At 47.3% G+C, this 57671-nt stretch carries 56 protein-coding genes (2 of these 56 only partly in view); 32 read left to right on the top strand and 24 right to left on the bottom strand.

From position 1 onward, the window contains the following. Positions 1 to 1063 carry the 5' portion of an ABC transporter substrate-binding protein gene (locus ACLGLO_RS08020; protein WP_492128364.1) on the bottom strand. It extends 200 nt beyond the left edge of the window, so only the first 1063 of its 1263 coding nucleotides appear in the window; it begins with the start codon at positions 1061 to 1063; the stop codon falls past the left edge of the window. Between the two features lie 152 nt (positions 1064 to 1215). Between ACLGLO_RS08020 and ACLGLO_RS08015 the strand changes: the two genes are divergently transcribed. From ACLGLO_RS08015 to ACLGLO_RS08005, 3 genes are read left to right on the top strand one after another with little or no spacing between them, the layout of a single operon-like run. After that, the gene (locus ACLGLO_RS08015; RefSeq protein ID WP_492128363.1) at positions 1216 to 2166 is read left to right on the top strand and encodes a branched-chain amino acid ABC transporter permease; all 951 of its coding nucleotides are present in this window, start codon (positions 1216 to 1218) and stop codon (positions 2164 to 2166) included. Continuing rightward, a complete protein-coding gene (locus ACLGLO_RS08010) occupies positions 2163 to 3200 on the top strand; it encodes a branched-chain amino acid ABC transporter permease (RefSeq protein ID WP_492128362.1) in 1038 nt (345 codons plus the stop codon). Before ACLGLO_RS08015 ends, ACLGLO_RS08010 begins: the two co-directional genes overlap by 4 nt. A 55-nt stretch (positions 3201 to 3255) precedes the next feature. After that, on the top strand, positions 3256 to 4611 hold the full coding sequence (locus ACLGLO_RS08005; RefSeq protein ID WP_492128361.1) for a RuvB-like helicase: 1356 nt from the start codon (positions 3256 to 3258) through the stop codon (positions 4609 to 4611). Positions 4612 to 4843: 232 nt separating this feature from the next. On the opposite strand, the gene ACLGLO_RS08000 is transcribed toward ACLGLO_RS08005, so the two are convergent. Then, complete coding sequence (locus tag ACLGLO_RS08000; RefSeq protein WP_492129179.1) at positions 4844 to 5500, bottom strand: orotidine 5'-phosphate decarboxylase / HUMPS family protein; 657 nt, start codon at positions 5498 to 5500, stop codon at positions 4844 to 4846. A gap of 81 nt (positions 5501 to 5581) precedes the next feature. On the opposite strand from ACLGLO_RS08000, the gene glmM reads away from it, so the two are divergent. After that, positions 5582 to 6946, top strand: coding sequence for a phosphoglucosamine mutase (gene glmM / locus ACLGLO_RS07995; RefSeq protein ID WP_492128360.1), 1365 nt, complete (start codon positions 5582 to 5584; stop codon positions 6944 to 6946). Between the two features lie 2 nt (positions 6947 to 6948). Further along, positions 6949 to 7344 (top strand): Trm112 family protein, encoded by a 396-nt coding sequence (locus tag ACLGLO_RS07990; protein ID WP_492128359.1) that lies wholly within the window; start codon positions 6949 to 6951, stop codon positions 7342 to 7344. Between the two features lie 43 nt (positions 7345 to 7387). On the opposite strand, the gene ACLGLO_RS07985 is transcribed toward ACLGLO_RS07990, so the two are convergent. From ACLGLO_RS07985 to gcvH, 7 genes are all read right to left on the bottom strand, one after another. Further along, entirely contained in the window at positions 7388 to 8557 is a 1170-nt protein-coding gene (locus ACLGLO_RS07985; protein WP_492128358.1) for an OBG GTPase family GTP-binding protein, read from the bottom strand. A gap of 12 nt (positions 8558 to 8569) precedes the next feature. Continuing rightward, on the bottom strand, positions 8570 to 9184 hold the full coding sequence (gene rnhB / locus ACLGLO_RS07980; protein WP_492128357.1) for a ribonuclease HII: 615 nt from the start codon (positions 9182 to 9184) through the stop codon (positions 8570 to 8572). Positions 9185 to 9461: 277 nt separating this feature from the next. Then, the gene (locus ACLGLO_RS07975; RefSeq protein ID WP_492128356.1) at positions 9462 to 10298 is read right to left on the bottom strand and encodes a sugar phosphate isomerase/epimerase family protein; all 837 of its coding nucleotides are present in this window, start codon (positions 10296 to 10298) and stop codon (positions 9462 to 9464) included. Then, positions 10299 to 11324: a DUF354 domain-containing protein gene (locus ACLGLO_RS07970; protein ID WP_492128355.1), complete on the bottom strand. Its 1026-nt coding sequence runs from the start codon at positions 11322 to 11324 to the stop codon at positions 10299 to 10301. 180 nt (positions 11325 to 11504) lie between these two features. Beyond that, positions 11505 to 11942, bottom strand: coding sequence for an Hsp20/alpha crystallin family protein (locus ACLGLO_RS07965; protein WP_492128354.1), 438 nt, complete (start codon positions 11940 to 11942; stop codon positions 11505 to 11507). 15 nt (positions 11943 to 11957) lie between these two features. Continuing rightward, positions 11958 to 12737, bottom strand: a complete 780-nt coding sequence (locus tag ACLGLO_RS07960; RefSeq protein ID WP_492128353.1) for a proteasome assembly chaperone family protein — start codon at positions 12735 to 12737, stop codon at positions 11958 to 11960. An 8-nt stretch (positions 12738 to 12745) separates the two neighbouring features. Continuing rightward, positions 12746 to 13171 (bottom strand): glycine cleavage system protein GcvH, encoded by a 426-nt coding sequence (gcvH, locus tag ACLGLO_RS07955; RefSeq protein ID WP_492128352.1) that lies wholly within the window; start codon positions 13169 to 13171, stop codon positions 12746 to 12748. 134 nt (positions 13172 to 13305) lie between these two features. Here gcvH and gcvT point away from each other — a divergent pair, with 134 nt between their 5' ends. The 4 genes from gcvT to ACLGLO_RS07935 all read left to right on the top strand — a co-directional run bounded on the left by gcvT (position 13306) and on the right by ACLGLO_RS07935 (position 17594). Next, a complete protein-coding gene (gene gcvT, locus ACLGLO_RS07950; protein ID WP_492128351.1) occupies positions 13306 to 14418 on the top strand; it encodes a glycine cleavage system aminomethyltransferase GcvT in 1113 nt (370 codons plus the stop codon). A 312-nt stretch (positions 14419 to 14730) separates the two neighbouring features. Beyond that, positions 14731 to 15459 carry a CdvA-like protein gene (locus ACLGLO_RS07945; protein ID WP_492128350.1) on the top strand — a complete coding sequence of 243 codons (729 nt, stop codon included), beginning with the start codon at positions 14731 to 14733 and terminating at the stop codon, positions 15457 to 15459. A 69-nt stretch (positions 15460 to 15528) separates the two neighbouring features. Next, complete coding sequence (locus ACLGLO_RS07940; protein WP_492128349.1) at positions 15529 to 16440, top strand: hypothetical protein; 912 nt, start codon at positions 15529 to 15531, stop codon at positions 16438 to 16440. 50 nt (positions 16441 to 16490) lie between these two features. Continuing rightward, entirely contained in the window at positions 16491 to 17594 is a 1104-nt protein-coding gene (locus ACLGLO_RS07935) for an AAA family ATPase (RefSeq protein WP_492129178.1), read from the top strand. A gap of 342 nt (positions 17595 to 17936) precedes the next feature. On the opposite strand, the gene ACLGLO_RS07930 is transcribed toward ACLGLO_RS07935, so the two are convergent. The 3 genes from ACLGLO_RS07930 to ACLGLO_RS07920 all read right to left on the bottom strand — a co-directional run bounded on the left by ACLGLO_RS07930 (position 17937) and on the right by ACLGLO_RS07920 (position 20790). Continuing rightward, positions 17937 to 18542 (bottom strand): TATA-box-binding protein, encoded by a 606-nt coding sequence (locus tag ACLGLO_RS07930; protein ID WP_492128348.1) that lies wholly within the window; start codon positions 18540 to 18542, stop codon positions 17937 to 17939. Between the two features lie 82 nt (positions 18543 to 18624). Next, complete coding sequence (gene pyrG / locus ACLGLO_RS07925) at positions 18625 to 20220, bottom strand: CTP synthase (RefSeq protein WP_492129177.1); 1596 nt, start codon at positions 20218 to 20220, stop codon at positions 18625 to 18627. A gap of 123 nt (positions 20221 to 20343) precedes the next feature. Next, on the bottom strand, positions 20344 to 20790 hold the full coding sequence (locus ACLGLO_RS07920; RefSeq protein ID WP_492128347.1) for a signal peptidase I: 447 nt from the start codon (positions 20788 to 20790) through the stop codon (positions 20344 to 20346). Positions 20791 to 20901: 111 nt separating this feature from the next. Between ACLGLO_RS07920 and gcvPA the strand changes: the two genes are divergently transcribed. The 6 genes from gcvPA (at position 20902) to ACLGLO_RS07890 (ending at position 26823) form a co-directional block, all read left to right on the top strand. Continuing rightward, the gene (gene gcvPA, locus ACLGLO_RS07915; protein WP_492128346.1) at positions 20902 to 22272 is read left to right on the top strand and encodes an aminomethyl-transferring glycine dehydrogenase subunit GcvPA; all 1371 of its coding nucleotides are present in this window, start codon (positions 20902 to 20904) and stop codon (positions 22270 to 22272) included. Beyond that, complete coding sequence (gcvPB, locus tag ACLGLO_RS07910; protein WP_492128345.1) at positions 22272 to 23747, top strand: aminomethyl-transferring glycine dehydrogenase subunit GcvPB; 1476 nt, start codon at positions 22272 to 22274, stop codon at positions 23745 to 23747. The genes gcvPA and gcvPB overlap by 1 nt, the downstream gene beginning before the upstream one ends. 70 nt (positions 23748 to 23817) lie before the next feature. Further along, entirely contained in the window at positions 23818 to 24492 is a 675-nt protein-coding gene (locus ACLGLO_RS07905) for a hypothetical protein (RefSeq protein ID WP_492128344.1), read from the top strand. Further along, positions 24461 to 24877: a 6-pyruvoyl trahydropterin synthase family protein gene (locus ACLGLO_RS07900; protein ID WP_492128343.1), complete on the top strand. Its 417-nt coding sequence runs from the start codon at positions 24461 to 24463 to the stop codon at positions 24875 to 24877. Before ACLGLO_RS07905 ends, ACLGLO_RS07900 begins: the two co-directional genes overlap by 32 nt. After that, positions 24864 to 25715: a GTP cyclohydrolase, FolE2/MptA family gene (locus ACLGLO_RS07895; protein WP_492128342.1), complete on the top strand. Its 852-nt coding sequence runs from the start codon at positions 24864 to 24866 to the stop codon at positions 25713 to 25715. The genes ACLGLO_RS07900 and ACLGLO_RS07895 overlap by 14 nt, the downstream gene beginning before the upstream one ends. Then, positions 25672 to 26823 carry a DUF1464 family protein gene (locus ACLGLO_RS07890; protein WP_492128341.1) on the top strand — a complete coding sequence of 384 codons (1152 nt, stop codon included), beginning with the start codon at positions 25672 to 25674 and terminating at the stop codon, positions 26821 to 26823. Before ACLGLO_RS07895 ends, ACLGLO_RS07890 begins: the two co-directional genes overlap by 44 nt. Positions 26824 to 27062: 239 nt before the next feature. Here the strand turns inward: ACLGLO_RS07890 and ACLGLO_RS07885 are convergent, their stop codons facing one another. Both ACLGLO_RS07885 and ACLGLO_RS07880 read right to left on the bottom strand, forming a co-directional pair. Next, the gene (locus ACLGLO_RS07885) at positions 27063 to 27803 is read right to left on the bottom strand and encodes an ABC transporter ATP-binding protein (RefSeq protein ID WP_492128340.1); all 741 of its coding nucleotides are present in this window, start codon (positions 27801 to 27803) and stop codon (positions 27063 to 27065) included. Positions 27804 to 27814: 11 nt separating this feature from the next. Next, positions 27815 to 29359, bottom strand: coding sequence for an ABC transporter permease subunit (locus tag ACLGLO_RS07880; RefSeq protein WP_492128339.1), 1545 nt, complete (start codon positions 29357 to 29359; stop codon positions 27815 to 27817). Positions 29360 to 29585: 226 nt separating this feature from the next. Here ACLGLO_RS07880 and ACLGLO_RS07875 point away from each other — a divergent pair, with 226 nt between their 5' ends. Further along, on the top strand, positions 29586 to 30080 hold the full coding sequence (locus ACLGLO_RS07875; RefSeq protein WP_492128338.1) for an AAA-associated domain-containing protein: 495 nt from the start codon (positions 29586 to 29588) through the stop codon (positions 30078 to 30080). Positions 30081 to 30139: 59 nt separating this feature from the next. Here ACLGLO_RS07875 and ACLGLO_RS07870 read toward each other — a convergent pair whose 3' ends face one another. After that, positions 30140 to 30478, bottom strand: coding sequence for an ArsR/SmtB family transcription factor (locus ACLGLO_RS07870; RefSeq protein ID WP_492128337.1), 339 nt, complete (start codon positions 30476 to 30478; stop codon positions 30140 to 30142). 399 nt (positions 30479 to 30877) lie between these two features. Here ACLGLO_RS07870 and ACLGLO_RS07865 point away from each other — a divergent pair, with 399 nt between their 5' ends. Continuing rightward, positions 30878 to 31807 carry an RIO1 family regulatory kinase/ATPase domain-containing protein gene (locus ACLGLO_RS07865; protein WP_492128336.1) on the top strand — a complete coding sequence of 310 codons (930 nt, stop codon included), beginning with the start codon at positions 30878 to 30880 and terminating at the stop codon, positions 31805 to 31807. Continuing rightward, a complete protein-coding gene (locus ACLGLO_RS07860) occupies positions 31804 to 33837 on the top strand; it encodes a DUF460 domain-containing protein (protein ID WP_492128335.1) in 2034 nt (677 codons plus the stop codon). The genes ACLGLO_RS07865 and ACLGLO_RS07860 overlap by 4 nt, the downstream gene beginning before the upstream one ends. Here ACLGLO_RS07860 and ACLGLO_RS07855 read toward each other — a convergent pair whose 3' ends face one another. The 3 genes from ACLGLO_RS07855 to ACLGLO_RS07845 form a co-directional block, all read right to left on the bottom strand. Further along, complete coding sequence (locus ACLGLO_RS07855) at positions 33838 to 35052, bottom strand: methionine adenosyltransferase (RefSeq protein WP_492128334.1); 1215 nt, start codon at positions 35050 to 35052, stop codon at positions 33838 to 33840. 166 nt (positions 35053 to 35218) lie between these two features. Further along, positions 35219 to 35467: an LSM domain-containing protein gene (locus ACLGLO_RS07850; protein WP_492128333.1), complete on the bottom strand. Its 249-nt coding sequence runs from the start codon at positions 35465 to 35467 to the stop codon at positions 35219 to 35221. Between the two features lie 93 nt (positions 35468 to 35560). Beyond that, complete coding sequence (locus tag ACLGLO_RS07845) at positions 35561 to 36442, bottom strand: hypothetical protein (RefSeq protein ID WP_492128332.1); 882 nt, start codon at positions 36440 to 36442, stop codon at positions 35561 to 35563. A 386-nt stretch (positions 36443 to 36828) separates the two neighbouring features. Here ACLGLO_RS07845 and ACLGLO_RS07840 point away from each other — a divergent pair, with 386 nt between their 5' ends. From ACLGLO_RS07840 to ACLGLO_RS07795, 10 genes are all read left to right on the top strand, one after another. Then, positions 36829 to 37416: a class I SAM-dependent methyltransferase gene (locus ACLGLO_RS07840; RefSeq protein ID WP_492128331.1), complete on the top strand. Its 588-nt coding sequence runs from the start codon at positions 36829 to 36831 to the stop codon at positions 37414 to 37416. A 20-nt stretch (positions 37417 to 37436) separates the two neighbouring features. Next, positions 37437 to 39317 carry a ribosome rescue protein RqcH gene (rqcH, locus tag ACLGLO_RS07835; protein ID WP_492129176.1) on the top strand — a complete coding sequence of 627 codons (1881 nt, stop codon included), beginning with the start codon at positions 37437 to 37439 and terminating at the stop codon, positions 39315 to 39317. 160 nt (positions 39318 to 39477) lie between these two features. Further along, positions 39478 to 39909 (top strand): CBS domain-containing protein, encoded by a 432-nt coding sequence (locus ACLGLO_RS07830; protein ID WP_492128330.1) that lies wholly within the window; start codon positions 39478 to 39480, stop codon positions 39907 to 39909. 277 nt (positions 39910 to 40186) lie between these two features. Next, positions 40187 to 41014, top strand: coding sequence for a CBS domain-containing protein (locus tag ACLGLO_RS07825; RefSeq protein WP_492128329.1), 828 nt, complete (start codon positions 40187 to 40189; stop codon positions 41012 to 41014). Positions 41015 to 41027: 13 nt separating this feature from the next. Further along, on the top strand, positions 41028 to 41948 hold the full coding sequence (locus ACLGLO_RS07820; RefSeq protein WP_492128328.1) for a CBS domain-containing protein: 921 nt from the start codon (positions 41028 to 41030) through the stop codon (positions 41946 to 41948). A 17-nt stretch (positions 41949 to 41965) separates the two neighbouring features. Further along, the gene (locus ACLGLO_RS07815; protein ID WP_492128327.1) at positions 41966 to 42808 is read left to right on the top strand and encodes a CBS domain-containing protein; all 843 of its coding nucleotides are present in this window, start codon (positions 41966 to 41968) and stop codon (positions 42806 to 42808) included. A gap of 11 nt (positions 42809 to 42819) precedes the next feature. Further along, a complete protein-coding gene (locus ACLGLO_RS07810; RefSeq protein WP_492128326.1) occupies positions 42820 to 43638 on the top strand; it encodes a CBS domain-containing protein in 819 nt (272 codons plus the stop codon). 53 nt (positions 43639 to 43691) lie between these two features. Continuing rightward, the gene (locus tag ACLGLO_RS07805; RefSeq protein WP_492128325.1) at positions 43692 to 44171 is read left to right on the top strand and encodes a Mut7-C RNAse domain-containing protein; all 480 of its coding nucleotides are present in this window, start codon (positions 43692 to 43694) and stop codon (positions 44169 to 44171) included. Continuing rightward, positions 44155 to 44799 (top strand): TIGR00296 family protein, encoded by a 645-nt coding sequence (locus ACLGLO_RS07800; protein ID WP_492128324.1) that lies wholly within the window; start codon positions 44155 to 44157, stop codon positions 44797 to 44799. The genes ACLGLO_RS07805 and ACLGLO_RS07800 overlap by 17 nt, the downstream gene beginning before the upstream one ends. A 204-nt stretch (positions 44800 to 45003) precedes the next feature. Next, a complete protein-coding gene (locus tag ACLGLO_RS07795; RefSeq protein ID WP_492128323.1) occupies positions 45004 to 46815 on the top strand; it encodes an ATP-dependent DNA ligase in 1812 nt (603 codons plus the stop codon). A gap of 85 nt (positions 46816 to 46900) precedes the next feature. Here ACLGLO_RS07795 and ACLGLO_RS07790 read toward each other — a convergent pair whose 3' ends face one another. Beyond that, the gene (locus ACLGLO_RS07790; protein WP_492128322.1) at positions 46901 to 47374 is read right to left on the bottom strand and encodes a hypothetical protein; all 474 of its coding nucleotides are present in this window, start codon (positions 47372 to 47374) and stop codon (positions 46901 to 46903) included. A 170-nt stretch (positions 47375 to 47544) separates the two neighbouring features. Here ACLGLO_RS07790 and ACLGLO_RS07785 point away from each other — a divergent pair, with 170 nt between their 5' ends. Then, positions 47545 to 49305, top strand: a complete 1761-nt coding sequence (locus tag ACLGLO_RS07785) for a S16 family serine protease (RefSeq protein ID WP_492128321.1) — start codon at positions 47545 to 47547, stop codon at positions 49303 to 49305. 11 nt (positions 49306 to 49316) lie between these two features. On the opposite strand, the gene ACLGLO_RS07780 is transcribed toward ACLGLO_RS07785, so the two are convergent. The 3 genes from ACLGLO_RS07780 to ACLGLO_RS07770 are packed head-to-tail and all read right to left on the bottom strand — an operon-like array spanning position 49317 to position 51805. Next, on the bottom strand, positions 49317 to 49967 hold the full coding sequence (locus tag ACLGLO_RS07780) for a uracil-DNA glycosylase family protein (RefSeq protein WP_492128320.1): 651 nt from the start codon (positions 49965 to 49967) through the stop codon (positions 49317 to 49319). After that, a complete protein-coding gene (locus ACLGLO_RS07775) occupies positions 49915 to 51033 on the bottom strand; it encodes a glycosyltransferase (RefSeq protein ID WP_492128319.1) in 1119 nt (372 codons plus the stop codon). Before ACLGLO_RS07775 ends, ACLGLO_RS07780 begins: the two co-directional genes overlap by 53 nt. A 1-nt stretch (position 51034) precedes the next feature. After that, positions 51035 to 51805, bottom strand: a complete 771-nt coding sequence (locus ACLGLO_RS07770) for a metallophosphoesterase (protein WP_492128318.1) — start codon at positions 51803 to 51805, stop codon at positions 51035 to 51037. A gap of 209 nt (positions 51806 to 52014) precedes the next feature. Between ACLGLO_RS07770 and ACLGLO_RS07765 the strand changes: the two genes are divergently transcribed. Further along, the gene (locus ACLGLO_RS07765; protein WP_492128317.1) at positions 52015 to 52137 is read left to right on the top strand and encodes a hypothetical protein; all 123 of its coding nucleotides are present in this window, start codon (positions 52015 to 52017) and stop codon (positions 52135 to 52137) included. 25 nt (positions 52138 to 52162) lie between these two features. Here the strand turns inward: ACLGLO_RS07765 and ACLGLO_RS07760 are convergent, their stop codons facing one another. Both ACLGLO_RS07760 and ACLGLO_RS07755 read right to left on the bottom strand, forming a co-directional pair. Then, positions 52163 to 53032: a radical SAM protein gene (locus ACLGLO_RS07760; protein ID WP_492128316.1), complete on the bottom strand. Its 870-nt coding sequence runs from the start codon at positions 53030 to 53032 to the stop codon at positions 52163 to 52165. A 152-nt stretch (positions 53033 to 53184) separates the two neighbouring features. Beyond that, positions 53185 to 53742: an SAM-dependent methyltransferase gene (locus ACLGLO_RS07755; protein ID WP_492128315.1), complete on the bottom strand. Its 558-nt coding sequence runs from the start codon at positions 53740 to 53742 to the stop codon at positions 53185 to 53187. 85 nt (positions 53743 to 53827) lie between these two features. On the opposite strand from ACLGLO_RS07755, the gene ACLGLO_RS07750 reads away from it, so the two are divergent. Further along, on the top strand, positions 53828 to 56626 hold the full coding sequence (locus ACLGLO_RS07750; protein WP_492128314.1) for a hypothetical protein: 2799 nt from the start codon (positions 53828 to 53830) through the stop codon (positions 56624 to 56626). Between the two features lie 131 nt (positions 56627 to 56757). Beyond that, on the top strand, positions 56758 to 57671 hold the 5' portion of the coding sequence (locus tag ACLGLO_RS07745; RefSeq protein WP_492128313.1) for an ABC transporter permease. The gene runs 196 nt beyond the window's last position; only the first 914 of its 1110 coding nucleotides appear in the window; the start codon lies at positions 56758 to 56760; its stop codon lies beyond the right edge, outside the window.

Here is a 57671-nt window from a genome sequence, read left to right as displayed (position 1 = left end):
TCCCGCTGGTCGTTCCAGTCTGGACAACGGTGAGGGCTATAGCCCAGATGCCGTCATACAGAGCGAAGGTAGCCCCCTCGCCGGGCATGTTGCCAGTCAAGTTGTAGAACCTCGATATGAAGCTGTCCTGAAGTTCGTTGTGCGGCACAGTATAAGCCACATTTATGAACCCTACGCCGCTGTTCACTATATCCTGCCCAATCACATCTCTGACCTGAACATCGTCGACCGTGCCATCAGAGCCGTACCACTTCACACTCATCAGAACGGGATAGTTTTTAGCTGCGTTGAATATTGAGATGAAGTCTCCTGGGAAGCTTAGAGCCAGAATTCCCAGCGACGTCCTGTTTGAGAACGAGGAGACGAGATTCGCAAGATTTTGGACTTCCGCTGAATAGTCTTTAGCGTTCGGATCGTATCTTATCGAGCCTATTACATTCCCGCCCAAGGCCAGGAAGTTCTGCTTCGTAGCATTGAAGAGACCATCTCCCCAGTCATCGCCTCTGTATATAATAACAACGTTTCTTATCCCTTGATTCCACATAAGGTAAGCTATCGCTTTTGATTGACCTGTATCTGGAGGTTCCAGCCTGAAGACGTTGTCTGGAATGGCGAGCTGAGGAGCTGTAGATGCATAGGAGATCACTATCATGTCGTTCTGCTGCGAGAACTGCATTACAGCGGATGTCGCTGAAGATGTGTAAGTGAACAAAATCTTTATTCCTTTTGCAGCGAAGGTCTGGGCAGCAGCCAAGGCTCCGTCCGGAGTAGATTTGTCGTCCTCGAAATACAGCTTCACTCTGTATCTGCTTCCGATCTGTGACAAATACGCATTCACATCGCTCTCTGCAATCTGAGCTGCAGTCCTGTACAGCGGGCCGTATCCCTGCAGGCTCCCGGATAGGGAGACTTCCACCCCTATAGGGATCTCTATCGTAGTGCTCTGCGAAGTTGTCGTCTCCGTCGCACTACTGCTTTGATGCGGAGCAATCATGTACCCCAACCCGACTCCTGCAACCAAACCTACTAACAGCAGGACTATACCAACTAGTGTTGCGTTCATCCGATCACCCTATGGTTAACGATTTTTTTAGTAGGGTTTTTAATGTTAACTCTTTGGTTTAAAAACTTTTCCCAATAGGTTAAATTTAAAAACCGTCATCATGGATAAAGAGTCATATCGTTAACTTTACCAATGATTTTGGATCCCAGGATATGGAGGTAGAAAGCACTTTGATCCCTTCAGATCTGCTGATGAATGCCTTCACCTACAGCAACATGCTCGTTCTCATGGCCCTTGGACTCACATTTTCCTACATCACCCTCAAGGTACCCAATTTCGCTCAGGGGGACTTCATAGCAATAGGTGCTTACGTTGCATATACCTGCTACATATTCTGGGATCTCAATCCCTATTTGTCCATACCTCTTGCTTTTCTTGTCTCAGGAGTAATTTCTCTATTCACATTTCTCTTCATTTTCAGCCCTCTCTCGAGGAAAGGCTTCAAAGTAACCGAGCTGATGATCGCTTATTTCGCGGCTGAGATGATAATCAGAAGCGGTCTGCTTATATATACCGATTACATGCAGAGCACATATTCGAAGTATTTTTCCAATATTCTGATTCCTCTCAGCTCTGTCAGAATAGGGGATCATTCAATACCGTATCCCCTCCTGATGTCATCTGCCATGACAGTTTTAATCTTGGTATCCTTCCTTTTCCTCCTTAGGTATACGAAGCTTGGCATCTCGCTTCGAGCAGCAATCCAGAACCCAGAGCTGGCAAAGTCTTACGGGATCAACGTGGAGAAGCTCTATGCAATATCCTGGTTTCTCGCTGGAGGAATAACGGGGATAACTGGGCCGATCGTATTAACGTTCTTCCCAACCGATCCCAATATAGGGTGGACGTTTCTGATCAGGATCTTTGCGGCAAGCATTGTGGGCGGGATAGACAGCCTACTCGGAGCTGTGGTTGGAGGTTACTTCGTTGGACTGAGCGAAGTTATTGGGATCTACTTTCTGAGCCAGCCCCCCATAAACCTCCAGCCGGTGTACAGAGTGACCATTCCCTTCACTCTGATGATTGTGGCGCTTCTGTTCATGCCGAGAGGGATTGTGCCGTCTCTTGAAAAAGCAGCTTTGTTCAGGAGGGTGAAAAAATGAGCTTCCTTGGAATAATCGATCCCGTGAGGTTCATCTTCGATATAGCCAGCTTCTTTCTGATATACTCCATGCTCAGCATAAGCATGAATCTGGACTATGGATTTGCAGGCATACCAAACCTAGGAAAAGTCATGTTCTTCGCGGCTGGAGCAATCGTCACGGGTTCTCTCTCGCTGAGGCTCCTCTCTCTCATATCAGGGATACCACTGAGAGACTTCGTCTCCCAGAACATCGAGTACTCGGTAGAAATGGGGAGCTGGCTTTCAGTCCATCCGCTCGACTCATTGCTCCTGGTAATCTTCCTCGTCCTCCTTTCAGCTTTAATTGCTGGAGTGCTCGGAATACTTGTCTCTCTTCCAGCAATCAGACTGAAGGAGACGTACTTAGCTATAACTCTCCTCGTAAGCGGAGAACTCATAAGAGTTATAGCGAGCTACTATCCCCCGCTGATCGGAGGAACCGTGGGAACTCACGTTCCTGACTTCTTTTCATGGGTCGGTGCTGGAAGGGTCCACGACGTAGCTGTCATTTCTTTCATAGGTACATTCGCAGCAGGCTCCTACTTGTTGAGCAGAAAGGTCGTCCTCTCTCCATTTGGAAGGATCATGAGAGCTCACAGGGATAATGAAGATGCTCTCAGCGCTCTGGGAAAGGATCCGGTTAGATTGAGGGCGAGCACGCTTTTCATTTCATCCCTCATAGCAGGAGCTGCTGGAAGTTTATACTCTCTCTACTCAGGAAGCGTGAATGCAGGCGATTTTATTCCAGACAAGACCTTCATTCTTTCTCTGATAATAGTCATAGGAGGCATGGCAAATGTGAATGGGCCGCTGGTAGGGAGCTTAATCTACATACTCATTGATAGATTCATAAGGCAGGCGAAGTTCTATGTGAGCGTCCCCTTCGATGTAAATTACCTTTCCATAGGGATCATGGGCGTTCTTCTCCTGCTCTTTTTCTTTGTCAGGCCAAAGGGAATACTTCCTGAGAAGCCCATCATATTTGAAAGAAAGGAAAACAAAGCTGAAAGTTAAAAATCTTCTTTCACCTCATTCAATCATAGTGTCCTTTTTCAGAGGTGAGGGGATCTTGTCGATCATTGAAGAAGTTCCCAAGAGGACCGAATTCAAGAGGATTGGCGTTCACAGCCACATAAGGGGGCTTGGGCTAGACGAGAGCGGAAAAGCGAAGCCCATAGCGGATGGTCTAGTAGGTCAGAAGGAGGCGAGGGAAGCAGCTGGAGTAGTGGTTCAGATGATAAAGGAGGGGAAGATGGCCGGTAGAGGGATCCTGCTCGTTGGGCCAACGGGAACCGGAAAGACCGCTCTCGCGGTTGCCATAGCCAAGGAGCTCGGTGAAGACACACCATTTGTTGAGTTCAAGGGCTCTGAAATCTACTCTCTCGAAGTGAAGAAGACGGAGATGCTCATGCAGGCCATAAGAAAGAGCATAGGGATCAGGCTAAGAGAGAGGAGGATGGTGTACGAGGGGGTCGTCAAGGAAATAAAAGTCAGGAGAGTGAGACACCCCTACAACCCATATGTGATGGTTCCAAGGGAGGCCAAAATAACGCTTGAGACAAAGAGCGATAGCCTCACTTTGACGGTCAGCGATGAAATAGCGGAGCAGCTCATATCACAGGGTATAAGGAAGGACGATGTGATATGGATTGATGCTCAGACAGGAAGGGTGTTCAAGGAGGGCAGGGTCAAGGGAGACAGCCAGGATCTTTATCTGACGGGAGAGAAGATTGTGGAAAAGCCGGAGGGACCTATAAAGAAAGAGAAGGAAATAGTCCACACGGTCACGTTGCACGATCTTGACTTCTACTTCGCTTCCAGGAGGGCTGGTCTCGAGCTGCTGTTTGGATTCTCTCCTATGCGTGAAATCAGCCAGGAAGTGAGGAAGGCAGTAGATGAGCAGGTGAAGAAGTGGGTTTCAGAGGAAACAGGAGAAATCATACCTGGAGTTCTCTTCATAGATGATGCTCACATGCTGGATATAGAGGCATACAGCTTCCTTACGATGGCCATGGAAAGCGAACTGGCTCCGATAATAATTCTGGCCACGAACAGAGGAGTGGCAAAGATCAGGGGAACCGATATAGAGTCCCCCCACGGCATGCCTCTCGACCTCCTGGACAGGCTCCTCATAATAACAACGAAGCCCTACAGCGAGGAAGAAATCAGGCAGATAATTTCGATAAGAGCGGATGAAGAGGAAATAGCTTTGACTAAAGAAGCTCTTGAAGAGCTGACGAAAATCGGAGTCCAAAGGAGCCTCAGGTACGCTGTTCAGCTGATGGTCCCAGCTAAAATCATAGCCAGCAGGAATGGAAGGAATAATATATCGAGGGAGGACGTTATCGAAGCCTCGACCAAGTTCATAGATCTGCGCAGCAGCATTGAATATATATCAAAATACGAGAGCCTGTTCCTCCACTGATTTTCTTTTACAACTGAAAAGCCTCCCCTTTTAAGGCGTGAATGGAAAGCTTATGAATTTCTACAAGCATTCAAAGCATAGAGTCGAGCGTTTCGTATCGAGCTATGAAGGATTCCTAACCCTCTCGGTAAGGATGAGGGTTAATCCCGAGCCTATGGAAAGAATACCGATCCAGATGCGGGAGAACCTGTGAAACCCTGAAGGTAAGCTTTGCTCTTCAGGGGAGAGGAGGTCAGCCTATCTTTTGCAGGAACTCCCTGGCTTTTTCTCTTGGATCCCTACTCCCTGTAATGGAGCTGCCTGCCACAATAACATCGGCCCCAGCATTGACGAGCACTTCAACATCTTCCGGCTTTATTCCACCAGCAACCGATATTTTCACTTCGTGAAGTTCGTCCTTAAGGCTTCTTATGAGGGGAACATAGTCCACACCCCTCATCATTCTTCCGATCTGCTGATCTATACCAGCATGCAGCCCTATGATTCCGGTCCCCAGCAATAAGACCTCCTTCGCCCTCTTCCTGGGCTCTGGGATTGATATCATGTCAACCTGAACCTCCCCTCCGAGCTCATTAGCTCTCTTAGCGGCTTCTGCTATAGTCTTATCGTCAGCAGCTCCCAGAACTGAGGTGATTTTGGCCCCCGCGCTTATCGCCAGCTCAGCTTCGAGAGCACCAACATCCATGGTCTTCATGTCCGCAAAAACGATATTTTCTGGGAACAGCTGCGAGAGAATTCTCACTGAGTTTATTCCAGCTGACTTGATTAGGGGCGTTCCAGCCTCGAGGATGACCTTTTCGCTGATGGCAACGGCCTCAGCAATCTTCACAGCTCTGCTCAAATCCGTCACATCTATGGCAACCTGGAGATAGGGAGGATCTCTGAGCATATTCAAAAGATACCACCGCTAAGTCTCTCAGTGACAGAGTTAAAAACTTTCACGAAAAATGTGATATTGTGTGATGCGTCCATGGGGAAGCTGTTTGGAACAGATGGCGTCAGAGTAGACATCAGCTCTGGACTTTCTCCTCAGTTCTTCGTCTCGCTTGCATATTCTATATGCCAATCTTTCGGCGATGGATCGCGTTTCCTCGTTGGCAGAGATGTGAGGACTGGAGGAGAGCTGATACTGCACAGCACAATTTCCGGCCTCATCTCAGCTGGATGCAGGGCGTATTACGCCGGTCTTGTCTCAACGCCCGCTCTCCAGTATGTTGTGAAAACTGAAGGCACATTTGATGGAGGAATAATGATAACGGCATCTCACAACCCGCCCAACTACAACGGAATCAAAGTCATAGATTCCGATGGTATAGAAATACCCAGAAGCAAGGAGAGCGAAATCGAAGAAATCTTCTTTGGCCTGAAGGGGATCCAAGCATCTAGTATGCGAGAGGGCCTCGATGTGGAAAATTTCCATGGAGCGATCGAAAAATACGTGAAGGGAGTCATATCTCAAGTCGATGACGAAGTGATAAGAAGAAAGGAGCTGAGGATAGTCCTGGATTCAGCGAACAGCGTTGGAGCGATAGCGATACCGGGAATCATAAAGGCCCTGGGAGGAAAAGTGATCAGCATCAATTCACACCTTGACCCTTCCTTCCCGGGAAGGGAACCAGAACCCACTCCAGAAAGTCTGGAGCTGGCCTCATCCCTCGTTGTAATGGCCCACGCAGATCTTGGAGTCGGGGTAGATGGCGATGCCGACAGATCAATTTTCATAGACGAAAGCGGTTCAGTGCACTGGGGAGACAGAACAGCGGCGGTGTTGGCTCCATATCTGAAAGAAAAGCACCCAGATTTTCCTCCCAGGATTTTCACAGGGATCAGCAGCAGCTCATTCATGGAAGACGTGGTGAAGAGAAACGGGATAGAGGTCGTCTGGATGAAGGTGGGGAGCGTAGACATTTCCCGCAGGCTGAAGAGCGAAGGAGGGCTTCTGGGCTTCGAAGAGAACGGGGGGATGATGTATCCGCCTCATCAATATGTGAGGGACGCAGGAATGGCGGTTGCCCTCATGATGGAGCTATTGGCCAGAGAGGGGAGGAAGGCTTCGGAGCTCTACTCAGTCTATCCGAAGACGTGGACCATAAAGACGAAATTCTCGTTGAAGAGCAGAGAAGAAGGCTATGAGATCTACGATAGGATCAAGAGAGAGTATTCAGGTTCAAGGATCATCGATGTAGACGGTGTGAAGGTGATACTCGAAGATTCATGGTTTCTGGTCAGGATGAGCGGAACAGAACCCGTTATCAGGGTCATGATAGAGTCCAGAAAGCAAGGGGAGGAAAAGAATATTTTGATGCGCATCAAGAGAATCCTTCAGGTTGAGTGATTATGAAGTACAGGCTGTTGGACGTTCTGGCTTGCCCGATGTGCAAAGCGTTTCCGCTCGAGCTCATTGTCATTGAGGGGGAGAAGAAGGAAAGGACTTTGCCTTCCGAGCCCCCTCTGTGCGAGCTCTACTGTGCCTATAAGCAGAAAAGCCTGAAGGATCTGGAGGAGAAACCTCCATGCGAAGAATGCTTCAAGGTAGAGATAAAGACTGCTGTGCTCTACTGCAGGAACTGCGGAAGGTGGTATCCTGTTATAAACGGAATACCTCACATGATGCCAGACTACATCAGGAAGGATGAAAAGAAGAGAGAGATCGAATTTCTTAAGAAATATGCCGATAAGCTCCCAGACAAGATAACCAAGAAGGGCCTCCCCCACAACCTGTCGCAGGAATAGCACGGAACCTCCTGAAGAGCTCGAGAATTCCGAAAGCAGAGCTTCATCCCTTTGAGTAGATCTCCACTATATCACCATCCTCAACTCTGTGGTCTAGACCAACCTTTTCACCAGGATAATTGACGCTCTTTCCGTAGACCTTAGCGTACCTGAACCCTTTGAGGAGCCTGGAGTGAACGGCTTCGGCTACATCCTTGACAGTAGAGCCCTTCTTCAAGATCAGGGGATGCTTCGCAACATCACCGTTGGGCTGTTTTGTGTATACCCTGATTATGTCCAGGTTATTGAATATCTGTCCTCCGATCTCTCCCAGCCCTTCTCCTGTTTTCGCAGAAACGTAGAGGACTGGTACCGCTTTTTCAATATCTCTCATCCTCTTCCTTATCTGCTCCAATTCAACAAGATCGATTTTATTCACTATGAAGATAGATGGCTTGTAAACCCTGTTCTCCAGGAGATGAGCCTCGATATCATCGAGCGAGACCTCCCCCCATATCTTCACAATCGCATGATCTATCTTGTAATCCCTCAGCAGTTTCTTGACGTCATCGACCCTCCCATCGGTGATCTTTCCGCTGAGAACTACGTTGATGCCGCCCCTGCTCTCCCTCCTGATCTCCACCCTCCCCTTGGGCTTTCTGAGGAAGATCCCATTCTCCTCCAGCTCCTCAATAACTGCTCTCGCTGTCTCTTCCAGCTCGGATTGGGGATCGAGAACGATCAAAATCATATCGGAATTTCTCGCTAGGCCTATAGTTCTGTTATACCATGAAATCTTTTCACTGCTTCCAAAAGGGATGCTTGGTGTATCTATGAGCTGAAAGTGTATATCCTGGAACCTCAGCATTCCCGGCTTAGGCAATTTGGTAGAGTAGCCTATGCCAAGCCCTTCATAAGGGATCCCTGTGAGCCTCGAGAAGAGAAGAGATTTTCCGGAGAGAGGTGGACCTAGCATCACGATCTGCGCGGCACCGGACTTTTCTATATAGAACTTCGGCCCACCACCCCCGCTCTTCCTTCTTCTCTGCTCTTCCAGCTCTTCTCTCAGCTGGCTTAGCCTCCTCGTTGCCCAGTACATGAGATTCTCGGTGCCTTTGTGCTTCGGGACTGAAGAAATGAACTCCTCGAGAGCTGCTATCTTTTCTTCTACAGTCTTAGCTTCAGTGAACTTCATCCATTTGGCCTTAGCTTCGGGGGGAAGGTTCGTGGGCATCGTTTTCTCCCCCTACTTTTTCCTTGAGTAAGGATTTGCCTCCGATCTCCACTTGTGCCTCACTAAATTGGGAGGCAGAGAACCTGGATTTTCCATGAGCCACATTCTTGTATTCTTATCCCCGGGATACCCCGAACCCTTCAGACCGTAGGCCTCCTTTATTTTTTCTACCTCTCTATCCCTAATTACTTTTGCTAATATGCTGGCAGCCCCCACTGCTATATACTTCAAATCTGCCTTTTTTTCCATCCTGATTTTGACTTGAATGCATGCCCGGAATTCTCCTTCCTTTGAACCTACAGCATCAGCAATGGCAACATCTGGTATTAGGTTAGCGGCTAAAGCGGAGCATGCCAGCCTTCTGTAAGCCTCTATCGTTAGAGCATTCAGGTTTCCGCTGTCTATTTGCTCAGGAGTTATAATGACAAAGCCGTACCATCTCGCGATGCTGACTATCTTTGAAAAGAGCTCCTCCCTCTTTTCCTTTCTCAGCTTTTTGCTGTCCCTGACACCAAGCTCCCTCAGGACAGATTCGTCTCTATCATTGATTACGACAGCCGCAACAACCATCGGGCCGACAAGGCTCCCCCTTCCAGCTTCATCCATACCCATAATCGTTTTGCTCAATTCTGCAGCACCATTTTTGCATTTCTCAGAATCCTTCGAGCATTTCCATAAAAAGCTGGGCATCTTTGGAATGCTGACGATATGCTTTCTTGGAATTTTCAAACCTAATAATTTTTATATGATGCTACCATTTTCCTTAGCGAATTTCCTCTTTCTGATAGCAGCTTTCTGGAAAAGAGCTGACCTCACAGCGAGCGCGCAGGAAGCGAGATTTTTTATACATAATAGGAAACAAATGAGCATAGCCTCTCCTTTCAGGACTTAGAAAACAGAAAATTCAGGTCAGCATTTTAGCTTGGTTGAGGAGGCTCAACTCATTGACTATGAAGCCGATATCCGCATCCCTCAATTGCTCGTCTTTGAAAAAGACCTCGAGAGTGACGTAAGGATCTTTGCCCAAAGATTCCAGCATGCTCAACCCCCTCACATAAACCTTCTCGTAGCCTTCCAGGCTCATGTGCTCCATAATTTTTCCGTTGATTTTTGAAACGCCATGAATGTGGATGACGCTGATTTTTTCCGAGAGGGAGCTCGTGAAATCAGCTATCGTTTCCTCGAGAAATGAAAGCTTTTCATCCTCCATCAGCTTCGCGGCGATGTGCCCATAGTCCAAACACGCCTGGGTGCCGGCTTCGTTTACTAGCTCCATGAAATTCCCTTTGATCGAGAGGGGACCGAAAGGAGCGTTTTCAACTGCAAAATTTATGCCTCCACTTTGGAAAAGGGAGGCCAACCCTTTCAAGTCAGCAACGACTTCAGCTAGGTATTCCCTGCTGTTGAACTTCACTTTTTCCCGAGTAGAGAAATGAGAAACGGCGTACTGGAACTCCCATTTCGTCATTATTTCGTACAGCTTCTTCAAGTATTCTATAGCCCCCGCTCTCACATCTGGGTACGGAGAAGCGATCGAAAGGTCTCTCCAAGGAAGGTGAGCACCTATTTTGAACCCCTGGTCCTTCAGCAGTCTCATCAACCTCTCAAACTCTTCCATTTCCCAGTATGGCCAGGGATATTCGAGGCTCACCTCGACGGATTGAAATCCCATGCTCGAAGCATAGCTAATGTCTTTCTCGCTAATCCTCGACTTGGGCCATACCGTGAAGGCAAATTTCACTTAAAGCTCCCCTCTCAGTATTTTTCGAAGAGGCTCAAACGGATGTTCGAGCTTGTCCAAAATATTCTCAGCTCCCCTCTTTATATTTCCTGCCACAATATCTTCAACGAGCTTCATTGCCTCATCTGGGGAATGGGCCCTGAAGATGGGGAAACCGAGCCCCCTGAGAGAGTAATCAACATCCAGCTTCAGAGGAAAGAGCGTGATCGAGGGGACGCCCAAGAGAGCCGCTTCCCTGGACATAGTCCCTCCGCCGCTTATTGTAGCAATGCTGTAATACTCCAAATCCAGGCCGAGAATTGGAGCCTCCACGACTACAACGTTACTTCCAGAATATCTTTCCGCATCGTCATCGTACCTAGGCACGAGCGCAACATCTGATATTTTAGAGAGGTCTTTTACGAATTTGGAAAAATCATTGTGTCTCCATCTGTAGTACGATGCGTAGATCTCTGGAGGCCTGACGAGAAAGTATCTATATGGCTCGAGGCCGAGCCGCTTAACGGAATTCGGATTGGGTTGAAACCCCCTTACCCACGCTACCTCATCCACTCCTCTGTACTTCACAACCCTAGTATATCCTCCTCTCGGAACAAATTTCAGGAACTTATCTCTTTCAATAAAGGAAGAGAATATCAAATAGTCGGATAGAGGAACCGTCAGCATGTGGACATGAAATGCATGGGGAGTGTCGCTGTAAATGACAGTTTTCGTCCCGAGACCAAAAGCGACTCTGACGGCAGATGGGCTTGGGTAAGAAACGAGCACATCTGGAGAAAAATCCCTGACTGTCTTTGCCAGCTCAGCCATCCTCAGCGCATCGGAGATGACCTTTTCGTATTTGTTTTTTCCGTGAAAGCCAATTAGCCTTGCCTTTTCACCGAGGAGGGAGTTCATCCTCTTTATTTCTGCAGTTTCTCTAGTTGTAAGGAGAACTTCGGCTTTTTCTTCCTTCTCGGCGATTGTGGCGAGGCTGTTGAAGAGGAGGAGCTGCTTAGGAGTAAGCGCATCCATCCATATCCTCATTGCTGTTCCCCTGCTTCATTTATTTTTCAATTTTGAAACTAAAAAGCAAACATTCATTGAGCGACTAGGAAGTTATTAAAATACCTTTCCGAGAAACTCTTCTCTTGAAGACCCCCCGCCCTGAAGGGAACCTTCGCCCCTGGGGGGAGGGAGAAGGTCAGAGACATCTTGATAAATCATTTATTCGAGAGAATGTTCTCTCGGCATTCTGATGAATATCCTCCCATTTCTATAAGAATATTCCATTCTGGAAACATCGCATTCCTCGGGGATTGAAAGCTCCTTGTAATACCTGTTTATTTCCCTTCTAACGACTTTATATCCCAGCTCTTCAGTTCTTATCGTCCTTCTGGTTCTCCCCTCAATTCTCAGCTTTCCGTTTTCCGCTTCTACTGTTATGCTAGATTGATCGAGAAGAGGAACATCGATTATGATGATGCACTCCTTTTCCGTCGAATACATCTCATGCAAGGGTTCATCGAGCGAAGCTTCATGGAAGTAAGGGTGCATCAGTGGACCTTGAAAGCTTGAGAGCGCTTGATCCAGTTCCCTCTCCAGCTCCTTCATCCTCCTCTTCACGTAAGACCTTATATAGTCAAATTCATCTTCCCAAGACATCCGAAGCTCACCTCCTCATGTGTAGAGGAGGCTTGGCTGGGCCTCTGCACTCTTTCCGATCTGGCTCATCATCCTTGCTGTCTGCTTCATCAGCTCCTTGTTCCTTAGTCTGATATACTCAGCTTCCTCTAGAAGCTTTTCGGTGTTTATTTTCATGTCGACTACCCTGGAAAGAGCTTCTAGCGCAGCTGAAGCAGCTTCTGGATCGGGCAGCTCCGGAAAAGTTTCTGCAAGTATTACTGCGCTGTCCAGCCTGAACCTTCTGGACTCTTTCAGAAAGATGGCAAAGGGGCCAAGTATTGCTCCTTCACTGAAGAGGGGGATTTTCTTCTCAGCGATGATCCTTTTCATCTTTTCACCTGAGAAGGCCACATAGGTGAGGGGTTTCTCCCTATTCATCCTTTCCGGGGTCCCCAACCCTGTAATCCCCACTATATAGTCTACTCTTCTCCTCATGGCATACTCGAGGAGAGCGTAGCTGAACATCTGAACGGTTGCTGGTGGAAGCGGCATTTCGGCGGCAATTATTAATAGGTTCTCCTTTCTGAATAGCTTGATGGGTGGTCTAGCCTCACCTTCCTTAACGAAGACTATGGGGGGCGTAAGCCTGGGGATGTCTATACCTCCAACCTCCTTCGGTGTCAACTCTCTTATCAGATGGCTTATCGATATCCCCCCAACCAGTCCCGCATCCGGAAACCCGAGTATCAGAAAAGATGGAGTTCCCAATTCTAGCTCTTCATATTCCTGGAAAACGATCCCCTCTATTTCTTCTTCGCTCTTCAACTGTGGCATCTTAATCATCAAGTTATTTTTTTCCCAATTCTTTCTAATATTAATTCCGCATATTTTTGAGGCGGCAACAGCTCGGATAACTCTTCTTTCCTCTCGACTATTATCTTGACAATCCACCCGCTCTCATAGGGATCGTTGTTTATGAGCTGTGGCGCTTCGAGGAGAGTTTCGTTCACCTCGTATATAGTCCCACTGAGGGGAGAGTAGATATCAGATGCAGCTTTCACGGAATCTACCGTGGCGATCGCATCTCCCCTCTCTACTTTCCTTCCCTTCTCTGGAAGATCAATACCCACAATATCTCTCAGCTGCTTCTGAGCGTAGTCTGTTATTCCTACAGTGGCAACATTTCCATCGATTTTGACCCACTCATCGGTCTTTGTATATAAGAGGTCATCCCTGATGACGTAGTTTCCTGCCCTTATAACTCCCATAATCGTCCCCTCTTCATTTTGATTTATCGTGAGCTAATTAAAACTTCACTCCTTTACTTCTTCAAAAAAAGAGATCTATTTCATCCGATAATCGTTTAATAGTGCTATTTCGAAAAGTTATAGCAGTGATGAAAATGCTTGAATCTCCTCTCAAAAAGCTTCACGAAGAGCTGGGTGCTAGCTTCGGCGAGTTCGCCGGCTGGAATGTTCCCATGAACTACGGCTCTGTCATAGAAGAGCACCTGACTGTCAGGAGGGATGTCGGGATCTTCGATATTACCCACATGGGGAGGCTGAAAATCTCGGGAAGCGATGCGCTGAATCTGCTGGAAGCAGCTTTCACAAAAAGGATAGGCAAGACCAGAGAAGGACGGATGAGCGGCCCAACACTGGCACTGAACGAGTCTGCCAGAGTCATCGATGATGAAATGGCATACAGGCTCGGCACAGGAGATTTCCTTCTGGTCACGAACGCCGCCTTCAAGGAAAGGATGATTGAACACCTGAAATGGATAGTGAATGTCAGAGAGCTTGATGCGAGGGTTGAAGATATTACCATGAGGTATGCTCTGTTCGCTGTTCAGGGGCCAAAGAGCAGGGAAGTCCTCGAGAGGGCCGGAATAAAATACGCCGGCGAGCTGGAGCCTCTGGAGTTCAGAGTTTTTGAAGAGGCAAAAGATGAGGGGATCTTCTTGCTAAGCAGGAGCGGGTGGACGGGTGAGGATGGATATGAAGTATGGGTGAGAACTGAAGCTTCGATTGAGGTTTTCAGAAAGTTGGTAAGCGCGGGGGCCAAACCTGTTGGAATAGCAGCGAGGGATTCCCTCAGAATGGAGATGGGCTTCGTCTTAGGAGGGAACGAGTATGGAGAAGACCCGCGGCTCTTCCCTTGCGCAACTTCTTTACGATACGGAATGGGAGCAATAGATTGGGAAAAGAGCGGATTCATTGGGGAAAGCGTTCTCAGGGCCTGCAGGAGAGAAGGGGCTAGGTGGCTACGATATGGCTTTGTCATGAAGAAGGACTGGGCGAGATTCATCCCCAGAAAGGGATATGGAATATATATAGACGGGATCCACGTCGGCTGGATAACCAGTGGAAATTTCAGTCCAATCCTCAACAGAGGAATAGCTCAAGGCTATATAGACAGCAGATATGCCATAACAGGAGATACTGTAGAAATTTCAGATGGAAAGGGGAGGACAGGAGAAGCTAAGATCGAGGACTTTCCATTGATAAAGAAGTGAGAGCTTTCATAGGCACGGAAAATGGTTTTCTTTTTTGATCAATCAGAAAGGTTCTTTCTTTTCGATTTTTGATCCATAGAGCCCAGGCGCTCCCGTCTTGCGCTTCACCATCTTTTCTAAACGGTTGGAAGAGCTTCATCGATAAAATTTCTTTGCAGCTTTATCAACAGCATTTCAGCTTCGATAAGTTAGAAATGGGATCGCTAATTCCGAACTATCGAAAGCCTGGGTCGAGATAAACCTGTGTCTGCTCCCTTTTAAACGCTTCCTCTATTGATTGTATAATAGAGACGTCGTATGGAGTGAGCGATAATGGTCACAAACTACACTGTGGATGCTCTGGATAAATTCATCGGACAGAAGGTCAAAGATCCCTATCAGAGGGTAATCGGCTCTCTAGCGAGCCTCTACAGTGATATTGATGGTAACGTGAAGGCGGTCGAAATCCTCTTCGGGGACGCGTACTTCAAAACTGTTCCTGCCGACAGAATACTGGTTCAGAAGGATGAGGTGGTCCTGCTTCCCGAATGGAAGTACAATGCGATGAGAGTTATCGAAAGGCTGGAGAGAGCGAGAAGGAGAGCGAAGGCCCTAGATGATCTCTACGCGAAAGGAGAGATAGCAAGAAGCGCATACGAGGAATTTAAAAATCAGGTCTCCAAGGACCTCGATGTCCTGAAAAAAGACGCAAATGAAGCTAAGGACATGATAAGGAAAAGGATAGGCGAACTTGAGGACCAGGTAGTTGAGATTGAGAAGGCCATAACAGCTCTCAAAATGAGCTATATAGCAGGAGAGATCAGTGAGAGGGGATACAAGCCAGCTGCAGACATTCTCAGGCAGAACAAGGACAGGAATTTGGAGGAAAAGAACGAGGCGAAGAGGATCCTGGACCTCATAGGGAAGCTGGAAACTCAGAATCTAGACATAGATGCGGTGCTGAAGGAGGCTCTGCCTTCACAGCCAGAGGCTACTAAATCAGCTGAGCAGCCGATCGTGGTGGAGATCCACGACCAGGCTCAGGCCGTTTCGCAGAGCTGATGTGCTTCAGCAGGACCGCTTAAAAACACGATAATCATTTCCCCAGAGGGGGAGTGAGAGGGTGCGAATATGTCTTCAGTAGCAGATAGAGAGGAGAAGAGAGGACTGCTCGGGTGGTTCAAAAGCCTGTTCGGAGGGACTACAGCGAAGAGGCCAGACTGGGAAGAGATGGTCCAGGACATAATGGTCAGGCTCAAAAACGAGCAAGACAGGTTTGAGGAGCTGGAATACAGGACAAAGAAGAGAATAGACGAGCTGTTCTCAAGGATAATTGAGAACATGAAGATGGTCAACTCGACGACCAGGGAGGATGAAAAGAGGGCATACCAGAACCTAGGAAAAGTATATGCTGAAGAAGTATACGAGCTCAGAAGCTTCCTCAAGGCAATTAGATTCGCAAAGATAAGCTTTGAGAGAGTGATACAGAGGCTGCAGACAGTCAAGGACATCCACGACTTCCAGATGGTGTTGGGTCCCGTTACTAACATGCTCAACGGAGTGAAGAACGAAATATCAACGATATTCCCGAAAGCCGGCGAAACTCTCGACGAGATCAACAGGATTATCACCGATATAATGCTCACAACAACTTCGGGCAACCAGTACAACGCCAGCCACAACTTCATCGTTAATGAAGATGTAGAAAACATTCTGAAGGAAGCCTGGAAGCAGGCAGACAGCAGCGTGGAGGCCGAGCTTCCAGAGCCCGAGAGGCTGAGGGCAGCTATATCTCTCCAGAACCAAGAAAAACCTGCTCAGCCTCAAAAACCGACAGTTCAAGTTCCAGTAGTAATTAACAGAAGCGCAACAGATGAGCAGCTTGAAAACGCAGTGCTGGAAGAAATCAAGAGAAGCGGCGGCAAGGTTATAGTATCAGAAATCTCAGCCAGGCTGGGAATAGATAAAGAGAAGGTATACGAAGTACTGTACAACCTCAGCAAAAAGGGCAAAATAACGATTTCTTCGTCCGGGAGGAAGTAGCGCATTTTTGAACCGAGGTGTCTTTTTTGGCGTTCCCCTATCTTCAGGAAATGGCGACGAGGTACGCCAGGGCTGCTGTGGCTGCCGACAAGGATGGGGACTACGACGCTGCGATTCAGAACTACAGAAAGGCAATAGAGATACTTACTAAGATCGTCCGCATGTACCCGGACAGCCCCCTCATATCTACATACTTAGAAACCATAAAGAGCTATGAGAAGAGGATCCAGCAGCTGCAGAATGAGGCAGAAGCTGTGGGGAGCGGAAGAGGAAAAGCTTCCGAAAAGAAGGACATACTCGAAGATGTTGTCCTCACGCAGAAGCCCAACGTGAAGTTCGAGGACATAGCTGATCTGAAGGATGCGAAGCAGGCCATTACAGAGGCAATAATATATCCTATAAAGAGACCGGATCTCTTCCCCCTCGGGTGGCCGAGGGGGATCCTCCTCTTCGGCCCTCCAGGATGCGGAAAGACTATGCTGGCAGCCGCTGTAGCCAACGAAATAAACGGGTACTTCATCTATGCAGATGCCGCCAGCATAATGTCTAAATGGCTAGGTGAAGCGGAGAAAAACGTCAGCAGGATATTCAAGTTCGCCAGAGAGAAGAACGAGGAAGGATCTCCGGTCATCATATTCATCGATGAGATCGATGCGCTTCTTGGAACCTTCTCGGGCGAAATCGGAGGCGAAGTCAGGGTAAGAAACCAGTTCCTCAAAGAAATGGACGGTCTTCAAGATAAAGACAAAAAGCTCCACATATATGTTATTGGGGCTACCAACAAGCCGTGGCAGCTGGATGAGGCGTTCATAAGGAGGTTCAACAAGAGGATCTTCATACCTCTTCCAGACAGAGAGGCGAGAGAGCAGCTCTTCAAGCTCTACACAAAGAACCTCTCCCTCTCAGCAGATGTGGATATAGCTAAGCTGGTTGATCTCACCGATGGCTACACAGCCAGCGACATCAGAGACGTTATTCAGGCGGCTCACTTGAAGGTCATAAGGGAGTTCTTCGAGAAGAGTCAGGGAATCGGAGAGCCGAGAAGCATCAGCATGGAGGACTTCCTCGAGATATTGAAGATAAGGAAGCCCAGCGTTGACCCCCTCTACGTCAAAAGGTACGAGGCCTGGTTCGAGAAGTTCAAGGCTCTTTGATCGCACTACTGTTTTTCAATTCAAAAACCTTCTCAGACAAACATATTACACAGTGTGCTTATCGAAATATTGAGCGATGATGAGAGTCATGCCGAGCGAGCTGTGCGATGAGCCCCTCTGGGGTATCTGAGTCCTCCCGCGTTTTTTCATAGCGAGAGCATCCTCAATTTGGCGAATCTAACAATCAATATGAAAAGCTCTCAGCATCCAGAGCGGTTGCCTCAGAAGATGATATCAGAAAAAGTAAAGGGGTATCGGGCTCCGGCCTCCGCCGCTCTACCAGGCTGAGCCACGGGCCCTCGCCGGTTCTTATAATTTCAGCAGTTAAAAATTTTTGTCCTCTCAGAAGAACTCCTCCGACGGTTCCGCCTGCTTCTCTTCCACTACGAGGCAGTCAAGTTCGGAAAGAGTCTTGTAGATGTTTTTGACAGCCATGTCCACTTCTTCTTCTCTCTTCGCCCCTGTTATCACCATCTTTCCGCTGCTGAAGATCAGCAGAACCACATATGGATCTGTCATTCTGTAGATCAGACCCGGAAACTGCTCTGGTTCATACATTACATTCTCCAGCTTGTATGCAGCCTCTTCTAGATTCACCCCAACGTTGAGGTTTCCGGAAGCAACTATATTTTGTATCTGAACTTTAGCTTGGTGTGAAATGCTTATTCCGTGATTCGCAAATGTCTTTATGATCCTCCTGACTGAATTTATCAGTTCGTTCGTGCTCTTCGAGCCAGTTACGACCATTTTCCCCGATTTGAAAATGAGCGCTGTTATCTTGGGCCTGTCTAGCCTGAAAACCAGTCCGGGGAACTGGTCTGGATTGTACTCAACCCTTGGGACCCTCCTCTCGATTTCATGAAGGTCCAGTGTCTGGTCTATTGTGACTGTTGCAACAATGTTTTCGATCTTGTAAGTGGGAGAACCGCTCTTGGCTTTAGCAGGCATTCTAAGACGCACCTGACAAGTGATTTATATAGCTAGAACTCAATTTTAAAGTATGCGGTTTATAAACTCATTTAAATAGGCCCTACAAGATCGATCTCACGAATTCGAGGAAGGGTGGAGACGGAAGCAGCGGCCTGCTCTTGAACTCCGGATGAAACTGCGTCGCGAAGAAAAATCTGTTTTCATTGTACTCTATTATTTCCACTCTCCTCCCCTCCTTACTCCAGCCGGAGATGGTCAGCCCCGCATCAATGAACTTGTCAATGTATGCTGGGTTTACCTCGTACCTGTGGCGGTGCCTCTCTCCGATCTCCTCTCTTCCGTATATTTTGTGGGCCCTCGTGCCTCTCTCTATTATGATTGGATAGCTGCCTAGCCTCATCGTTCCGCCGAGCCTATCAACTCCCTTCTGCTCTTCCAGAAGTGATACCACAGGATGAGGTGTGTGGGGATCCAGCTCGGTGCTGTTCGCATCCTTCAGTCCAAGTACGTTCCGGGCAAACTCAACCACTGAGAGCTGAAGTCCGAAGCAGATACCTAGCAGGGGGACATTGTTCTCCCTCAGATACCTTATTGCAGCGATCTTCCCCTCGCTGCCCCTCTTTCCGAACCCTGGAAGAATGACAGCTCCTTGAACGTCCGAAAGGGCGTCTTCCACCTTCAGCCTGCCTTCCTCTATATCGGTTGCCTCGATCCATTTGAGAATTGGTCGGGCTCCAAGGGCAGCGGAGGAGTGAGTTAAGGCTTCTTTGATGCTCAGGTAGCTGTCGTGGAGCGATGTGTACTTTCCCACCATAGCAATGCGGACTTCCCTCTTCGCTTCTTTGTACTTTCGAATGAATTCCCTCCAATCATCTAACTTTGGCTCTGAGAAGGACAAACCTACCTTCTCTGTGAGGTATCTGCTTGCCCCCTGCTCCTCGATTATCAGGGGGACTTCGTAAACCAGCTGGGCATCATGAGCGCTTATTATCCCCCTCTCCGGCACATTCGTGAACATGGATATCTTTCTCTTTATCTCAGGAGAAAGTTCAACGGGGCTCCTGCCGACTATCATGTCTGGCTGAATTCCGATCCTCCTGAGCTCATTAACGCTGTGCTGGAGGGGCTTGGTCTTGACCTCTCCAGTGGTTGGAAGAACCGGAAGATATGCTGTGTGGACATAGGCAACGTTTTCCTTGCCGTAGTCTATCATCATCTGCCTGGCAGCTTCGAGAAAGGGAAGCCCCTCTATATCACCAACCGTCCCCCCTATCTCTACGAAGGTGACATCGCTTCCATCCTTCTCTGAAACGTTCAATATCTGCCTCTTAATCTCATCGGTGATGTGCGGGATTATCTGCACCGTCTGTCCAAGATATTCCCCCTTCCTCTCCTTCTCAATTACGCTGCCGTAGATCTTCCCTGTCGTTATGTTGTTTTCCTTCGTCAGATTTTTCCCCAGGAACCTCTCGTAGTGACCAAGATCGAGATCCGTTTCCCCGCCGTCCTCAGTGACGAAAACCTCCCCGTGCATGTAGGGATTCATCGTGCCCGCATCGACGTTTATGTAGGGATCTATTTTTATGACTGTTACGGAGTAGCCCATTCTCGAGACCAGCATGGCTAAACTTGCCGTCGTTATCCCCTTTCCTATTCCGGACATGACACCGCCGGTTACAAAGACGAACTTCCGCAATTTTATCATGCCCTCTAAAAGGTTGCAGAAAGCGGATTTTAACGATGATCTCTCTGAAGCCGAGCGGACTCTTCGCAGAATGAGTTGCTTTCTTGAATGCTTTGACCGGAAAATCTTCGATTTTTAGAGAATTAGAGAGACTATCCCTATTACAGGTATCACAAAAGTCCTGTTCATTGGAGACCAGACCACCCCGATTATCCTGTCATATGTTATCCCCGGGCCTTCTACGAACTGGCCGAGAGCACTGTCATCTATTGGGTTGTTGTCTCCTTTTGTAACGAAGTAGAGGACATCCGTCTCATTCACTATTTTCACCACTCTGTGAATTATGTATCCCCCATAAATGCTCTTGTAAACGACTATGTCTCCAACTTTTATGTCCTGAGGCGACGCCCGGTATAGAAAAACGATGTCTCCCTCTCTGAGCAGTGGAAGCATGCTGTTGCCCTTTACAACCGCGATTGGAGCTTCTGTTCCAGTGGCGAATGACAGAATGGGCCTCGTCATAAGAACCAAAGCAATGAGCACTGCCAGCACGGCAACATCCTTTTTTGTTATGTACGCCATTTCTCCTTCACTTCAGCACACTCTGAAGGAAACAGCATATATTAAACTATTTTTGTTAACTCAAATTAACTTCTTTATTATTAAATTAACCAACCCGATGGTGGTATAGAATTGGAAGAAATCGGACACCCATGGATACCGAACGATAGCCGGGAAACCCTGCAGAAGATGCTCGAAGCAATAGGCGTGAAAGATTACATGGAGCTGTTTTCCGATATACCTCGGGAGCTCATTTTGAAGAGAAAGCTTTCAGTTGGAAGGGGAAAGCCTTTAGCATCTTCCGAGATCGAGAGAGAAATTTCTTCTTCCCTCGAAAGATCCCCACACATACCTCTGAACAGAAACTTTGCCGGCGGCCCCGTAGCTCCTCACTACACGCATCCGATCGTTGACGCCATAATTTCAAGAGGCGAGCTGCTCACTGCCTACACGCCCTATCAGCCGGAAATCTCCCAAGGCCTGCTGCAGATGCTCTACGAGTATCAAAGCGCAATGTCCATCCTCTATGGGGTTGAAATCGTCAATGCCGGAATGTACGATGGCGCGACTGCCTTGGCGGAAGCTTCCCTCATGGCTGTTCGAGTTAAGAAGGTCAAGAAAATACTGGTTCCAGATTCCCTATTCGATGAATACAAGGAAGTCATGAGAACCTATTTTCAGGGCCATCAGATAAAAATGGTGGAGTACGAACTTGATAGAGAAACAGGAGAGCTTACGGCCGAAGCTGCATCAATGTTCAGAGAAGAAAAAGCTGCAGCTGTTGTGATAGACCACCCATCAAACAGCGGCGCCATCAGAACATCTGCGCAGGAAATGGTTCAGGAAGCGCATGCATCGGGCTCTCTAGCCATTGTCTTTTCCGATCCCTCATCGCTGGGAATTTTGGCCCCTCCTGGGGAGCTCGGAGCAGATATCGTTGTGGGAGAAGGCCAGTCTCTGGGGCTTCCCATATATGGTGGAGGAATGCTCGTTGGGATCCTGGGAATCAGAGACGATAGGGAGCTTATAAGGAACCTACCGGGCAGGCTGATAGGAGAGACCGTTGATTCAGATGGGAGGAGGGGGTACGTGATGATCCTCCAGACGAGGGAGCAGCATATCAGGAGGGAGAAGGCTACATCGAACATCACTACTGGCTCATCGCTGAATTCCATAGCAGCTCTCGTCAACCTCGCTGTAAAGGGGGAATATGGTCTCAGAAAGGAAGGCATTGAGATTCTGGAGAAGACGGATGTGCTCAAGAGGATGCTGAGCAGAATAGGAGCCGAGATCGTCTATCCAAAAGCGAAGCACTACAAGAACGTGAAGTTCTTTCTGCCTTCTGGCACCGACGCGAAGGAAGCGCAGAAGAGAATAATCCATCGCTCAAACATCCTGCCTTTTTCGGTCTACCAAAGCGGGCTCATATCCTGTGCGACTGAAGTCCACAGTTATGAAGATCTGAGAGCGCTTGAAACAGCGCTCAAGGAGGGTGTGCTGTGATGGCCTTCAGGCAGGCGAAGTGGGAAGAGAAGCTCCTCTTCGAGAAGAGGGGAAAGGAAGCCCCAGCACTTGAAGTAGATCTGCCGCAAAAAATCAAGAGGAGCAGGCTTGAATTGCCTAATTTGAGCGAGCTCGAAGTCATCAGGCACTTCACAAGGCTCACTCAGATGTCCTATGGCATCGATGTCGGTCCAGTCCCTCTCGGCTCATGCACAATGAAGTACAATCCCAGAGTCGCCGCTAGGGCCCTGCAGTCGGAGAACATCCGCGATCTGCATCCACAGCTCATTCAGCAGGGCATTGCGCAGGGAATTTTGAAGATAATGCATGAGCTCCAGTACTGGTTGAAAGAGGTCACTGGAATGGATGCCTGCAGCCTGCAGCCTCCTGCGGGAGCCTCGGGAGAGCTTGGAGGAGTTCTGATGATAAAGGCATACCACAGAGATCGCGGGGAAGAGCAGAGAGATGAAATGATTGTTCCAGACAGCGCCCACGGAAGCAATCCGGCCAGCTCGGCGATGGGGGGCTTCAGGGTGGTTCGAGTTCAAACGAATGAAAGAGGCAACGTCGATATCGAAGCCCTGAGGGCTGTAGTAGGCAACAGAACTGCGGGGCTCATGCTGACCAACCCAAACACGCTGGGCGTATTCGAGGAAGAAATACTTGAGATAGAAAAGCTCATACATTCATCGGGAGGGCTCCTCTATTATGATGGAGCGAACCTCAACGGAATACTTGGAATAGCCAGGCCAGGGGACATGGGCTTCGATATAGTTCACCTGAACCTTCACAAGACATTCTCTGCCCCTCACGGGGGAGGAGGTCCAGGAGCAGGTGTTCTGTGCGCTAGGGGCGAGCTAGCTAAATATCTGCCAGGATTTGTTGTAGAAAGCAGAGGTGGGGAATACAGGCTATCTAAGCCTGAAAAAAGCATCGGAAGCCTGCTGGGCTCTCCTGGAAACCTGCCTGGGATGATCTACGCATACTCATTCCTCCTGGGATACGGCGAAGATGTCTGGAAAGTCTCTGTCCACTCTACTCTGAACACCAACTACTTCCTCTCTCTCATAAAGAACGTCGAAGGAATTGAAGTCCCCTACGGAAAGGATAGATTCAGGAAGCATGAAGCTGTCATTTCACTGAAGAAGCTCACTGAGAAGTATGGAGTGACAGCCGAGGATGCTGCTAAGTTCCTGCTGGAGAACGGGCTCCACGCTCCAACGGTGTATTTCCCACTGATAGTAGAGGAGGCTATGATGTTCGAGTTCACCGAGACTGAATCCAGAGAAGTTGTGGAGGAATATGCCGAAAAGATGAGGGAGTTCGTCGAGATCTCGAAGAAGGATCCCTCGAAATTGAAATCCATCCCGACAGCTACATCTTCGAAGAGGCTCGACCTAGTGAAGGCTAACCATCCTCAGACAATGAAGCCATCAATACTATTCGGTGCGAAGACCCTTGATGAAAAGATTTGAGCCTGAAAGCTGGAAGAGAATATATGCATGGATCAGATTAGTGCTTCCCCTGAACTTTCGAGCCGATGAGTTGCCTTCCAGGCTCTTTTCTGGGCTAGTGAGGCTGAACTCCGAAGCCTTGGAGAAAGGCTATGAGCTTTTGGAGGGAAGAGAAACAGCTGTGTTGGGGGCAGGTTCAGAGCTGAGTTTGCTCGAAAGCTTAGATGTTGAAAGGGTGGTCGCAGCCGATGCTGCCGCGTTTTATGCTGCGGACAAGCTCAAAAAGCCTCCGCACGTTCTGGTCACAGATCTCGACGGGATCTGGAAGGCTGGTATAGAAAAAACGAGGGGGATCCCCCTCATTATTGCTCACCTCCACGGCGACAACATTGAGCTTGCTGGCAAGTCCATAGAGTATTTTGAAAAAAACGGTGCCAGCGTTATCTATACGGTTCAAACAGACCCGGCCCCTCCTTTTTTCAATTTCGGCGGGTTCACAGATGGAGACAGAGCGGTCTTTGCTTCCCTCTTCTTTGGAGCAAGGAAGATTCTGGTATATGCTGTGGGGGAAAGAGCTTACCCCTCAGGAAGCTCGATGCCATCTGATCTGAGGGAGAGAAAATTCTGGATAGGTAAGAATATAATAGAATGGCTTTCGTGCACTGATGAAAGAGTCATATTGCCTCTTTCAAAAGGCATAGAGTGCTCGAAATTCCCTTGGGAGGTAAAAGAAGATGAAAGTTGGAGTAAAGGGAGTGACTTTTGATGCTTCTCACTATACACTGGAATCCGAAGGCAAGTGTGAGTCTCTCCACGGGCACACCTTCGAGCTGGAGGTTGAAGTGGAGGGAGAGCTGAACGAGAGAACAGGAATGGTAATGGACTTCTCAGAGCTGAAGAGGAGAGTGAGGGAAGTTGCTTTGGAGTTTGACCACAAATTTATAATTCCAGCCTCTCATGCAGAGCAGACGAAGCTCCAGGGCTTCTTCAGAGCAGATTTGAAAACCATAAACTACCCGCACGCCACAACAGAATATATTGCCCTATCTATACTGGAAAAACTGAAGGAGAAGATACCTGGAAGGATAACCGTCAGGCTCTACGAAGGGAAGAACAATTACGTTGAAGTGAGCACAGATGACCTTCACTAAGCTTTCTCCAGATATCCATGAGGACCCACCCGAGATAAGGATCCCGGTGAATGCTGCTGGAATAAAAGGCCTCTATATTGAAGCCAGCATAAAGATCGGTGAAGAATGCAGAAGCTACCCCATTAAGCTCAGTGTACATGTGGATCTTCCTGAGGATAGAAAAGGAGTGCACCTCTCAAGGCTAGCAAATTCCGTTATCGCCGAGGCCGAGAGAGGCTGTCTTGCCTTGGAAGACCTTTTGACGAGGATATCGAACAGGGCAGTGCTCGTTCATCCTCCTTCAAGCTATGCGGAAACCGAGGCTGAGATAGCCATTCCCCGAAATGGTCAGATGATCCCCGTTTCCTTCAGGATCAAGAGATATAGATCTGGAACGGAAAAATGGGAGATTTCCGTTGAGGTCGAAGGAAACACGTCGTGCCCCTGCGCGAAGGAAGTCTTCAGATTCTACGAGAAAACGGAGTGGGAGCTCACCCCAACCCACATGCAGAGGGCAACTGCTAGAATTGTTCTTGAAGGGGACTCTTCCTTCTCATTCAAAGATGCTATTGAGCTTGTGGAAATAGCAGAGTCTTCCTTCTCAGGCAGGCTTGAAATTTCCCTATCGAGAGACGAAGAGAAGGAAGCAATCAAAAAAGCAATCAACAACCCCCTCTTTGCAGAGGATTTAGCTCGAGTCATATCGTGGAGGGTCTCGAGAAGCGCTCCTGGCATAAAATCTAACAGGATAAAAGTAAATGTTGAAAGCTACGAGTCGATCCACCCATACAACGTCTTTGCAGAGGTTGTTCTCAGTGGTGAGGAGCTTAGGAATAGATCCCGGAACAAAGAGCTTTGACCTAGTTTTGCTGGACAACGGAGAAGTCGCTTGGGAGAGCTCCGTTCCAACGGAAGAAGTGGCATCGAGGCCAGACAGGCTGACCGAAGAGCTCAGTAGGCTGGAGAGAGAGGTCGACTTGATAGTGGGTCCTTCAGGATACGGGGCTCCCTACATATGCAATGACGACATCATCGAACCCAAACTTTTCGCTTCAGAAGTTCTCCTCCTGACAAGCCTTAACAAGCTTAAGCAGAGAACCGAAGACTTGGGCTTTGCGGTGTACAGAGCCCTCTACCGTCTGGTTGTGGAGCTCTGGAAGAAGAGGATGAATGTGTGCTACATACCATCAGTTAAGCAGCTTCAGACGGTGGACTTGAGCTACAAGATAAACAAGATCGATCTTGGAACAGCTGACAAGCTCGCTTCAGCTTTTCTCGCCTCATATATTCTGTACAATGAAACTGAGCATAGAGGCACCAGAAGGGATTTCTTTCTTCTGGAGCTCGGATTCGGCTACAATGCTCTAATTTCTGTGAGGGAATCGAAGATTGCTGGGGGCCTCGGGGGAACCTCTCTCGGCCCGGGCTTCCTGACTCCAGGCCCCCTCGACTTGGAAGTTGTGGTTTCTGGAAGGTGGAAAAGGAATTCTGTGTGGGTTGGTGGTGTGGGGAGCATATGCTCAGCAGAATCAATGAGCGACCTGCTTACAGGGGAAAAATCGATCGAGTGCTCTTCATATCTCAAAGCAATGATACTTTCAATTCGTTCTGGGCTGGCCTATCTTGGATTCTCCGGAAATGAACTTATCGTTGCAAGCGGCAGGTGGGCGGGCCCTGAGCTACTGAAGCTTATGGAGGAAGAGCTCGGAATAAAGTTCTTTCTTGCAAGACCAAAGCTAAAAGGCGCAAGGACTTCGAAAGAAGCTGCTCAGGGCATGGCCATGATTGGCGACGCTATTTCAGGCGGAAGGTACGCACCCCTCTTCAACTCAATGATGCTTATGAAAGCTAAAGGCACAGTGATGGACCACATCTATCTTCCGTCGCTGAGAGAAGCAGTTAGCAGGCATTTAGAAGCTTACAGGAAGAGCATCAAAGCTGACAAGGTTCACGAAATCTTATACTGAACTTTTCAAATTGTATGAGTTCCAATCTTTTCCTGTTACTGAGAGGCTTTACTGCCCAGAGAAAGCCCCTCGATAAGCTGTTCCTGAGGACGAAAATTATATAATCTAGCCTAGATCATCCAAGATAACTGGGGGTATCGGGCGAAGTCCGCCGAGGCTCTTAACCCGTAGGTCCCGGGTTCAAATCCCGGCGGGCCCGCCACAAACAGGGAAAAAGGGCTCTTTCCCCCAACTTTTTCTCAGCTGACAAACGAATACACGAGGTCTTCCATTTTTTCGAACTCAGGGGATCTTCTGTTTCTCGGTCTGGGCAGATCAACCTTTATTTCTTTGGCTATTCTGCTTGGTCTCGGAGTGAGAATGACGATTCTGTCAGCCAAGAAGATAGCCTCATCGACAGCATGCGTAACCATAACGATCCCTTTCAGAGGGGTTATGCCCGAGAGCCATATGTCGAGGATCTCCGCTCTCAGGGTTTCAGCTGTAAGCGGATCGAGGCTCGAGAATGGCTCATCCATAAGAAGTATCTCTGGCTGGATTGCAAGTGCCCTTGCGAAGTTGACCCTCTGCCTCATTCCGCCGCTCAGCTCGTGCGGATAGAGTTCTTCGAAACCGCTCAAGCCTACTAGCGATAAGTACCTCTTGGCCGTCTGTTCAGCCTCTTCCCTGCTGTAACCCATGTTTTTAAGAGGCAACGCAACATTTTCGATCACGCTCATCCATGGAAGGAGAGAAGGAAACTGGAACACGAATCCCATCTTCGGGATCCTGCCCTCAGCATATATTATTTCCCCTCTGCTGTATTTCTCCACACCAGCAATGATTCTGAGGAGGGTAGACTTCCCGCAACCAGACGGACCAAGAATGACGAGGAATTCCTTTTTGATATCCAGCGTGATACTATCTATTACCCTTATGACGCTGTTCTGCGAGACAAACTCTTTGGATATCCCCCTCAGCGATATCAGAACATCGCTCATAGAATTCCCCCTCATTCTATCAGATGGTACTTCTTTCTGCTGTATGAATAGAGCCAAGCCCAGAGCGTTCTGTTCAGTACAACAATGAAAGCTGTAAGGGTTATTATGTATACAGCAAGAGCTTCGCTGTCACCGGTAACTGTCGCATTTGAGATCAAATACCCTATGCCAAAAAATGTGATCAGCTGGCTTCCCAAGTTGGCGTATTCCGCAACTATTGTGGCGTTCCACGCTCCTCCCCAAGCTGATGACATGCCTGAGAGGACGTATGGAGTCAGCATGGGCACATATATGTTCAGGAACTTGTATCTTCCCTTGATTCTGTATATCTTAGCCATTTCCATCAGGTTGTGCTCCACTGGACCAACGCCTGTCAAAGCTATATTGAAGAATATGTACCAAATGGCTCCCTGGAATATTATCAGAAGGGACACCAAAACGGCGGGAAAGCCTCTTTCAAGCAGGACTATGAAAATCGGCCACCAGAGAGAGGCTGGAATGGAGGAGAGGAGCTCTCCTGAAAGAACGAAAAGCTTTCTATACAGAGCTTTCCTTTCATAGAGCAGATAAGAAACAAAGACTACAACGAAGAATCCTCCAATCAGCACAGCCGCTACTCTCACCAGAGAAAACGATATACCCTCAAGTGCCTGGATGGATAAAGGTAGCAACCTTTCCCTGTTTATGTTGACTTCTAGTTTGGGCACTTTTCCTGCGATGATGACTGCAGCAATCAGAAGCAGAATTGAAAGGATTGAAATCGCTGCCGCTTTCCCGCCTTTCTTAGTTGCTTTTTTGCTCTTGTAAGATCTGCCTGCTGTCTTTATCAGGAAATCGCTGAAGGCTCCCAGAGACCAGGCTAAGAATCCCCATGCTTTCTTGAAAGGCATATCGATTTTCGGAACGAACTCTCCACCTAAACCAGTTGGTAAGGCTATAACGTAGAAGGGATTCCAAATGAAAATGTAAGTCACCATGGATAAAACCAAAACTGATATGATCCCTATAGCTACCTGCCACAGGTTGCCAGAATCGAGTCCGAGCTGAACATAAGTTCCTATTCCTTCAAGCATGTAGTTCGTTGAGCCCATGACTATTATTTCGGATGAAATCAGAAAGAAAAGTCCGCCGGCCCACGATATTATTGAGTTCTTTGCAATGGCCGGCACCGCTGCCGGTATGTAAATTTTTGTAATTCTCGTCAAGAGATTGAATCTGTACACATCAGCCACATCCAAAATATACGATGGAATGAACTTCACGCTGGCGTAAACACCAAGAATGAGATTCCATGCTTGACTCGTAAATATGAGAAATATCGATGCTAGTTGCAGACCTACTGAAAGCGGAAGTGTTTGAACGAAAGCGTAAATTATGAGGGGAAAGAATCCCAAGATGGGGACTGATTGAAGGATATCAATTAACGGATACATTACTTTCTCGAACTTTTCGTTTCTCCCCATGGGTATTCCAATGAGCAGAGCTGCTATTACGGAAAAGATATAGGCAGCGAACAACCTGAAAGCGCTCTGCAGCACTGCTGATATTATCTCCAAGCTTTTACCCCATTCCCCCTTTAACGTGTGATAACGCTGATTTAAAACCTTTTTAAGCCTTCATGCTTTTTTAGGCTTGCTTCATTGGCTCAATTTTAGGGGCATGCCGCCTTCGCAATGAGCTGTTTCGAATGATAAGCTGATCTTGCTCTATAAAAAAGCTTTATTCAGAAAACTTTAAAGAGGTTGTTAGCCTTTTAATTTGGTTGGAGGATGAAGCCATAAGTTGAACGAAGGGAGAGCGTACGTTCTTCCAGTATCTCCTAAATGCATAAGCCTCGACCACGTTGTTGGCTTGATAGAAACACTCTACAGCCTCGGCGGAAAAGCGGATGCATCTTTCATAAACGATGTGACTGATGTCGACATCGATGTATTGACTCACGCTATTGACATATCGGAAATCTTCGGCCTGATAACATACAAAGACGGAGACATTGTACTCACCGATCTAGGTTTGAAGGCTTCAAGAACCCACTTGAGAGAGCTGAAGCAGATCTTGAAAAGCAACGTTATGAAAATTCACCCAATATCTGACCTGATCGAGAGGGCAAAGCAGAATGAAGAAAGTTCGGTGAGCGAAGAGGAAATCTACGAGATCCTGGGAAAATATTACAGTGAAAGTGAGCTGAGCAGAGCATTCAGATGCGTGATGCAGTGGATTTACTACGCAGAGCTAGGCAGCTGGGATCATGAGGAAGGCGTTCTCATAATAAAATGAGTTGCTATTTGCTATAAAAACTATTTAATAGTAATAGTATGTAATGACTAGAAAAGGACTTATAGATAAATCACTATTCTCTTTATGTTGCTCACAGTTATCTTCTTCACGCCTCTCTGCCCTGGCTTGTACGTGGTTTTCAAAAGTCCGGCTTCTTCAAGCTTTTTTATCTGGGCGCTGGCATTGGCCTTGCTCTGTTTTATGAGGTCAGCTATCTCTCCAACATCTGACTCGTGCTCCTTAATGTACTTCAATATGTAGAGGCGGGTGGAGTTAGCCAGCGCGGACGCTACCCTTACAATGTACTCATCTCCACTGACATATAGAGTTCCGTCTTTTTCGATAATCCCTTGCTTTCCAACAATTTCTTCATCTTCTTTAGTTTTTTTGACTTCCACTTTAATCACCCTTTCTAATAAAAAATTTTATTCTAATGTTTATTAACTTTTCTTTAGAATCGTCAACATAACGTATTACGTTCCATATTGTACAAATTTCCTTACACTTTTAGCAATAATTTTTAAAAAGAGACATCGCTAAAGATTGTTTTTAATAATTAAACACAATATACAATAATTAACATATTTTTTATTTCTAAATCAAAAGCTCCAGTTAACCTTATTTCTTTGGAAAATCAACGCAATGTCACGAAGGAATCCAGTTCATATGCCTTTCCTTTGTCTTTTTCGCCTGAAGGGGCAATAATTAAGTAGAGTTTGGGTGAAATACATTCACTGCTTCTAGAAGATACTCCTTTTTAAGAGCTTCAATCGAATAGTTGAAGTAAGGTGCTCGGTTTGAACCTTGGTGAAGTATATAAAAAAGTTCCCAAGGAGGGATTCAAAGTTCTCAGGCTTATCGACTCTCACCTGTCAAAATATGAATATCTTCCTCAGGGAATTATCGCTTCCAGAATGAAGCTCCCCCCCGGAAGATTGGAAGAGCTCCTGGAAACATTGGTTTCTCTTTCCTTGATAAAGAGGAGGATCGGCAGCAACGTGGGATACAGGCTGACCTACTTAGGACTAAGCATCCTCTCCTTGAAATCCCTCGTTGACAGAGGAATAATAGAAGCAGTAGGGGACAGGATAGGAGTTGGAAAGGAGAGCGACATATATGAAGCCCTTTCAACGACGGGAGAGAGGATCAGCCTTAAGCTTCACATGGTCGGTAAGGAGAGCTTCAAAAAGCTGGTTAGAGTCAGACACCACATTCATAAGGGAATTGTTGCGAACTGGTTGATTGAATCGAAGAAAAATGCCGCTAGAGAGTACAGGGCTTTAACCATCCTTTCCCAGTTTACCGAGAATGTCCCGAGACCCGTTGGCTACAATAGGAATGCTGTTGTAACTGAGTTCATCGAAGGATTGGAGCTGTACAGGATTTCCACGCTTTCAGACCCAATGAGAACTTTTTACAGAGTTCTTGATGCTGTGGCAGTTGCTTACAAGTGTGCTGGCATCATCCACGGAGATCTCAGTGAATACAACATAATGATCAGGTCGTTGGATGAAGAGCCTATCATCATTGACTGGCCTCAGTACATAACAAAAGAATCGAGCGGGGCCGCTGAAGCGCTCAGGAGAGATATCTGCTACGTTTCGAGATACTTCAACAGGAGGTTCGAGTTGGAAATAGACTGCTCAGCGGAATATGAAAAAATAATAACCGACAGTTACAATATAGAGTGCAGTAGTGCTTCCTCCAAAAAAACAGAAGGGAAATGAAAGAGATGGCAACTTCTGAGAAGGACAGCAAAGGCTCTCCTCCAGCTAACCAGAGCGATGAATGCTATTTGGGAGTAGACCTCTTCAAATATGAGAAGAATAGGAAGACCTATTCCGTTTCTCTCCTCTGCGGAGGCAAGCTAATAGCAAAATACGATGATATAGGCCTCGAGAGGATCATCAGGCTCTGCTGGGAGTGGAATGTAGTCAGATTAGCTGTAGACAATATCATGGAGCTCGCAGAAAGCAAAATTGAGCTTGGGAAGTTCGTTTCCCTGCTTCCAGAGAGGACTGAGATATATCAGGTAAATTTGAGCGAAAACCAGCTCAAAGACTTCAGGGGAATGCTCAGGGATCTCGGGATCTACACAGGCCAGCTCACACCATCGAGGACCGCTTATTATCTCTCTCTGCTTGCATCAAAGGGCGTTGGAGAAGAGGCCATAAAGAAAGAGGCTCGGACCAAAATCATCGTGAGGAAGAACAGAAACCTCAGCGCTGGAGGCATGAGCAGCAACAGGTACAGGAGAAAAGTAAGGACTGCTGTTCTCCAGATAGTGAATGACATAAAGGAATCTCTCGATTCTAACGGGTTCGACTATGAACTGCTATACAGAAAATCTGGAGGCGGTTTAGACGGTGCAACTTTCACAGTCTTTGCTCCGAGGGAGTCGCTGGAAGGAATAATAAGGCCCAAGATTGGAACGAGCGTCAGCATAGAGATCAAGTCTGAATATAAGATCAAGCTTCGCCTGGAGGAGAAGAGCAGGAGCGCGAGGCCCCTTATAGTTGGAATAGATCCAGGGATGACCTACGGAATCGCTGTTCTCGATATTGACGGGAGATCGGTATACAGCGGTTCCTGGCAGAAGATAGGGACCAGCGAAGTAATAGAAATGATTGAGAAGCTGGGCAAGCCGATAGTCGTTGCCACAGACGTCTTTCCAGTTCCGGAAAACGTGAAAAAGATAGCATCCAAGTTCGGGGCCGAGATCTACTCTCCGGACAGAGTGCTCTCGGTCGAGGAGAAGAGGGCGATCTCGGAAGAAGCGAAGAAGCGAGGCGAACTGCTCGATTACGATGCCCACGTGAGGGATGCATATGCTGCAGCATACATGGCTTACAGAGCATTTTCAAAGAAGCTCGAAGAGGTGAACGCCTATCTTCAGAAGACCGGACTCAACTTGTCTCCAGATAGAATCAAGAAGAAAATCATAGAGGGAAAATCTCTTGCCGAATCGGTAGAAGAGGAGCTCAGAGAATACCTTGAATCAGCGAAGCAGAGCATCAAGCTCGTGTTGCCTGGAGAGAGCAGGAGAGAGGAGGATAAAACTGGGCGGGAGGCAGTAGAAGCACTCAGAAAGGAGAACATGCTTTTGATGATCAAAATAGAGAGCCTAGAGAGAGAGCTGGCAAGGAAGGAGAAGGAGCTGGAACTTTACAAGAAGAACATACTTCAGCTAGACAGGGAAGACTACTTCACTAGGGAGTTGCACAGAATCAAGGCTGCTCTGGCAGAAGCAGAAAGGATGCTCAAGGAAAAAGAGAAAGCGATTGAGGCCCTTCAAGTTGAATATAATGAGCTCTACAGAAATGTCGAGAGAGTTCTGCAGGGAGAAATGACAATAGCATACTGCATCCCGAGCCTAACGAGAGGCAATATTGGAGGGATACTTTACGCGAAAGATAGGCTAGTTTTCCTGGAAAATCCAGATTCCTACCAGAGCGAGGCAGTCGAGGAATTAGCTGAAAAGGACATAGCAGCAATTCTCATTCGCGGCCCCGTATCCAGGAAAGGACTCGCTTCGTTGCTTGAAAGCAAAGGGATCCCGCTCCTCAGCATTGAAGGCTTTGAATCCTACAGATACGGCGATATTCTCTTTATATCAGCATTGATATACGATGAAGCCAGAAAAATGAGAGAAAATCTGCGAAAGGCGCTCGAAGAAAAGGAAAGAGCTAGAATTTTCTCGATGATTGAAAAATACAAAGAGGAGAGGCTCAAAGCCCACTCTAAAAAAATATTCTAGCTAGAATAGAGTTATCTTTCTGCTGAGGATTAGGTCTGTGTATTTTCTAATATTGGTGAGCTCCTCATCCACAATTGATCTCGCTATTTCCTTCATTTCGCTCGTGATGCTCCCCTTGGTGGGTGTCAGCTTTATTGAAGCGGCCAGCGGCTCATCTATTGGCCTCCCGATCTGCGAGAGAATTTGAATGCTGATGTGGACATCTGCATCCAGCTCTTCATAAATCCTCCTGCTTGCCACAAATGCTAATACATTGTAGATTTTTCCAACGTGATTGACAGGGTTCTTTCCAGCGGTTGCCTCCAGGCTCATCGGCCTCATGGGGGTGATTAAACCATTCGCTCTGTTCCCCCTTCCAGTAGCTCCATCATCTCCATGCTCAGCACTCGTTCCCGTAACCGTGAGATAGAATTTGCCCTTTTCTGGAAGGTCCCCGGTATTGAAGTGTATCCTAACTTTGTGGTTTGGAGCAATTTCTGAAGCTAGATTCTCAACTTCCTCTTTGACTTTCCTCTTCACTTCGAGGTATTCCTCAGGTGAGTGGACGAGTGAGCTGATTATAGCTCCTGCGATCGTCAGATCTATCTCGTTGTTCTTCCTCAACCCCATGACCTTAACATCTTCCCCGAGCTCTGGCACTCTTTTCTTGAAGTCTCTGCTGTTCAAGTATCTCTCAGTATTCAAAACGAGGTTTTCCAGGGTCGTGAGGGGGTAGAAACCAACGCCGAAGCTCGTGTCATTTGCCAATATCTTTTCTTCGTAGTCGAAAATTCCCCTCAAGTCTTCAGAGCCCTTGCCGATCTTGTAGTCCACAATGACATGCTCTTCAGGATTCAAATATCTGAGGTTTCTCGAAATCCAATTCTTGACAGCCTTCACGACTATAGTTCCTACCGGGACTTCCTCTATAGTGCCTCCTATATTGACGGAAGTTGTCGCCCTCCCGGAAACTATTATATAGATCGGCTGATTGACCTTCCCTCCTCCGAACTTAGGAGATGACTGCCCTCCCACCAACAGGACTTTGTCCAGGTTGTGGTGGAGAACCCTGCCGTAGTTCTTCTGGTAGTATTCCGAAAGGGCGAGGCTGGCTTCCTCGGAGGCCGAGTCAGCTATGTAATCGGGGTGTCCGACCCCCTTCCTTTCAACTAGCTCTATCTCCATCGATTCAGGTATCTGCCAGTTCACTTCCTCAACGAATATGTTCTTTGCCATAGCTCTTCACCGCGCTACATTCGAAACCTTAAGAATCGCATATAATAGGACAATTTAAATATTTTTTTTGATAGACTAGAATTTCTCAATCGTCGTAAAAATCAAACAATGCCGAAAATTGACCTCGATCTTTTTTGGCAAAATTACTGATTTTTGGGCACAAAAGTCAGTACTTCTTGTAGTCAATGCTAATGAAAAGTATTTGACTTCCTCTTATCAATATTGTTCCGTATTTGGCCTTTGGCTCTTCCGTCCTCTCCTTGACCTCAGTGCAGTTCTTCAGGATGACATTCATCGTTGCATCGCTGAAGTCGAGCTCTCCAATGTACTCTCCACCATCCTTCAGCTTTACAAGCACATTGTTTCCTTTTGCTTCCTGAAGGTACTTCAAGGGCAGTTGTATCTTTGAAGACATCAGTTTGAGCACCTTCTTTTGCGATTCGTATAGTATCAACCTACAATATTAAGCTTTTTGCTTATGAGTTTATTAAGTTAAATCTCATCGTCTTCATTCATCCTCTTCCTTATAAAGGAAATTGCGCATTGACTCCAGCGGTCTCCTCTCAACTCCGGTGAAGTCAGGCACATCGTAAACTCTCACTCCATACTTTCTCCCGATATCGTTCAGCGTCTCTATTCTGGAATGATAGCCATATTCCCTGGCGAAGTGATGGTCGACTATGAGCTCATTGAAGCACTTTTCTCTAATCATCGCTTCCAAATTCTTCAATCCAGACGATGAAGCACCGCTCTCCTCCTTGCTCAAGTAAACTGGAGGTCCGCTTATGTACAACAAGGACGGCCTCCTACGGCAGATCTTTGCTACTCCTTCCGGATCAATTGGACCTTGCGAGTCTGAGGCGAAGTAGTAGCTGTCTTCGCCATCTTCTATGTAGAAAAAAGCGACCTTCCCAAGCATCGTTTGCGGCTCCCCATGCCACATCAATCCATCCATGACTATCTTCAGGTCCTCAAATCTCATCTCTATGCTGTTTGACACGATCGGCACAACTCCTCGCTTCTTCAGCTCCCTGAGAAACATCATTCCCCTCAGCTTCTGGCTGTAGTTTATTTCGATTTCAGGATGCTTCATAACGACTGTCTTGCCTTTGAGAGAATCGATGAGAAAATCTTCAAACGGATAGTGATCTCTGTGATAGTGGGTTATCAGCACGACATTTGAGTCTTCCAGGCCTTCCTCTATCAGCCCCAATCTCTTCTCCAGCTCTTCTATTTCGAGCTGGTGAGGGGGGAGGCCGTACCTTTTGGGTGCAAGTGCAGCTCCGGGGTCTATAGCAATTTTGATTCCATCCCCAGCTGTGAAGAAGTTGGCCATGGATCTGACTCCAGTGCTGTCGGATGCTGGAAAAGACAATTTGTTCTTCAGCATTTTTGCGCCCGCCTGCTGTTTCGCCTGGCAATCAATATTTTTCTGCAACCATTATATTGTTTTTATCGCTTTTTCGCTCAATTAAGCAGCTGTGAAAAATCGAAGCCTCCTGAGCACCAATATTGAAAAATTCCTGCTGGTGCTACATTTTTTCACAATAACTCATTCATGCGTGTTTGACCTCTCGCAACTAATTTATAGCGCAAAAATATTTTCCTCAAAAAGAATATACCAGTCAGGTGCAAATGAGCTGCATGGTCTGCGTGAAACGGCTAATTAGCTGTTCGATCTCTTGCTGATGCGGCATATTGAGGCCATGAGTCCGTGAGCTCTTGTGTATAGAGAGAACAAGGTGGAAAATTCGCAATGGTTCTGAGGGATGTTGGATGCAATGGGAAAAAGAGGACGAACAGAGAGTACTCTCGGATGAAAAGTCGCTGGCACCAACAAGGGTAATAATGCTGAAGTATGATGCTACTGCTGATGGTTATGATGAGCTTTATCAGGATGAGCAAGGCTTAAAATATCTTGCTGCCTGGAAATTCATAACGAAAATGAGCGGAAAAATTGTGGATATAGGTTGCGGCACTCTGCTGTTTGAAAGATTTTTGAGCTCGTACGGGACGATAAAGAAACTAACCTACATAGTAGGGCTGGACATCAGCGAAAAAATGATGGAAGCAGGGATCTCGAAAATATTGCAAGATGATGAAATTTCTAGTAGGCTGGACCTGGTGAGGGGAGATGCTTCTAGGCTACCGTTCAGGGAACTTTCATTTGATTACGGGGTTTCCTTCACTGTGTTCACGCTATTGGACTCCGAGATAGTTGGTATAAGAGGAATGGAAAAAGTAGTGAAAAGAGGCGGAGTCTTCAGCCTGCTGAAGAAATTTGTGAAGAGCAGTTTAGAAAAATATAACCTCATGGGAGAAACAGATAAGGACTACATATACACATTCGAAAAAAACGTTTAGCGGTGCAAATCGCATTGTCTGTGCAGCAGAAAAAAGCAATGACTTCGGTCGATATAAAGGCCTGGATCGAGGAGAATTCAGGAAAACTGAGCGGAGCTAGAGTTCAGAACATTTACTTCGCAAGCGATCAAAAAGTAGCGCTATTTAAGCTCAAGATAGACGAATACAAATACCTATTGATAGAACCAGGAAGGAGAATATACCTGACGAGGTTTCCAATCGAGCATCCTGAATCTCCCAGCCTGACTGCCCTTTCCTTCAGAAAGCATCTGAGAGAGGAGATAATCGATAGAGTGGAGCAGATAGGCTTCGACAGGATAGTCAAGATCAGCTTCAGGAACGGCTTTTCGATTTACGCCGAAATTCTTCCCAGAGGCGAGATCGTTTTAGTCGATACGGATGGGAGAATAGTCCAGGCGACAGAATTCAAGAGCATGAAAGATAGAGAGATAAAGAGAGGACGAGCATATTCTCTTCCACCCATCATTGCTAAACCCCCTTCGGTTGAGGAATGCATCGAAAGGGCGAAAGGAGGCAGCGAAGCCTCTATATCGAGAGAGCTCGGCATTCCTCCCGAGCTGCTCATTGAGGCTGAGAGAAGAGGAAAAAGCTCTCCCGAAGAAAAGTGCCGGGAAGTAATGCAGATAGTGAGCGAAGCAGGCAAGAAAGGGGGCTTTGTTGTACTGAGAGGCGGTGTTCCATTATCCTTTCACCCCTTCCAGCCAACCATAGCGGACAGCGAGGATGAGGTGGTTGCATATGAAAGATTCAATGATGCAGTCGATGACTTCTACTTCAAGATATCATCATCAATGGAAGGGAAGATGAGCGAGGAAGAAGTCAGGCTTTCAAAATTGATCCAGGAAGTGGAGAGAGAAATTGAACAGAACGAAAAGAGAGCAGTCGAGCTGTACGAACAGGCTAAAGTGCTGATGAGCAGGTTGGAAGATCTGAGGGAGCTGAGGAGATGCATTGAGGATGCGAGAGAGAAGTTCGGTTGGGAGGGGATCGCAGAGCACTGTCCGAATATAGTCAAAATAGATGCCAGCAAAGGAAAAGCAACTATCAAAATTGATGGGAAGGAAGCAGATATTCCGATCAACCGGGATCCCTACAGCTTCATACAGGAAATGTTTGAGGAGGCAAAGAAGCTGAAGAAGAAGGCGGAGAGCGCCAAGCAGCATCTCGCTGAGCTGAGGAGCAGATTGAAGGATGAGTCCGAAAAAAGACTGCAGAAATTGGAGCTGATGAAGGCCGCCTACAGGAAAAAAAGCTGGTATGAAAGGTTCAGGTGGAGCTTCACAAGGAGCGGTTTCTTAGTAATTGCTGGAAGGGAGCTGCAGCAGAACATGACCATTGTGAGGAAGTACCTGAAAGAGGAAGACATTTATCTCCACGCGGATATCCACGGAGCACCTTCAACAGTCTTGCTGAGTGAGGGCAAGACCCCCTCAGAAGAGGACATCTATGATGCAGCAGTTATAGCGGCATCCTACTCTAAAGCATGGAGCCTAGGTCTGCCTTCCGTAGATGTTTTCTGGGTAAAAGGGAATCAGGTTTCCCTCTCGCCACCCTCAGGGGAATATCTGAGCAAAGGCAGCTTCATGATTTATGGGCAGAAGAACTATGTAAAAGGTGTGAGACTGATTCTGTACATAGGTATCCAGCAGATGGAGGATGGTTCTCTGAGGCCCTTTGTAGGTTCTGAGGAATCCGCAAAAAAGAACTCCATCCCCGTGGCATACATAGTTCCTGGGGAACAGCCTCCAGAGGAGGCGTTGAAGAAGCTCATAGCAATAGGAAAGAAGAATGGAATGGATCTAGGCCCACTGTCGGAAGATATAAAGCTTATTCTGCCTGGAAAGTGCAGAGTATTTCCTCTGCCATCTTCTCATACCTGAACACTGTGCTTTCATTTGTAAACGAGAAAACCTTTCATGATTTTGATCGCAATGACTTCTCTATCATTGGCCTGGTAGATATCCGTTCACGCTCTGAATTAAAGTGAAACTTATAAACATAATTAGGATAGATATCTATAAAATCATGTGGTGTACTGGCGTGGTGCAAACCAAAGGAGTTACTGTGGATGAGTTGATGAGCTCCAACTTGATTACTGCATATCCCGATGACCCTCTCGACAAAATTGTCGATCTTATGCTGGAAAACGAAGTAGGCAGTGTGGTTATTGTTAACGAAAAGGGAGTGTTGCTGGGAATAATAACCGAAAGAGATCTGATCACGAAAGTCCTAAAAATGAAGCGCAACCCATCTCAGCTTAGGGCTAAAGACATAATGACGTCCCCTGTTGTGTATGTTGAATCTGGGACGCTCGTTGAAGAAGCCGCATCGATCATGCAGCAGAAGAGAATAGGCCACCTCCCGGTTGTAAAAGGTGGAAGGGCCATTGGGATTATCGCAGAGGGTGATATAATCTCTCTGGCACCAGAGTATCTTCAGCTCTTGCGGATAAAGAAGAAGAGATCGAAGTGAAGCATTTTTATCTCTCGTTTCGCGGTTCAAAAGTGGCAAAAAGAATTGTCTCACGAAACTAAGTTCAGCATGCTTGTATGGGATTTCAACGCAGCGGAGATCTTAATTCCCTGTAGGAAAATTCCTCGCGCTGCCATAAACCAAACTATACAGCATCTCTCATAATATGTATAACTTTTCTATAATTTATAATCAGTAATAATACTTGCACATAAAAATTCATATCTTTTTCATAAAGACTTTTATATCTACAGGAATAAAATAATATAACGGTAAGGTGATTCTCATAGGAGAGGTTATTAATAGAACCAATGTTATAAAGCCTACCGTTTCTTCTTTCGCTAAGAAGAATATCCCATTCCTGCTCAGAGAAGAAAAAGCCCTGAGAGCCAGGGAATTAATGAGGGAGTCTTTTCTCAGGGTGCTCCCCGTAGTCGAAAGCAGCTCCTTCAGAAAAGTTATTGGGGTTGTCCACAGAATAGATCTCCTCAATATATCATCCACGAGATCTAACTTGACTGTTAATGACGTAATGAGCAGAGATTTCTTGTCGTTTGATGAAAACGATGATGTCATCGAAGCTCTCGAAGCCATGCTCAATAACGGAGAGTGGTATTCTATCGTAGAAAAGAAGAACGGTGAGCTGGAGGGAATTTTTGGGCTGGAAAGCGGAATAGCCTATCTATCCAGCAGCAGGAAAGAAGCACTCTCTGCGCCTATCGACGGAATATACATACGCGATCCCCTTGCCGTATATGAGGACGACGAAATCTCCAAGGTATGGTATTTGATGCTGAAGCACAAATATGCCGGCTTTCCGGTAATCAGTAGGAAGAACCTTCTGGTAGGCGTAATTACTCAGCATGACCTTCTGAGGAAAGGCTACTCCCGCCCAGTCCTCGAGTCTTCATCTCCAAGGAGAATCGAAGTCAAGGATGTGATGACAACTCCACCTATTGCAGTAGAACCGAACAGCAGTATAGGTGAAATAGTAGAAATTATGCTGAAAAAGGACATTGGAAGAGTGTATGTTGCGGAAAGCAGAAAGCTCACAGGCGTCATCGACAGAGAAGACGTGGTTAGATTTCTTCTGAAAAAACATTGAGGGGGTAGACGACTTGTCCTTTTATCCTAGGTTCGATAAGCACAGATGGCTTAGGAGCGATGGGAAGCCCGAATTTTCATCTAAGTTGTACAGGATCGAAGGGGATCTGGAGAGGCTTGCTAAGAGGCCTGCTCTCACTATATCGCACTCTTCCCCGGTAAAGGAAGCTCTGGAGAGGATGAACACTCACAAAGTGAGGAGCCTCGTTGTAACCTCGGGAGACAAGTATCATGGCCTCCTTCTCGCCGAAAACATTCTGGAATATCTCGGCGGCGGAGATTCATACAACATCGTCATAAACAGATATGAAGGGAACTTCTTCAAGTGCCTGGAGGAGCCTGTGAAGAGCCTCATTTCACCGAGTGCCCCCTCGGCTTTGATCAACTCGAATCTAAGCGAAGTGGTGGAAATCATGGTGAGAGAGAGGGCTTCTATTGTTCCGATCCTCAACAAGGACGGGACAGTATACGGTGTCGTATCTGAGCACGACATCGTCGAGCTTTTGATGGAGAAGCGAACTGGTGTCGCCGCAGAAGAGATTTCTTCACAGATCATATCGGTAAACACGTTTGATCCGATACTTGAAGCAATGAGGAAAATGGTTTCTCTAGGAGTCAGGCAGATATTCGTGAGGAATGAAGCTGAGCAGATTGTGGGAACCATAAATGTCAAAAGGCTTATAGCATACTTCGGAAGCAGCGAAGTCTACAGATGGGTGAAGAAAGGGTATGTAACTGAAGCGAATTCAGCCTCAGTTGGCACCCTCGCTTCCTACAATCTCGTGAGGATACCAGCCTCGATGGACGTTGGAGAGGCGGCAAGGATAATGTTCGATTCTGGTTCAAGTTCAGCGCTAGTTCTTCAGGATTCTGAGGAAGTCGGGATGATAAGTGAGCACGACATTTTTTATGCTTTAGCCCTTCCTCTCAAATAGGAGCGAGGTGGTTTGGAATGCCTCCAAAAGTAATGGACTACATGTCATCACCTGTGATAGTGATTTCACCAAATGACATGCTCTCTTATGCCAGAAACCTGATGCTGAAGAATGGGATCAGCAGTCTAGTTGTTGTGGAGAAGGAAGCACCTGTGGGAGTCCTGACATCAACAGATTTTCTGAAGACTATGAGCAGGGGAGAGCTTGCGAGGAGGCCGTGGAACGAGATAGTTGTGAGAGAAGTGATGAGCGAGAATCCATTAACGATCAAGATGACGTACTCCATTATAGATGCGGCAAGGATAATGGTAAAAAATCAGATCAGCACCCTTCCGGTTCTCGACGGTGAGGGAAAGCTTGCAGGAATAATAAAGAGAACCGATTTGACTAGAGCGTATGCAGAGAATTTCCAGAACAAATTCCGCGTAGCTGAGCTCATGGATCCCTCCCCTCCAACTGTCTCACCATTCCAGCCATTAACAGCTGTGCTGGAAAAGATAGGCGAAAAGCCTTACTACAAGGTCTTGGTGGTTGATGGGGAGCGCCTTCTCGGCGTTATCGCTAAGAGAGACCTCATATTCATCGATGCTTCAATATTCGCAGTAAACGAGAAGTATATAAAGAGGGATACTCCCCTCGAAAAGGGCAGGACTGGAGGGGTTCGATACTATCTCATCCCCCTTGCCTCTGATATAATGAGGACCAATGTCATCACGACAAACGAGGAAGCTGATGCAGCTGAGGCGGCGAGGATAATGAGCGAGAGGGGGATCGGCTGCCTGCCCGTGATAGCAGAAGATAACAGCATCAAAGGCATAATAACGAAGCATGAAATAACTGCCGCGCTATCCAGAATGTGAGGGAGATGAAAATGGAGAGACTATCAAACATGCTTTCGATGGATCTTGCCGAGCGGGATTTTCCAGTAGCAGATAAGGACGATACACTTACCCACGCCTTCAGGCTAATGGAGAAGCACTCGGTTGACAGAGTTCTCGTTACTGATGACAAAGCGCTAGTTGGTATAATGACGAAGAGAGATGTGCTTGGGAAGCTGATGGTCGAGAGGACCAGGCTCACCAGCGCTTCGAAGCTGCACATATCGAGTTTCATGAGCCAGCCGGTGATAGTTGCGCCTCTCAGCTCTACGCTCAAGGAAAGCGTAAGCCTGATGGTATCGAAGAGAATAGGTTCTGTCCCTTTGACGGAGAACGAAGAACCGAAAGCTCTCCTCCACAAGATCGACCTGGCAAAGGCTTTCACGGAGAATGACGATCTCGCAGTGAATGATCTGATGCAGCCGCTTCCAAAAGCAGCTCACCTCGGAGAGAGGATACTCACCCTTAGAGAAGAGTTCCTCCGCGGCAACTTAGTGCTGGTGCCTGTGCTTGATACCAGCGGAAGGCTGCTGGGGATGGTTACTGCCAGCGAACTGGCAGATGCTTTGCTGATCTATCATGAGAGGGTGGGGGAATCAAGCAGGAAGAAGGTCAGGAGAGAGATCTTCGTGGAGGACATAATGTACAGGCCCCCCCTCACAGTGGAACCTGAGGATCCGATATCAGTCCCGTCGAAGCTCATGCTGGACAGCAGGAAGCCGGGCGTAATTGTTGCGAGGAAAGAAGAGGTTGTCGGGATCCTGACCGCCGAAAGTTTAGTGAACTATCTATATACCGTTTTTTCCAAATGAAGTTGCTCAATGTGCGGTAGAGTTCTTCAAAAAAGCAATGAGCCTGCAGATTCATGGAGAGCAGAGGAAGATCCAGGCCGAAATTCGGAGTCGATGCGATGCTGGGCAAGCTGGCAAGGTATCTCAGAATTTTAGGCTATGACACCCTTTACTGGAAAGAAGCAGATGATAGCGAAATTCTCGAAAGGCTCAAAGAGGAGGAAAGGATACTGATAACCAGAGACAGGCGTCTCTGCGAGGATGCCATAGATGAAGGTTTGAGCGTGGTCTGCTTTCCGGTGAACCTTCCTTTGAAGAACCTCCTCTCATGCTTGAGAAGCGCTGGCCTCATATCTCTTTCGTTTGATCCGGAAAAGTCCAGATGCCCCCTCTGCAATGGAGAGTTGATCAGGACAACTAAACCTCCAATCTCCTACGGTACCAAAAAAAGAGAGTACTTCCTCTGCAAGAACTGTGGAATGATTTATTGGGTCGGAAAGCACTTATATTATATTAGAAAGGTATTAGGTGAAGCAGATGCTGAGAACTGTTGAACCCGAAGAGCTGACGCTTGAAGATGGGGAGTATCTTGTAAAAAAAGCGAGAGAGAGCGTGGAAACCTATTTCAGAGGGGAGAAGCCAGACCTCAAGGATTCTCCTGAAAAGCTGAGAAGGCCCGGAATTCCATTCGTGACCATATACATGCTGGGTGCAGGTGGAAAGCAGCTCAGAGGATGCATAGGCTATGTTGCCCCAGTAATGCCCCTGATTGAAGCTACAGTAGAGGTTGCGAGAGAGGCTGCCTTCAATGACCCCAGGTTCCCCCCACTATCTCTTAGAGAATACCCGGCAACTATCTTCGAAGTCACAGTTCTTTCTGAGCTGAAGCCCATTCCAGCGTCTCCGAATGAAAGGCCTAAATTCGTCAAGATTGGAAAAATGGGACTGATGGTAAAGAAGGGTCCGTTTTCGGGACTCCTCCTGCCGCAGGTGGCAGTCGAGGAAGGGTGGAACGAAGTTGAGTTCCTCGAAAATACCTGCATGAAGGCGGGACTCCATCCCGATTGCTGGAAAAGAGAGGATACTCAGTTCTTCTACTTTTATGGAAGAATATTCGAGGAGGAAGAGAGCTTCGGGAGGGTTGTCAAGAGGAAATTCGATAGAGGCCCTGCCGAGCTATGAAAGCAGCAAACCTCATATTGACTGGGCTCTCCAGCAGTAGTGGAGCACAGTTGGAACATCCATACCGTTTAATCGATTTAGAATTTAGCTTCAGCTTAACTCTGATATATCATTAAGCAAGTTTCAAGCTTGCCGGTTCTCATCATCAGCATGTTTTAATATATAATGAAATCAGAATTAATAATATTTCTTGAGGAACCCGAAATGGATTTCGAAATACTTGCGAGGACATTTGATGAGCTCGAAAAGATAAGCTCGAGAATAGCTCTGACAAATGCACTCGTAGATCTCTTCAGGCAGACTCCGAAGGAGGAAATAAGGAGGGTCGTCTACCTTCTCCAGGGGAGGCTGTGGCCTGACTGGAAAGGTCTCCCAGAGCTGGGTGTGGCCGAGAAGCTGCTCATTAAAGCGATCAGCCTATCGACCAATGTCAGAGAGGAGGAAGTAGAGAGGCTGTTTAAGGAGACAGGTGATCTTGGTAAGGTGGCCGAGCAGCTCAAAAAGAGCAGGGGGCAGCAGCCAGCTGGGTTGCTTCAGTTTCTGGGCGGGGGCGAAAAGAATAGGCTGAGCGTCGCTAGAGTTTACGAAGCCCTTGTAAAGATCGCAATGGCAGAAGGGGAGGGGAGCAGGGAGACAAAGCTGAGGATCCTCTCTGGGCTCATAAAGGAGGCCGGTCCACTAGAAGCAAAGTTCATTGTGAGGTTCGTCGAGGGGAGGCTGAGAATAAACATTGGAGATGCGACCATTATGGACGCCCTCGCCATTGCTTATGGAGGTTCGAAGAATGAGAGGCAGATAATAGAGAGGGCTTACAACTTGAGGGCTGACCTGGGGGAAATCGCTGAGCAACTAGTCAGCGGAGGGATCGAACACCTGAAGAACATAACCCCCAAGTTCGGGATTCCTATAAGACCCATGCTGGCTGAAAGGCACAGGGATCCGAAGGAGATGCTCGAGAAGGTCGGGGGAAGGGCATTCGTGGAGTATAAGTACGACGGCGAGAGAGCTCAGATACACTATAGCAAGAAGCAGATCATGATATTTTCCCGCAGGCTGGAGAACATTACCCACCAGTATCCCGACGTCGTGGAGGCAATAGGGAACTGCATTGATGCAGAGGAAGCAATAGTTGAGGGGGAAATAGTCCCCTTCGATCCTGAAACAGGAGAGATGAGGCCGTTTCAAATCCTCATGACGAGGAAGAGGAAGCACGACATCCACAAGGCAATGAAGGAGGTTCCTGTCAAGGTTTTTCTCTTTGACATAATGTACCTCAACGGAGAGGACCTCACCAACCGCCCCTTGCCGGCCAGAAGAGAGGCACTAGAGAAAATTGTGAAGCCAAGCGATGTCGTGGAAATCGCGAAGTATGTGGTGGTGGAAACCCCAGAAGCACTGGAGAAGTTCTTCCTAGAAGCTATAAGCAACGGAGCAGAAGGGGTGATGGTGAAGTCAATAAGCGATAAGAGCATCTACCAGGCCGGAAGCAGGGGTTGGCTGTGGATAAAGTACAAGAGAGACTACAAGAGCGAAATGACCGATTCAGTGGACCTCGTCGTCGTAGGAGCATTCTACGGGAAGGGGAAGAGGGCTGGAAAGCTCAGCACACTTCTCCTGGCTGGATACGACGAGGAAGAGGACGTCTTCAGAACAGTCTGCAAAGTAGGTACAGGGTTCACTGACGAAGAGCTCGATAGGATGACTAGGATGCTCAGAGAAATAGCCATCGACCACAGAGATCCCAGAGTGGTGAGCGAAGTTGAACCAGATGTATGGGTCAAGCCTGTGAAGGTGGCCGAAGTCATTGGGGCTGAATTAACCCTAAGCCCCCTCCATACCTGCGCCATGGATTCCATCACTCCGGGAACTGGAATAAGCATAAGATTTCCAAGATTCATTAAATGGAGGGATGACAAAGGCCCTGAGGATGCTACTACCTGCAAGGAGCTGGTCGAGATGTACAGAATGCAGCTGAAGAAGATGGAAGAGGAAGCTCCAGAATCGCAGGAGGCATGAGCGAACAGCAGCTCCATGCAGAATGAGACCGGTTGAAAAATTGCCAGCTCTTTCTTTCTATGAAGCAGGCGAAAAGCGGGTAACTTCACTCCTCGAACGCTTCCTTTCCCCCGCTTTTTCTCTCCTCTCTGAAAATATCCACCAGAATCAGCTTGAGCGCCTCAGATATCCCGCTTTCGATAACAGGAGTCATGTACTTCGACTCCACGGCAATTTCTCTCAGAACTTCCCTATCATCGAAGAAAGAGATCTTGGCATTTTCATCTATCATGTTGACTTGCTTTCTGATCTCGGAGATAAGCTCTGGTGTTTTCTTGGCTTCAAACAAAAGCCTGGCCTTTATCCCGGTGGAAGTGCGCGTTATGATTGCAATCGTCTCCTTTCCTGCTCTGACTTCCATCAGGCTTTCTTCTACACCTTTCCCCTCATCCGGAGAAGCTTTTCCAAGCGTCCCCTCTACGTAGGCCAGCAAGAACTCCAGATACTCAACTTCCTTCTTCCTCCTTTTTATCTCATCTTCGAGGAACTTCTTCAACTCAATGAGCTTGTCCCTGTTCATGGAGCTATCAACACTTTATTTTTGACAGAGGCAATTATAAAAAAACTATTGGCTTATGAGGAGCATCGAAGGTCTCAGGAAGAGGTCTTTAACTATATAAAACGCGAGCTCAATACAACGTAGGATAAGAAGTCTCAAAGGCGTTCGTCAAATTGAGAGAGAAGCAAGGCTTGCTGATTTCCGCGGCTTTTCTGATAGCCGTCTTCATTTCGGGATCAATAGCTTCGGCAGCGGAAGGTCAGGAGGTTCTGAGCATCTACGCTCCAGCGGTGACGAACTCAGGAGGAGCAGTCATCGAAATAAGAGTTGGAATAGCTCCGGGAGGTACAGGAAAGCTCTCAATCAGCGGCGCTCAAAGCATTGGAAACGATACGCTTTTCTCCTCTATTCTCGCATTTTACATATCGTTCCTCCTGTCTGACAGGGATCCCTTCGAGTACAACGCATCTATCTCCTTCAATTCCGATCTCTCCGGCATAGAGGGCCCAAGCGCAAGTCTGGGGATCGCTGAAGCTTTCTACATCCTGTCCAGCGGCAGGACGCCGCCCCCCAGCATCAATGATACGGTGATAACAGGCGCTGTGGGTATCGACGGCTTGTCAATCATGATAGGAGGAGTTCAGGAAAAGCTTTCTGCTGCGTGCGGGGCAGGAGCTAAGAGCTTTGCCCTCCCAGTTTCAAACTACCTATACGATAGCTCCAACCTGAGCGGATGCAGCAACATGTCTCTCCTCCCATCAGCTGGCATCCTCTCTCTGAACTCGCAGCTCTATGGCTACGGCTCGTCTCTTTTCAATTTTTCGGCATCCTACTTCTACCCGAGAGAAGTTTCGGACGAGATGGGGAATGCAGCTCTTCACTACTTGAACGAGACCCTTTCGGCTGACAGCTCCCTCAGCAACTCCTCAGCAGTTGATGCTGTCATTTCATCGCTTCAGACTGGCAGGAACTATACTGCTGCCAGCCTAGCCCTTTCCCTCTACGTTTCATCAGTTGAAAAATCATTGATGAAAAACATCACATCCAGAAGCTTGCTGGATTCCTATTTATCTGAGCTGAGTTCGGCTCTGAATGACACTAGAAAAACGCTGAGAAGCACCGAAGCATTTATTCTCTTGGAGCCCTCGATACCAGTTCCAGCGCTTGAAGCTCTCTCTACCGCGGAGTCCCGTCTTTGGGAAGCTGAAAACTACATCAGAGAGAGCTCCTCCTCGAATGACCTGTCGAGCTCCATTCACTACGCAGCGAGCGCCCAGGGAAGAATAGCTGCGGCTGAAACTTGGATGCACCTTGCAGCTCTGAATTGGTCAGGCTACCCCTCACTATCGGTGAGCCAGGCGAAGAATTCGCTGAGCAAATACGCAACCTTTCTTCAAGCAGCATCTTCATATCTCGGATCCATTGTTGCGGAGAGTGGAAGCCAGAGCCTTTCCTCTTACTACGGCGATCTGCTGAGCAACCTCAACTATGCTGTTTCGCTCGAAAAAGACGACGAGCTCTTTCTCAAATACGCTCTCTTTTCAGAGCTGACATATCAGCTTTCCTCAGCTCTCACATCGATGAATTTCCAAGAGCCGAGCTCCTTACCGCAGTATATATCTGAAGCATCGAAGGTCTTCGCAGTAATCTACTCCAACATACTCAGAAACGGCCTCATATCTGCGATTCCGCCTGCTTACATGGAGTATTCTGCTTACAAAGGCCTCGACGATGAGACAAGACTGATGATGGTCGAAACAGCGATTTCTTGGTCCCTTCCGCTCCTGTTCATTTCGCTGAGCACTCAGGCGACTGGAGAAAGATACCAGCTTTCAGTCCAGATCGCAACTGGAAGCATACTGGCATCTTTGATAGTAATATGGGCAATTGTAGGGATGCTGGCTTCACTTATCTCTGTTGCTCTCTACAGAGCGACAAGGAGGTCTTGGTAGCACCAGCTCTGCTAACCCACGCCTCCCTTCTCTGAGGAAGATCTGAGGAAGCTGAGAACCTTTTTTATATCCAGAATGATCTCCTGCTTAAGGCCCGGCTTTCTCAAGGCTGCTGCCGGATGGTAGGTCACAAACGATGGAAATGCTTCTCCCCGTATCACAGTTGTACCAGGCTTCCCCCTGTTTTCCTCAACTTTTTTGATTTTAGGAATTCTCCGATAGGGAAGGCTTTCATTGTAAAGGTACGTGGCTGCTGTGGAGCCGAGCAGAACTATGACCTTTGGACGGACGATAAGCATCTCTCTCTGAAGATAATCAGAGCAGGAGAAGACTTCCTCTCTTCTCGGCCTCCTGTTCTTCGGAGGACGGCACTTCACTAAGTTCGTTATATAAACTTTCTCCCTCTCGGTTCCCGCTTCTTTCAGAGCCTCATCCAGCAGCTTTCCTCCCCTTCCAACGAAGGGGATTCCCTCGAGATCCTCTTCTCTTCCTGGGGCCTCTCCTATGAAAACCATGTCGCTCCTGTGATTTCCCCAGCCTGGAACAGCCTTATTTCTCGTTGCGTGAAGGGGGCATTTTCTGCACTTTATTATTTCTTCTTTCAGCGCTTCAAGCCCCTTCTCGGCCACGATCCTCATCACCGGAGAATTCCTTCCAGACAAAATGCTCACTCAAAGTGTAGTTGAAAATGAATCCGAGAAATATACCTATCAAGTTCGAAAGGAGCGCTTCAATTCCGAAAACTTTGGTTAAAAAGATCAGTGTAGCGTAGTTCACCAAAACTCCAACAGCCGTTGAGAGATGATACTTGAGAATTCTCACAGGCAGGCTCTCTTCTCTCCTGCCCTTAAACGTGAAAATGGAGTTGAGGAAGAAGTTGCTTAGGATGCTGCTCTCTATCCCGAGAGCTGCCGACGCCTCCAGAGGGATTCCAGTTCTGTAATATAGAAGCCAAAGCATCCCTTCATTCACGAAGATCCCCGATACTCCGACTGCCATGAACTTCAATACCCTGAATTCATTGAGAGCGAGGATGTGCCATATGAAGTTCAGAACTTCCCTGCTGCTGAGCTTGCTTTTCCCCCACTGCCTCTTTTCAAATATGTAGCTTACTTCAACTATCCTCTCAGGAGGAACTCTTCCCTTAACGATCAGCTCGAGCAGGATTTTGAATCCTCTCGGATTGAGCCTTTCCCGCGCTTGAAGGAAAACGCTTCTCTTCAGGGCGAAGAATCCTGACATTGGGTCGCTTATTTTCCTGGTTTGTGGGAGGAGCATTTTCGAGATGAGGGAAGCAGTTCTCGAGACAACCCTTCTGAAGAGAGAGAGCCCTCTGTACCCCTCTCCCTTTCTCACTCCAATGGAGACATCAGCCTTTCCCTCGATTATTGGATGAATAAGCCTGCCTATCGCCTCTGGAGGGTGCTGGAGATCAGCATCCATCACAACCAGAACGTCTCCAGAAGAGCTTTCAAGCCCCCTCACTACAGCTGTGGACAGCCCTCTCTCTCCCGTCCTCACAATGACTTTTACCCTGTCCTGAATATCGAGCTCCTGCGCAGCCTTGAGCGCTGCTTCCGCCGTCTTGTCTGGGGAATCATCATCAACTATTATTATTTCGAAGTCGATGCCTTCGAGAGCTTTCTTTATTCTCGAGATGAGCGGGAGCATGTTTCCGCTCTCATTATATGTGGGAACTACAATGCTTACCTTCGGTTTTTCCGTCATCTTATCTCTCAGCTCCTTCGCTGATCAATTCCTCCATGGCACCAAGAGGAGGGAATTCGAGGAGATCTTTGTTTTCAATGTCCAGAACAATCGGGACCCCCATTTTTATGTTTCCGTGCTTCCTTATCAAAGGTGAAAGATAGCTTTCAGGGTTGAGAGATATGGGGTTCCCAGACTGATAGTAGCCCGCGGCTGGTAGCACGAGGATCTCCTTCTTCTTGCTCCCCTTAACGGGGACCCTGAGGAAGCATGGAAGCTTCAGAAAAGAACCGATCTCATCTCTCAGCGTGAGAGAAGGGTGCTCGTGCCCTATTATTATCAAGTCATGCTTGAGGGCTTCAGAAGATTCTCTGTGGCCGTGAAGAATGAAAACGCTCTTCCCTAATTTCATGTTCGGAAGCAGCTTGACGTCCATCTTATCCGTGATTATGGAAACATAGTTGTCGTGGTTCCCCCTTATCAACACGACCTCATCAAAAAGATCCTTAGCTCTTCCGAAGAACTTTATGATCTCCTCCCTTTCCTGGATGGTCAGCTTGCTGAAGCTGTTCTTGATATCCCCGTTTATGATGAGCCTTCTCACCCCCATGCCGCTCAGCGATTCTATCAGGAGGAGGGCCATCCTCAGTTGCTTCTTTGGCAGGTAAATGCCGCTCTGCGCAACCTCTTCCTCATAGCCCAAGTGGAGGTCAGCAATTATTGCTGTCCTCAGCTCTCTGTGGAACGCAACGGGAAATCCTGGAAGCAGAGAAACTTCGCCTACCTCTATCATTTTTCTATACCAGCCTTTTCATTTGTCGAGTTTGATTGTAATTTTCTTTTTGCGCAACGTTCAAACGCTAGTTTTTCTTTCGCTAGTTTTTCTTTAAGAACCGTCATCAGAATATAAACCTCCGGTCTTCATATCAACAATTCATCATAGTGCTTGCTGCTGCTAGCATTTTTCTCCCGATATTTTAAGATACTGGTTTTTCTGAACATATGTACTTAGGAGGATGGATGTACTCTTCGATAAGTTTATTTGCTGCGGAAAGAAAGGACTACGTGATGATGACGTGGGCAGCCCTTGACCTGATTGGGATGATGCTCCTAGTCTCACTCTGAATTTTGAAATTGACTCAAAGCCGAGTCATGCTGGGACTGCCATGAGTATGCCATCCCTGTTCTGTATAACCTCCGAAACCACAACGTCTCCTGCCTCAAAATCCATTTTCCTGCTGACCAGCGTGAAGACTCTGTCTTTCTTCTTTGACAGAGCGAGGTACTCGTTCCTTAGCAGGCCTTCCCCTACAACTGTTAGCTTAAGCACCTCATGCTTCTTATAGGGGATTGGAATTCTCGGAGCTCTTTCTAGGCCATAATCTTCTGGAGACAAAATCAACTTGATTCCATACTTCTCCTCGAGGCGCTCAAGAAAGCTTCTGAATTCGGACCAGCTGACTTCTCTCACTCCTTCCGGCTTCCTCCCGTACTTGTGGGCTACAAATTTCTGGATCCCTAACGGAGGAATTTTCCCTCCGAGCCCCATCTTGATAACCAATTCAATTATGTCTTCAATATCTTCATCATTTACTCCGGGAAGCCATACGGGTGCAATATGAACATCCATTCCCTTCTCCTTCCAAGCATAACTTATAAGATCAATAACCCTCCTCACCGAATAGGCAGAATTTCCCGCCAGAATCTTCCCCTTCTCCTCATTCGTGGTATCAATGCTCACATTCAATCTCTCCACTCCAGCTTCCCTGAGCTGATCTATAAGCTTCTCGCTTGCGGGGAAAAGCCTTGTCTCCACAGCTATGCTTTTGACTCCTCTAACTCTCCTCACAGCTGCCACGAATTTGGGGAGATCAATGTTTGTGATGGGATCCCCTATTCCATCGAAGAGGACATGGACTTCCCCCTTAAATCCAACAGCATACTCTACCCACTCCGCCAGCCACTGAGGATCTGAGAGGATGAAATCGCTCTTTCTCTTCGAATGCGGACCTGCTGCCACGCTGCAGAATCATGCATGAAAGAGGGCACAGCGAAGTTACTCTCACCTGAAGGTTGTTGTAGCCTCTGTCTATTATACCGAATGCTATATGTCCAACGAGCGGAAATGGACGAGAGATTCGGTACACTCTTCCTATCCTCGATATCCCAATGCTACTGCTCAGGGTAACCATCGAATTTTCCGAACCTCCACGAAGAGGGATTAGAGACTCCAACAACATACATGAACAATGTCCTCCTTATTCCTCTGCTATCCATGAACCTCCTGAGCAGAACAGGCTCCCAGCCTTTTATAGGAAAGTCCAGAGTAATTACCCTGGAGCCCGCCCTGAGCTCTTCGTCCAGCTTTCGGGAGATCTCCTCAATAAACGATGGAAACATATAGATGTATATCACATCGAATTCGTTATAATCCACCTTTCTAGCATCTCTGCAAATAACCCTGAACCTATCGGAGACGCCGTTATAAACAGCATTTGCCTCCGAAAGCGCGCACAAATCCTCTCTTATTTCTATGCATGCGGCCATGCTCTTTGCATATTTTGCAGCAATCACCGCAGCTCTTCCATCTCCGCAGCCAATATCAGCGAACTTAGTTCCCTCACCGACTTCCCCAATGCTGATGGCATGCAGAACAGCTTCCATTGGCGATGGGATCCAAGGAGCGTCAGCGCTTCCCGACTTAGGCCAAAGCGGGATCCGCTCGTCCATTCGTCATCCCTTAAGTTAAGTTTATATATAGTGCTGAAAGGTAATAATAAATCGAACCTACAAACATAGGCATAAGGTGTAATGCATGGAAAAGGGAAAAATATTACCTCTATTCACAGTTGCTCTACTATTGTTGGGAGTACTCGCATCATCATCGATTGGAATGGCACAGACAGCGAACTCAATAAAGCTGCTCGAGTTCAGCTCTTCAGGAGGCCTGTTCATGAGCCCTTGGAATCCTGTAGATGGATTCCAGGATATATACAGCCAAAACCTCTGGCAACATGTTAGAGAATGGGGATTGTATTCAGCACCAGACACGGGAATGCCGGTTGAGACAACTGCAACATATCAATATATAGGCAACTATACCGTTGAAGGAACTACTGCTGTTCCGCACATTGTGATACCAGCAAGCGCTCTCGTATTCGATCCATTCATGCTTAAATGGGTTCCCATGAGCGTCGCCGCTGCTAACCAGACATACGCTTCATACATAAACGAACAGGGAGTGGAGAATCTAGTAGGATTCCTCCAGAGCGTTGGAAACTACCTGCAGGGGAACGGAAAAGCTCAGGTAGAAATAATATTCAACTTCGATCAGGTTCCATGGCATACCCGCATAAACTTCAGCGTGGCTGATGTTCTAGCCTGGCTGGCCTTCATGTGGAGGTGGACTACCGATACAAGCGTCTTGACAAATCAAACTGATCAATATTATGATGCAGATTTCGCCGGAGCTGTAGGTTCTATGGTGGGGATGATCGAGGGAGTCCAGATAATCAACGACACTGCCATCGCAATATACACCAACTACGTTGATGTAGATCCGTCGCTTATAGCTTCCACGATAATACCATATCCACCAGTTCCATATGAGCTCTTGGCTTCTATGGAACTTGCTGTCATAAACAGCACGAATCTATGGTGGGAGGACACCACTACTCCCGAAGGAGGAACACTTACTGGAATTGATATGCTGGTTAATGCTCCTGAAATAAAAGCAGCTGCTCAAGCCCTCACTCCTTCCAAGCTCTATTACTTCAATGGCCTCAGCACATACGGCTACAACTATGGTAACGACCTCTCAACAAGGACTTCTGCTCTCATCAATTGGATCAACACTCACGGCGTTGCTGCCGTCAGCAATGGTCCATTCTACGTGGATTCATACAATGCACAGTCGAACACTCTGGTCCTGAAAAGCAGAACTTTCCTGGGCCTACCGAAAATAAAGTATCATTACAAGAACCTAGTGGTTCCGGGGCTCGATGAAATACTGGTTGAGTCTGTCACCACAGAAGATGCTGGTATCCAGGCAGTGAGGAGCGGGACGGCTGACGTATTCTTCTATGCCGAGCCAATAAGCAAGATTGGAACTGTCCCCTCTACAGTGACCCTTATTCCAACAACAACAACATATAACGATATCAGTGTTAATCCTGTCAGCAATATCTACGACCCGACTAAGCCTGGGCAGATTAAGCTCAAAGACAGAACCCTCAACGGGACGGTAATACCTGGGCTTGTGCTATATAACCCCAGAACAGTGCTGGATACAGATCTCTCAATATACGGCCACCCAGACTGGGTTCCCTTCAACCTGCTGAACTTGACAGTCATGAAGGATCCGCACTTCCAGTTCAACCCAATGGGGATCGACGGCGTAAGATTTGCATTGAACCTGCTGATCAACAGGAACTCACTAGTACAGAACATCTATCAGGGAAGCGCAGCTCCAATGCTCAGTGCTATCGTTCCGTTCGCGCCTGCTTACAAGCTGTTAAACATAAGCAAAGTGGAGCAGAAGGTGGGCATATATCCCAGCGGAGATATTAATGCTGCTGTCGCTCTGTACAACCAGTCAATAGCAGCTGTGAACGAAACGCTCAACGCATACGGCCTATCACTGAATTATATTCCAGACTCCAGCGGAACTCCATGGCTGACGTTGATCCTGCCAGACGGGACTCAGAAGACAGTCACCATTTACTTCGAAATCAGAGTAGATGATCCGTTTAGACTAGCCATAGGAGAACAGGTAACAACGTGGATACAGCAGTACTTCCACATAAAAGTACAAGAAGATAAGATACAAAGAACTGTTACTAAAAAAATATTCTATACCGATATGGCCACATTTGCATTCGGAGATCATCCTTGGAGTTTATATACTGAAGGATGGCAGACCACAGTCGATGAGCCAGCTGTTTGGGCGAGATACGATGTCGCGCAGATGTATGCTCCATTCGCAAGCTACGGACTCAACCCAACTCCAAATAAACCTGATCAGTGGTATCTCTTCAATGAAACAATTTACCAGCTCGGCCAGAAGCTGGCGTTCGGAATTTACACTCCACAGCAGATCAGCGACCTCTACAATGACATCATTACTCTGGATGCGATGGGAATGCAGCAGTCTCTTAGGATATTCCTGAACGTTGCCCTCTCATATTATATGGTGAACGGCGCTAAGGTTGTCGTACCGCTTTACGGATCCCAGACAGGACTGGGAAGCATGTGGGGACTGAACACAGCATATGTTGTTGGAGCCACTACAACAACCACTTCTCCAACTACAACGACAAAAACAACTGCTCCAGCAACCACGACTACAACCACTCCTCCAGCTACAACGACAACTACCGGCGCAACAACTGCACCGACAACAACCACTTCTCCAACTACAACGACAAAAACAACTGCTCCAGCAACCACGACTACAACCACTCCTCCAGCTACAACGACAACTACCGGCGCAACAACTGCACCGACAACAACCACTGCAGCAGGAGGTATGTCCACAGGGGCTATAGTGGGAATTGCTGTTGTGATAATCATCATTATAGCAGGGCTAGCTTGGTGGCTCATGAGAAGGAAATAAAAATATATTAATTTTTTTGAAAACAATAAAAATTTTTATCACCATTATTCTCAAATTTGATTATTTAACAAAAAGCTTTATATATATCCGCCAAGATTTTCTTATGAAATAGCTAGCATTGGTTGAAGAAAATGTCAAGCCTCGGGAGGACAATTGGGGTTCAGATTGCAAGCAACATAGCAGCTCTCATTATAATTGTAGCAATCATTTCAGCGCTTTTGGTATACTACAGTCAAATTATACTGCAAGGCGTTGTTACAGAGATGGTTCAAGAATATGCGCGACAGTTAGCCAGAAACCCCACGATCTCACTAGAGCAGAAGCAACAGCTTATTAACATGTATCAGCAGAGCTTGATGGTGAGATTCGGGCTGGTCGGAAACCCCATCTCCAAAGTTTATCACATGATGATAAACGTTCTCACGCTGAACCTCGGAAACGCTAGGCATATCTATATGGGGGACTCAGCCTCGATTAGCTCTCAGATTCTATTTGCATTGAAGAACACTCTCATCCTCTTCTTCACAGCAACAGTTATATCGACGTTGCTTGGTCTGGGTCTAGGGCTGTATGCTGCTAGAAGGCCTCATGGAATCGTTGACAACCTGGTCTCATTCTTTGCTATACTATCTTCAAGCCTGCCGATGTGGTGGGTGGGAATGATAATGCTCTTGGTATTTGCCTTCTGGAATCACTGGTTCCCAACCCAGAGCCTCCCGGTTTACTTTGCAGTGCAGCAACTGTCTCAAGCATACCATGCCGGTAGTATCTCAACTCTGACTTACGTCCTCGAATACATCAAAGCGTGGCTCTACTACATGACTCTGCCCCTTTTAACAGTGATCTTAGTAAGCGTAGGAGGATGGGCATACATAGTCAGGAATATCGTCATTGGAAAAATGGCAGAAGATTTTGTCATGACTGCCAGAGCAAAAGGCCTCTCAGAAAGGAGAGTTCTGTTTGGCCATGTCTTGAGGGCGGCAAGCCCACCAATTGTTACAACTGCCGTGCTCAACATAATTGTAAGCCTGGGGGGTGCGATAAT

It is taken from the genome of Fervidicoccus sp. SLHALR4, assembly GCF_058692745.1.
The sequence above is the reverse complement of the archived record's forward strand: the minus strand, read 5'-3'. Positions and strand labels throughout refer to the sequence as shown.

What these genes read in the sequence shown, in the direction of transcription:
- ACLGLO_RS07900 (WP_492128343.1), top strand. Translation starts at nt 24,461, where the DNA reads ATGAAAGTTGGAGTAAAGGGAGTGACTTTTGATGCTTCTCACTATACA.
- ACLGLO_RS07885 (WP_492128340.1), bottom strand. Translation starts at nt 27,803, where the DNA reads ATGAGCGATGTTCTGATATCGCTGAGGGGGATATCCAAAGAGTTTGTC.
- ACLGLO_RS07845 (WP_492128332.1), bottom strand. Translation starts at nt 36,442, where the DNA reads ATGCTGAAGAACAAATTGTCTTTTCCAGCATCCGACAGCACTGGAGTC.
- glmM (WP_492128360.1), top strand. Translation starts at nt 5,582, where the DNA reads ATGGGGAAGCTGTTTGGAACAGATGGCGTCAGAGTAGACATCAGCTCT.
- gcvH (WP_492128352.1), bottom strand. Translation starts at nt 13,171, where the DNA reads ATGGGAGTTATAAGGGCAGGAAACTACGTCATCAGGGATGACCTCTTA.
- ACLGLO_RS07775 (WP_492128319.1), bottom strand. Translation starts at nt 51,033, where the DNA reads ATGACGGAAAAACCGAAGGTAAGCATTGTAGTTCCCACATATAATGAG.
- ACLGLO_RS07755 (WP_492128315.1), bottom strand. Translation starts at nt 53,742, where the DNA reads ATGGACGAGCGGATCCCGCTTTGGCCTAAGTCGGGAAGCGCTGACGCT.
- ACLGLO_RS07790 (WP_492128322.1), bottom strand. Translation starts at nt 47,374, where the DNA reads ATGAACAGGGACAAGCTCATTGAGTTGAAGAAGTTCCTCGAAGATGAG.
- ACLGLO_RS07940 (WP_492128349.1), top strand. Translation starts at nt 15,529, where the DNA reads ATGTCTTCAGTAGCAGATAGAGAGGAGAAGAGAGGACTGCTCGGGTGG.
- gcvT (WP_492128351.1), top strand. Translation starts at nt 13,306, where the DNA reads ATGCTTGAATCTCCTCTCAAAAAGCTTCACGAAGAGCTGGGTGCTAGC.
- ACLGLO_RS07920 (WP_492128347.1), bottom strand. Translation starts at nt 20,790, where the DNA reads ATGGCGTACATAACAAAAAAGGATGTTGCCGTGCTGGCAGTGCTCATT.
- ACLGLO_RS07990 (WP_492128359.1), top strand. Translation starts at nt 6,949, where the DNA reads ATGAAGTACAGGCTGTTGGACGTTCTGGCTTGCCCGATGTGCAAAGCG.
- ACLGLO_RS07815 (WP_492128327.1), top strand. Translation starts at nt 41,966, where the DNA reads ATGCCTCCAAAAGTAATGGACTACATGTCATCACCTGTGATAGTGATT.
- ACLGLO_RS07800 (WP_492128324.1), top strand. Translation starts at nt 44,155, where the DNA reads ATGCTGAGAACTGTTGAACCCGAAGAGCTGACGCTTGAAGATGGGGAG.
- ACLGLO_RS08000 (WP_492129179.1), bottom strand. Translation starts at nt 5,500, where the DNA reads ATGCTCAGAGATCCTCCCTATCTCCAGGTTGCCATAGATGTGACGGAT.
- ACLGLO_RS07855 (WP_492128334.1), bottom strand. Translation starts at nt 35,052, where the DNA reads ATGGCAAAGAACATATTCGTTGAGGAAGTGAACTGGCAGATACCTGAA.
- ACLGLO_RS07960 (WP_492128353.1), bottom strand. Translation starts at nt 12,737, where the DNA reads ATGCCACAGTTGAAGAGCGAAGAAGAAATAGAGGGGATCGTTTTCCAG.
- ACLGLO_RS07840 (WP_492128331.1), top strand. Translation starts at nt 36,829, where the DNA reads ATGCAATGGGAAAAAGAGGACGAACAGAGAGTACTCTCGGATGAAAAG.
- ACLGLO_RS07945 (WP_492128350.1), top strand. Translation starts at nt 14,731, where the DNA reads ATGGTCACAAACTACACTGTGGATGCTCTGGATAAATTCATCGGACAG.
- ACLGLO_RS07770 (WP_492128318.1), bottom strand. Translation starts at nt 51,805, where the DNA reads ATGATAGAGGTAGGCGAAGTTTCTCTGCTTCCAGGATTTCCCGTTGCG.
- ACLGLO_RS07810 (WP_492128326.1), top strand. Translation starts at nt 42,820, where the DNA reads ATGGAGAGACTATCAAACATGCTTTCGATGGATCTTGCCGAGCGGGAT.
- ACLGLO_RS07850 (WP_492128333.1), bottom strand. Translation starts at nt 35,467, where the DNA reads ATGTCTTCAAAGATACAACTGCCCTTGAAGTACCTTCAGGAAGCAAAA.
- ACLGLO_RS07795 (WP_492128323.1), top strand. Translation starts at nt 45,004, where the DNA reads ATGGATTTCGAAATACTTGCGAGGACATTTGATGAGCTCGAAAAGATA.
- ACLGLO_RS07970 (WP_492128355.1), bottom strand. Translation starts at nt 11,324, where the DNA reads ATGAGGATATGGATGGATGCGCTTACTCCTAAGCAGCTCCTCCTCTTC.
- ACLGLO_RS07935 (WP_492129178.1), top strand. Translation starts at nt 16,491, where the DNA reads ATGGCGACGAGGTACGCCAGGGCTGCTGTGGCTGCCGACAAGGATGGG.
- ACLGLO_RS07930 (WP_492128348.1), bottom strand. Translation starts at nt 18,542, where the DNA reads ATGCCTGCTAAAGCCAAGAGCGGTTCTCCCACTTACAAGATCGAAAAC.
- ACLGLO_RS07985 (WP_492128358.1), bottom strand. Translation starts at nt 8,557, where the DNA reads ATGCCCACGAACCTTCCCCCCGAAGCTAAGGCCAAATGGATGAAGTTC.
- ACLGLO_RS08010 (WP_492128362.1), top strand. Translation starts at nt 2,163, where the DNA reads ATGAGCTTCCTTGGAATAATCGATCCCGTGAGGTTCATCTTCGATATA.
- ACLGLO_RS08015 (WP_492128363.1), top strand. Translation starts at nt 1,216, where the DNA reads ATGGAGGTAGAAAGCACTTTGATCCCTTCAGATCTGCTGATGAATGCC.
- ACLGLO_RS07765 (WP_492128317.1), top strand. Translation starts at nt 52,015, where the DNA reads ATGTACTTAGGAGGATGGATGTACTCTTCGATAAGTTTATTTGCTGCG.
- ACLGLO_RS07805 (WP_492128325.1), top strand. Translation starts at nt 43,692, where the DNA reads ATGGAGAGCAGAGGAAGATCCAGGCCGAAATTCGGAGTCGATGCGATG.
- ACLGLO_RS07860 (WP_492128335.1), top strand. Translation starts at nt 31,804, where the DNA reads ATGAAAGAGATGGCAACTTCTGAGAAGGACAGCAAAGGCTCTCCTCCA.
- ACLGLO_RS07965 (WP_492128354.1), bottom strand. Translation starts at nt 11,942, where the DNA reads ATGTCTTGGGAAGATGAATTTGACTATATAAGGTCTTACGTGAAGAGG.
- gcvPB (WP_492128345.1), top strand. Translation starts at nt 22,272, where the DNA reads ATGGCCTTCAGGCAGGCGAAGTGGGAAGAGAAGCTCCTCTTCGAGAAG.
- ACLGLO_RS07750 (WP_492128314.1), top strand. Translation starts at nt 53,828, where the DNA reads ATGGAAAAGGGAAAAATATTACCTCTATTCACAGTTGCTCTACTATTG.
- ACLGLO_RS07895 (WP_492128342.1), top strand. Translation starts at nt 24,864, where the DNA reads ATGACCTTCACTAAGCTTTCTCCAGATATCCATGAGGACCCACCCGAG.